The organism is Pseudomonas sp. P1_F7, from assembly GCF_056405655.1.
This window is the reverse complement of sequence record NZ_JBFUBR010000003.1, coordinates 170,858-228,528: the sequence shown is the minus strand read 5'-3', so window position 1 is coordinate 228,528 and position 57,671 is coordinate 170,858. Positions and strand designations below refer to the sequence as shown.

Genomic DNA, 57,671 nt, shown 5'->3' with positions numbered 1-57,671 from the left:
AACTCAGGACCAACGCCGCAGAGCAGACCATCACCACGTCCTGGCTCTGCACTTGCGACGGCAGGTAATCGATGAAATACACGTCGGCGTTGAGGAATTTGTGCCCGATCAAGCCTTCGAGGGCCGAGATCGCGGCGCTGACGTTCAGCGCGGCGAAGATCCCGACCACGGCGCCGATCGCGGTACCGACCACGCCAATCACCGTGCCTTGCACCATGAACGTGCGCATGATCGTGCCCGGCGTGGCGCCCAGTGTGCGCAGGATCGCGATGTCGCCCTTCTTGTCGTTCACCACCATCACCAGCGTGGAAATGATGTTGAAGGCAGCAACGGCAACGATCAGCAGCAGCAACAGGCCGATCATGGCTTTTTCCATGCGGATCGCCTGGTACAGGTTGCCATGGGTACGGGTCCAGTCGCGGGCGTAGTAGCGGTCTTCGCCGAGGTCGCGGGCGATGCTCCACGCGGTGCGTGGTGCCTGGAACAGGTCGTCGAACTTCAGGCGCAGGCCCTGGACCTGATCCGGTTTCCAGCGGTGCAGCCGGGCCAGATCCTGCAGGTTGGTGACGCCCAGGTAGCCATCGAGCTCACCGGCGCCGACATGGAAGATGCCGACCACGGTAAAGCGCTTCATGCGCGGGAACATCCCGGCCGGGGTCACGGTGACTTCCGGCGCCACGAAGGTCAGCTTGTCGCCAATCGCGGCACCGAGCTTGGCCGCGGCCTTGTCACCGATGACGATGCCAAACTCACCCGGCACAAGATCGTCGAGTTTTCCCTGGGTCATGAAGTGATCGATGATCGACACTTGGCGTTCTTGTGCCGGGTCGATGGCATTGAGCAGGACTTTCGAGACCTTGCCGTTATTGGTCAGCAAGCCCTGCATTTGCGTAAACGGCGCCACGGCCGTCACCTGCGGGTTCTGCTTGACCTTGGCCGCCAGGCTTTGCCAATCGCTGATCGGCTCCCCGGACTCGATGGTCGCGTGGGGCACCATGCCCAGCACGCGGGTGCGCATCTCATGATCGAAGCCGTTCATCACCGACAGCACCACGATCATCACGACCACGCCAAGGGCGAGCCCGATCATCGAAGTCAGGGAAATGAATGACACAAAATGATTGCGACGCTTTGCACGGGTGTAACGCGTGCCGATAAATACGAAGAGAGGTCTGAACATGTCGGGGCTTGTTCGGAGGGAAAAGGAACGTCCTTGTGGCGGGGGTCGATAACCAGCTTTACACTCAGACCACCGCCGCTACCATGGGTTCGCCATGTCGACATTAGATGAAGAAGATCGCCGCGAATACTACCGTATCGAGGATACGATCGCACTGGAAATTCGGCCCCTGTCCGCTGCTGAAGCCACAGGCCAAGAAGTGTTGCAGGATGCTTCCCCGCTCTTCAACTTGCTCAGCGAACTGCACCTGAGCGAATTCGAGTCGCAACACCTGTTGCGCCAGATCAGCGAACGCGACCGCACGACCGCCGCATTCCTCAAATCCCAGAACAAACGCATCGATTTGCTGAGTCAGGTCGTCGCTCTGACAGTGTTCGGGCAGATCGGCGAACCGCAGCCAGTGATCATTTCCGAAGGCGGCATCGACTTTCAGCATGCAAATCCCATCGCCGCCGGCACACGCCTGTCGGTCAAGCTGGTGCTGATGCCGCAAGCCCTGGGCCTGCTGCTGCGCGCCTGCGTCACCCATTGCGACCGCAAGGGCGATGGCTATGACGTCGGCACCGAGTTCGAACACCTGACCGATGCCCAGCGCCAACTGCTGGCCCGCCACATCTTGCAAAAGCAGGCCCAGGAACGACGCCTGGCCCGCGAACAACTCGAATCAGGCAATTAATTTAAGGAAGAACCGTGACCCTCATCTACGGCCATCGCGGCGCCAAGGGCGAAGCACCGGAAAACACCCTGACCAGCTTTCAGGAATGTCTCAAGCACGGCGTGCGTCGTTGCGAACTGGACCTGCACCTGTCCATGGATGGCGAGCTGATGGTCATTCACGACCCGACCCTCAAACGCACCACTGACCGTCGCGGCAAGGTCGTCGAACACACGGCGGCCGAGCTGGTGACGTATGACGCACGCAAGGGTGGCCCGGGCTGGATCAAGCCGTGCCCGATTCCGACGCTGGAACAACTGTTCGAGAAATGCAACTTCGATCACTGGCAGCTGGAAGTCAAAAGCGCATCGAGGATGCGTGCCGCGACCACCGTGCTGGCGATTCGCGAAATGGTCCAGCGTCATGGCCTGATGGACAAGGTGACCATCACCTCAAGTTCCCGTGAAGTGCTCAAGGCTGCGCTGGAGTTGGTGCCGGATGTTTCCCGCGGGCTGGTGGCCGAGTACGCCTGGCTCGACCCGCTGAAGGTCGCGGCCAGCTATGGCTGTGAGATTCTGGCGCTGAACTGGACCCTGTGCACGCCGGAACGCCTGCAAAGGGCGCAGCGTCAGGGGCTGCATGTGTCGGTGTGGACCGTCAACGAGCCTGCGCTGATGCGCAGACTCGCCGACTTCGGCGTTGACAGCCTGATTACAGACTTTCCCGGTTTGGCCACCGCCACGCTCGAGAATTGCTGAAATCGGTCTCCCCGGCCGGCTCAGGCCACCGGCCGGAGCCGCTCAAAAAAGCCGGTTGAGGCCGTCGTATGCCGCTACCCGATAGGCTTCGGCCATGGTCGGGTAGTTGAACGTGGTGTTGACGAAGTACTTCAGCGTATTCAGTTCACCCGGCTGGTTCATGATCGCCTGACCGATGTGCACGATCTCCGACGCCTGATAACCGAAGCAGTGAACGCCCAGCACTTCCAGGGTTTCACGGTGGAACAGAATCTTCAGCATGCCTTGCGGCTCGCCGGCGATCTGCGCCCGCGCCATGCTCTTGAAGAACGCCTTGCCCACTTCGTACGGCACCTTGGCCTGGGTCAGCTCCTGCTCGTTCTTGCCGATCGAGCTGATCTCCGGAATGGTGTAGATGCCGGTCGGCACATCATTCACAAAGCGCCAGCTACCGTTATCGACGATGCTGCCAGCGGCGGAACGACCCTGGTCATGGGCGGCACTGGCCAGGCTCGGCCAGCCAATCACGTCACCGGCGCCGTAGATGTTCGGCACGCAGGTGCGGTACGCCTCGTCGACTTCGATCTGGCCACGGCTGTTGACCTTCACCCCGATGTTTTCCAGACCCAACTGATCGGTGTTGCCGGTACGGCCGTTGCACCAGAGCAAGGCGTCGGCCTTGATCTTCTTGCCGGACTTGAGGTGCAGGATCACACCGTTGTCCACGCCTTCGACGCGGTCGTAGTCTTCGTTATGGCGAACCGTGATGTTGTTGTTGCTGAAGTGATAACTCAGGGCCTGGGAGATTTCCGAGTCGAGGAAGCTCAGCAGTTGACCACGGTTGTCCACCAGTTCGACCAGCACGCCCAGACCACTGAAGATCGAGGCGTATTCGCAACCGATCACGCCAGCGCCGTAAACGATGAGTTTGCGCGGGGTGTGGCCGAGGCTGAGGATGGTGTCGCTATCGTAGATACGCGGGTGGTGGAAATCGATGTCCGCCGGGCGATAAGGACGCGAACCGGTGGCAATGATGATGTGCTTGGCCACCAGTTTTTCGACCACGCCGTTGGCGCAGACCACTTCGATGGTTTGCTCGTCGGCGAAGCTGCCGGTGCCGAAGAACACGTCGACACGGTTACGGGCGTAGTAGCCGGTACGCGAAGCCACTTGTTTGGAGATGACTTTCTCGGCGCTTTTCAATACGTCCGGGAACGAGAACCAGCGCGGCTCACCAATGGCCCGGAACATCGGGTTGGTATTGAACTGCATGATCTGCCGCACGGAGTGACGCAGTGCCTTGGACGGGATGGTGCCCAAGTGAGTGCAGTTGCCGCCGACCTGGCGACGGCTATCGACCATCGCCACCTTGCGCCCTGCCTTGGCGGCGTTCATTGCCGCGCCTTCCCCCGCCGGGCCGGAACCCAACACCACCACGTCGTAGTTGTAGACAGCCATGCGTACTCCTCAGAACAGGCCGCGGCACCCTCGGCACCTGCGGCTAAATCACGCCAATGCGTGGCATGAAGGAACAATTTGGGGCCAGTGCAGAACCCGGACACAGTCTATAGAAGCGTCAACGCCGCGCACATTAACCCTTGGTCGCGTCGTAGGCTACTTTTGCCTGCACCACAACGCCAGTTTTCAATGCTCAAATCGCCACAATCACTCGGTTTTTTTGCCACTGAGGCGTTCAAAAGCGTGACTGCTGCGTGTGACGAAACCTGTATCGGCACGAATCACAAAAAATGCGCCGATATCGTGTTTTTCTGCGTAGTCCCAACCACGCTCCGGGCCGAGAATCAGCAACAGCGTCGATAAGCCATCGGCCATCAAGGCGGAAGGATGAATCACCGTGACCGATGCCAGGTTATGTGAGACCGGCGCGCCGCTGCGCGCATCGAAGGTGTGGGAAAAACGCTGGCCGTCTTGCTCGAAGTAATTACGATAGTCGCCGGAGGTGGACAGGCCATAGCCGTCGACAACAATGACGCGCTCGGCCACCTGCCGATCATCCCGCGGCTCTTCCAGGGCAATGCGCCATGGCGAACCGTCAGCCTTCTTGCCGGACGCTTTGAGCTCACCCGTGGCCTCGGCGAGGTAGTCGTGGATGCCCATCGCCTCGAGTCTTGCGGCAATCGTGTCCACCGCATAACCGGCGGCGATGCTGTTGAAGTCGACCTCGACGGCGGCGTCCTTGCATAACTGGTCGCCGTCGATGCGCAAGTGTTGGTGGCCGACGCGCTGGCGGACTTCGGCGAGGGCTTCGGCGCTCGGAACTTTCTCTTCTCGGGCCTGCGGTCCGAACCCCCAGAGGTTCAGCAACGGCTCCACCGTCAGATCGTAGGAACCGTCGCTTTGCACTGACAGTTGCTCGCCCACGCGGACCAATTCGAGGATTGACGCCGGCATTGCCTGACAGCGGTTGGCCGGCAATGCATTGAAGCGCTCGATGTCCGAGTCGCTGCGGTACGTGGACATTTGCCGGTCAATGTCAGCGAGGATCTGCTCGACCTGGACGCGTACTTCGTCCGGCGCCGGAAGGCCGGCATGGCGCACATACTTGATCGAATAAGTGCTGCCCATGGTCGGGCCGCCGAAGCTTTCGAGGGAGTCACTGCTGCCGCAACCGGACAACAGGACGAACAATACAAAGCACCCTATCCGCCAGATCAACAAATCCTGCATCCCCTGAAGAACACCCTGACACACCGTCAAGGCTCGCCATTATGCGATAGAAACTGTGGGAGCGAGCTTGCTCGCGATAAGGCCAGCCCGACCAACACACCTCTCAACAGACAAAAACAGCACAAACAAAAACGCCCCGACCAAGGTCGGGGCGCTTTCATGTGCGGCTAAGGCTTAGCGCGGGAATGCTGGCGGGTTTACACCGGCCATGTCTTCCATCACGCGAACCACCTGGCAGCTGTAACCGAATTCGTTGTCGTACCAAACGTACAGAACAACGCGGTTGTCTTGGGTGATGGTTGCTTCAGCGTCCACTACGCCTGCGTGGCGCGAGCCAACGAAGTCGGTGGAAACCACTTCCTGGGAGCTGACGTAGTCGATCTGCTTGTGCAGATCCGAGTGCATGGCCATCTGGCGCAGGTACTCGTTGATTTCTTCGCGAGTGGTGGCCTTTTCCAGGTTCAGGTTCAGGATGGCCATCGACACGTTCGGCGTAGGAACGCGAATCGCGTTGCCGGTCAGCTTGCCCTTGAGCACTGGCAGCGCCTTGGCGGCTGCGGTGGCGGCACCGGTCTCGGTGATTACCATGTTCAGCGGCGCGGCGCGGCCACGACGGCTGCCCTTGTGGAAGTTGTCGATCAGGTTCTGGTCGTTGGTGAACGAGTGAACGGTTTCGACGTGGCCGTTGACGATGCCGTACTTGTCATTGACTGCCTTGAGCACCGGCACGATGGCGTTGGTGGTGCAGGAAGCCGCCGAAATGATCTTGTCGTCAGGGGTGATATCGCCATGGTTGATACCGTGCACGATGTTCTTCAGCGCGCCCTTGCCAGGTGCGGTGAGGATCACGCGGGCCGCGCCCGGGCAGGCCAGGTGCTGGCCCAGGCCGTCTGCGTCACGCCAAACACCAGTGTTGTCGACGATCAGAGCGTTTTCGATGCCGTACTGGGTGTAGTCCACTTCGGCTGGGCTCTTGGCGTAGATAACCTGGATCAGGTTGCCGTTGGCGGTGATGGTGTTGTTGGCTTCATCAATGGTGATGGTGCCATCGAACGGACCATGGACCGAGTCGCGGCGCAGCAGGCTGGCACGCTTGACCAGGTCGTTCTCGGCGCCCTTGCGGACAACGATGGCGCGCAGACGCAGGCCGTCGCCACCACCGGTTTTCTCGATCAGGATGCGCGCCAGCAGACGGCCGATACGACCGAAGCCGTAGAGGACAACGTCGGTGCCTTTGCGGGCGGATGCGTTCTGCTGGCCAACCACGTCAGCCAGTTCTTCACGGACGAACTGCTCGGCAGTACGGCCATTGCCTTCGGCCTTGAATTTGGCCGCCAGCTTGCCCAGGTCCACCGAAGCGGCGCCGAGCTTGAGCTCGCTCATCGCCTTGATCAGCGGGAATGTTTCGTGGACGGACAGCTCGCTTTCGTCGGACTGACGGTGACGAGCAAAGCGGTGAGCTTTGAGAATCGCAATGACTGAACGATTGATCAGGCTGCGGCCATAGATCGAGCTCACCACGTTGTTATTGCGGTAGAGCTGACCGATAAGCGGAATCATCGCTTCTGCGAGTGCTTCACGGTCGATCCATTCACCAAGACACTGGTCGGGCTTCTGAGTCACGGGAACCTTCCACATGTAGGGGCAGAAAAAAGGGGCTACATTATGCCGCCGAGTGAGCGCCGTAGCAATGCGCGCCCGTCGTGCTTTACGTAACAAATCGTCGTTCAAAAAAATCACGCCTCGCGCCAGCCCAATAAAACCGGGGCTTTCAGCGCAGTCAATTTTTTGGTGGTCACGCCTCCTTGTCCGTAACCCTCCGTAACACTCGTTGTTTTTGCCACTACATATTCAGTAATTTTCGGTAAAAAACCGCCGAATTTTGTCTTTACCACTACATTTCGCCCAACCAGCGCTTTAGACGCAGTCAGCAACTGACAGGCGGCATCGTTGACCGCTACAATTACCGACTTTGTCGCAACGCTTGGAGCTCAACCTTCCGTGCCCGTTCTGCGTCTACCGCTTCTCCCTGCCGCGGCAGGTAAACAGCACTGGGGCAACCTGCCCGGTGCCGCCCTGAGCCTGGCCATTGCCGAGGCCGCCAGCGCTGCCAAGCGCTTTACCCTGCTACTGACCGCCGACAGCCAAAGTGCCGAACGGCTGGAACAGGAGCTGGGTTTCTTCGCCCCGGATTTGCCCGTATTGCACTTTCCCGACTGGGAAACCCTGCCCTACGACCTGTTCTCACCGCACCAGGACATCATTTCCCAGCGCATCGCCAGCCTGTACCGGCTGCCGGAACTGAGCCATGGCGTGCTGGTGGTACCGATCACGACCGCCCTGCATCGCCTTGCACCGACCAAATTCCTGCTCGGCAGCAGCCTGGTGCTGGATATCGGCCAGAAACTCGACGTCGAACAAATGCGCACCCGGCTTGAAGCCACGGGTTATCGCTACGTCGATACGGTGTATGAACACGGCGAGTTCACCGTTCGCGGTTCGCTGATCGACCTGTTCCCGATGGGCAGCAAGCTGCCGTATCGCATCGATCTGTTCGACGACGAAATCGAAACCCTGCGCACCTTCGACCCGGAGAACCAGCGCTCCATCGACAAAGTCGACTCGGTCAAGCTGTTGCCGGCCAAGGAATTCCCGCTACAGAAAGAAGCGGTCACCCGTTTCAAGGCGCGGTTCCGCGAGCGTTTTGACGTCGACTTCCGCCGCTGCCCGATCTTCCAGGACTTGAGCAGCGGGATTACTCCGGCCGGTATCGAGTACTACCTGCCGCTGTTCTTCGAAGAAACCTCGACGCTGTTCGATTACCTGCCCCAGGACACACAAGTGTTTTCCCTGCCGGGCATCGAGCAAGCCGCGGAAAATTTCTGGAACGATGTGCGCAATCGCTATGAAGAGCGCCGCGTCGACCCCTCCCGTCCTTTGTTACCGCCCGCCGAACTGTTCCTGCCAGTGGAAGACTGCTTCGCGCGCCTGAAGAACTGGCCGCGCGTGGTGGCCAGTCAACAGGATGTAGAAAGCGGTGGCGGTCGCGAGCGTTTCCCGGCCCGCGAGTTGCCCAACCTGGCGATCGAAGCCAAGGCCACTCAGCCAATGGCGGCACTGGCCGAATTCCTCGACCAGTTCCCCGGTCGCGTGTTGTTTACCGCCGAATCGGCAGGTCGCCGCGAAGTGTTGCTGGAGCTGCTGGAACGCCTGAAGCTGCGACCGAAAACCGTCGACAGCTGGCCGGACTTTGTCGCCAGCAAGGAACGTCTGGCGATCACCATCGCGCCACTCGATGAAGGCCTGCAGCTCGACGACCCGGCCCTGGCCCTGATTGCCGAAAGCCCGCTGTTCGGTCAGCGCGTGATGCAGCGTCGTCGCCGTGAAAAACGCGCCGATGCCAACAACGATGCCGTCATCAAGAACCTCACCGAGCTGCGCGAAGGTGCGCCGGTGGTGCACATCGACCACGGCGTCGGCCGCTACCTGGGCCTGGCGACCCTGGAAATCGACAGCCAGACCGCCGAATTCCTCGCCCTGGAATACGCCGAAGGCGCCAAGCTTTATGTGCCGGTGGCCAACCTGCACCTGATCGCCCGCTACACCGGCAGCGACGACGCCCTGGCCCCGCTGCACCGCCTCGGCTCCGAGACCTGGCAGAAAGCCAAACGCAAAGCCGCGGAACAGGTGCGTGACGTGGCCGCCGAGCTGCTCGACATCTATGCACGCCGCGCTGCCCGTGAAGGTTATGCCTTTGCCGATCCGAAAGCCGACTACGCCACCTTCAGCGCCGGCTTCCCGTTCGAAGAAACCCCGGACCAGCAAACCACCATCGAAGCGGTGCGCGAAGACATGCTCGCGCCCAAGCCAATGGATCGCCTGGTGTGCGGCGACGTCGGCTTCGGCAAGACCGAAGTGGCGATGCGCGCCGCGTTCATCGCGGTGCACGGCGGTCGCCAGGTGGCGATTCTGGTGCCGACCACCCTGCTCGCCCAGCAGCACTACAACAGCTTCCGCGACCGCTTTGCCGACTGGCCGGTGACCGTGGAGGTGATGAGCCGCTTCAAGTCGGCCAAGGAAGTGAATGCGGCGGTCGCGGACCTGGCCGTAGGCAAGATCGACATCGTCATCGGCACACACAAGTTGCTGCAGGACGACGTGAAGATCAAAAACCTCGGCCTTGTGATCATCGACGAGGAACACCGTTTCGGCGTGCGCCAGAAAGAACAGCTCAAGGCCCTGCGCAGCGAAGTCGACATCCTGACCCTGACCGCCACGCCGATTCCGCGCACGCTGAACATGGCAGTGTCGGGCATGCGCGACCTGTCGATCATCGCCACGCCGCCGGCCCGTCGCCTGTCGGTACGCACCTTCGTCATGGAGCAGAACAAGAGCACGGTCAAAGAGGCCTTGCTGCGTGAGTTGCTGCGTGGCGGTCAGGTCTATTACTTGCACAACGACGTGAAGACCATCGAGAAATGTGCCGCCGACCTCGCCGAACTGGTACCGGAAGCACGGATCGGCATCGGTCACGGGCAGATGCGCGAACGCGATCTCGAACAGGTGATGAGCGATTTCTATCACAAGCGCTTCAACGTGCTGATCGCCTCGACCATCATCGAGACCGGCATCGACGTACCGAGCGCCAACACCATCATCATCGAGCGTGCCGACAAGTTCGGCCTGGCGCAATTGCACCAGTTGCGCGGCCGGGTCGGACGCAGCCACCACCAGGCCTACGCCTACCTGCTGACGCCGCCGCGCCAGCAAATCACCCCGGACGCGGAAAAGCGCCTGGAAGCGATTGCCAACACCCAGGACCTCGGCGCGGGCTTCGTGCTCGCCACCAACGACCTGGAAATCCGTGGCGCCGGCGAACTGCTCGGCGATGGCCAGAGCGGGCAGATCCAGGCTGTCGGCTTCACGCTGTACATGGAAATGCTCGAGCGCGCGGTGAAGTCGATCCGCAAGGGCGAGCAGCCGAACCTCGATCAACCGCTCGGCGGCGGTCCGGAAGTCAACTTGCGGGTACCGGCGTTGATTCCCGAAGACTACCTGCCGGATGTCCACGCCCGCCTGATTCTCTACAAGCGCATTGCCTCGGCTACCGATGAGGACGGCCTCAAGGATTTGCAGGTGGAGATGATCGATCGTTTCGGCCTGTTGCCGGAACCGACCAAGAACCTGATCCGCATCACTGCATTGAAATTGCAGGCCGAGCAACTGGGCATCAAGAAAGTCGATGGCGGTCCGCAAGGCGGTCGCGTCGAGTTCGCAGCACAGACGCCGGTGGACCCGCTGACCCTGATCAAACTGATCCAGAGCCAGCCAAAACGCTACAAATTCGAAGGCGCCACGATGTTCAAGTTCATGGTTCCGATGGAGCGCCCGGAAGAGCGCTTTAATACTGTAGAGGCGCTGTTCGAGCGCCTCGTTCCGAAAACTGCTTGAAGGACGCCGCATGCGCCTGTTTCGCTCACTGACCTTGCTGACCCTGCTGATGCCAGCACTGGTCGCACCCACAGCATTTGCCGACGACCTGTATCAGGTCGAAATGATTCTGGTCCGTCAAAACGCCGTGCCGGCGATTGTCAGCCGCGCCGCACCGGAAGACTGGGCGGCAGGCGCCCAATCCGTCAGCCCCGACAGCCTGCGCACACCAAGCCTGAATGGCGAGGTGGAAAAACTCACCAGCAGCGCCGACTACACGGTGCTGCTGCACAAGGCCTGGCAACAGCCCCTCGGCGAAACTGCCAGCAAAGTGGCGATCAGCGACGGCAAGGAACAGTATGGTCAGTTCCCGATCGAGGGCACATTGAACATGACGCTGGGACGCTTTACCGACGTCGACGCCGATTTCTGGGTCAACCAGATCGATGCCAATGGCATGGTGACCGCCAGCGAGCGCTTGAAACAGGAAAGCCACACCAAGAACGGCCAGTTGAACTTCCTCGACAACGGCCACCTCGGCCTGCTGATCAAGATCACCTCGTTGACCGCCCCCGCACCCCGAGCAGCTCCCGAAGAAATTCCGGACTGATTGAAGTCTCTATGTCCGCGACCCTGAGCAAACCCCTGGCACCGTCCTGGGTCAGCCGATTCAAAGAACAGAGCCTGGAGCGTGGTCGCCGTTACGCGCTGGAGAATCGCGTCAGGATCGTCGAGGCCGGCGACGCCACGATCATCGCCGCTTGCGAAGGCTCTGGCAGTAACGTTTACCGTCAGACCATTCGCCTGCGCGAGTCAGCCAAAGGCACGCTGCTAATGGTCGACGCCACCTGCTCGTGCCCGGTCCGCAGCAACTGCAAACATTGCGCGGCGGTGCTCCTGCAGGTGCAGGAAACCCTCGACTACCCCGCTGCCGCCAAAGACGCCGAACTCCTGGAAAAACTCCAGGCAGTCCTGGAAAACCGCAGCCCGAAAGCCCCGCCGCAAGTGCTGGTGGACAATGTGCAGCCGGTACCGCGCCTGTGGCTGGCCAGCATCGAGTTCAGCGCATTCGAACCGCGCAATGGTCGAATGCAGCGGTACATTCAGCATCGTGCGGCGCTGTCCTTCAGCTATCTGGACGAGTACGTGTCCGGACAGAAAAATACTGACATCCTGATTCGCCAGGAAGCCCAGACGCTGCGGATAAAACGTCACCCGGAAGTGGAACAGTCCTACCGGGAACAGCTGCGAATCCTCGGCTTCAAAGTTGCCACCCGGCAAAGCAAGGCCTTGCCGGAAAGCGCCGGCGAGCTGTTCGAGATGGTCAATGACAGCGCCTGGCTGACCTTTACCCTCAATGAACTGCCGAAGTTGCGCACCCAGGGCTGGGAATTGCAGATCGACGAGGACTTCGGTTTCGACCTGACAGCGGTAGACGACTGGTACGCCACGGTCGAACAGGCACCGGAGCGCGACTGGTTCGACCTGGAACTGGGGATCATCGTCAACGGCGAACGCCTGAGCCTGTTGCCGATCCTGCTCAACCTGATGCGTTCCCACACCGAAATCCTCAACCCGGAACGCCTCGCCCGACGCCGCGACGACGAGCTGATCCTGGTCAATATCCCCAATCGCCCGAACTCCGAGCACGGCCCGTTGCAAGTCGCCCTGCCCTTCGGCCGCTTGAAGCCGGTGCTGGCCACCCTCGGCGAGTTCTACCTGCAAGAGCCCGGCGACACCACGCTGCGCCTGAGCAAGGCCGATGCCACGCGCCTGAACCCGCTGGAAGACATGCCACTGCTCTGGGAGGGTGGCGAACAGATCCGCACCTTTGCCCAGCGCCTGCGGGACATCAAGGACCACACGGCCGCCGCCCCGGACGGCCTGAATGCGACGCTGCGGCCGTATCAACTCGAAGGTTTGAGCTGGATGCAATCGCTGCGGCAGCTGGAAGTGGGTGGAATTCTCGCGGACGACATGGGCCTGGGCAAAACCCTACAGACACTGGCGCACGTTCTGAGCGAGAAAAACGCCGGCCGCCTCGATCGGCCGTGCATGGTCGTGATGCCAACCAGCCTGATCCCCAACTGGCTCGACGAAGCGGCGCACTTTACGCCGCAGCTCAAGGTACTGGCGCTCTACGGCGCCAGCCGCAAGAAGCACTTCGACAAGCTGGCTGACTACGATCTGATCCTAACCACCTATGCGCTGCTGCCCAAGGATGTCGAACGCCTGGCGGCGCAGCCCTTGCACATACTGGTACTGGATGAAGCGCAGTACATCAAGAACCCGACCAGCAAGGCCGCCCAGGCTGCCCGCGAGCTCAATGCCCGGCAGCGCTTGTGCCTGAGCGGCACACCGCTGGAAAACCATCTCGGTGAACTGTGGTCGCTGTTTCACTTCCTCTTGCCCGGCTGGCTGGGCGACGTCAAAAGCTTCAACCGCGATTACCGCGTGCCGATTGAAAAACGCACCAGCGAGGTCAGGCTTCAGCACCTCAATGGCCGGATCAAACCTTTCCTGCTGCGCCGCACCAAGGAGCAGGTGGCCACCGAGTTGCCGCCGAAAACCGAAATCATCCACTGGGTCGAGCTCAACGAGGCCCAACGCGATGTGTACGAAACCATGCGCCTGGCCATGGACAAGAAAGTCCGCGACGAGATCACCCGCAAAGGCGTGGCCCGCAGCCAGATCATCATTCTCGAAGCGCTGCTCAAGCTGCGTCAGGTGTGCTGCGATTTGCGCCTGGTCAACGAGGCGACCCTGCCAAGCCGTGGCAGCACATCAGGCAAGCTCGACAGCCTGATGGAAATGCTCGAAGAACTGTTCGAGGAAGGTCGGCGGATCCTGCTGTTCTCGCAGTTCACTTCAATGCTGTCGCTGATCGAAGACGAACTGAACAAACGCGGCGTGGCCTACGCCCTGCTGACCGGCCAGACCCGTGACCGCCGCACCCCGGTGAAGGAATTCCAGAGCGGCAAGCGTCAGATATTTCTGATCAGCCTGAAGGCCGGTGGCGTTGGCCTGAACCTGACCGAAGCGGACACGGTGATTCATTACGACCCATGGTGGAACCCGGCGACAGAAAACCAGGCGACCGACCGGGCGTACCGCATCGGCCAGGAGAAGCCGGTGTTCGTTTATAAATTGATTGCGCGCGGCACGGTGGAAGAAAAGATTCAGCACCTGCAAAAGGAAAAGTCCGACCTTGCGGCCGGCGTGCTGGATGGGCGCAAGGCCGGGGACTGGAAACTGCAGAGCGATGATATTGAAGCGCTGTTTGCGCCGCTGCCGGAAAATCTCGAAAAGCGCTGAGATGTGCGGCGCTTATTAGTCCGCTATCGCGAGCAAGCTCGCTCCCACAGGTTCAGTGATGTCCGCAAAAGTTGTGTTCGACGCGGACACTGTGGGAGCGAGCTTGCTCGCGATGGAGTCAACTCAGTATCAAGCGGGGCTCAGCCCTTGAGCACCCGCGCCAGCGTCGATTTCACCTTGCCCATGCCGTCATGCAACGCCTGCTCGATCTCGGCCATGGTAATCACCGCCGTCGACTTGCCCGCTGCCGGGTTCACCACCAGCGCCAGACAGGCGTAATCCAGTTCCAGTTCACGGGCCAGGGCCGCTTCCGGCATGCCGGTCATGCCGACGATGTCACAACCGTCGCGCTCCAGCCGGGCGATTTCAGCAACGGTCTCCAGGCGCGGCCCTTGTGTACACGCATACACGCCATGACTGCTGTAGCCCACACCTTCCGCTGCCAATGCCGCGATCAGTTGCTGACGCAACGGTTCGCTGTAGGGGTAGCTGAAGTCGATATGGGTGACCTGCTCCAGGTCATCGGCAAAGTAGGTGTGCTCACGACCGCTGGTGTAGTCGATCAACTGATGCGGCACGCAGAAATGCCCGGTGCCCATTGCTGCATGGATGCCGCCCACGGCGTTGACCGCCAGAATGGCTTCGGCACCGGCCTGCTTCAGCGCCCAGAGGTTGGCGCGGTAGTTGACCTGATGCGGCGGAAAACGATGGGGATGGCCGTGACGTGCGAGGAACAGCACTTCCTTGCCGGCATACTCGCCGATCTGCACGTCGGCCGAAGGTGCGCCATAAGGCGTGTCCACTGCCAGTGACTGACGAATGCTCAGGCCTTCGAGTTGAGTCAGGCCAGTGCCACCGATAATCGCGTAAACCGTCATAACGAACAGTCCTTAATCAATCAATTGAGCTTCTTTGAGCGCGCCGACAGCGGCCAGCCAGCGCGGGTCTTGACGGTATTCGGTGCTGGCGAACGACTGGCCGCGCATCCGCGCAATGCGCTCGGAAGGCTTGACCTTCAGGCGTTGCGCAGCGCTCAGGGCCAGTTCGGCAGCAGCACGGTCGTTGCACACCAGGCCCATGTCGCAACCGGCAGTCAGCGCTGCTTCAATACGGCTGGCAGCATCACCGACCACGTGAGCGCCTGCCATGGACAAGTCGTCACTGAAGATCACGCCATCGAACTGCAACTCGCCACGCAGGATGTCCTGCAACCAGCGGCGGGAGAAACCAGCGGGCTGGGAATCGACTTGTGGATAAATAACGTGGGCCGGCATGACCGCGGCCAGTTGCTTGCTCAGTTTGGCAAACGGCACCAGATCGTTGGCGCGGATCTCGTCGAGACTGCGCTCGTCATTCGGAATCGCGACGTGGGAATCCGCTTCAGCCCAGCCGTGGCCGGGGAAGTGCTTACCGGTGGCCGCCATGCCTGCGCTGTTCATCCCGCGGATGAATGCACCAGCGAGCAAGGCAGCGCGCTCGGGATCACCTTCGAACGAACGGGTGCCGACAACGGCGCTGCGCTGGTAATCCAGGTCGAGCACCGGGGCGAAGCTCAGGTCCAGGCCAACGGCCAACACTTCGGTCGCCATGATCCAGCCGCACTGCTCGGCCAGGTATTCGGCGTTCGGGTTGTCGGCAATGGCGCGCATGGCGGGCAAGCGCACGAAACCCTGGCGCAGGCGCTGCACGCGGCCGCCCTCTTGATCCACCGCCAATAGCAGATCCGGACGAATGGCTCTGATCGCCGCACTCAATTCACGCACCTGGCGCGGATGCTCGATATTGCGGGCAAAGATGATCAGGCCACCCACTTCGGGCTGGCGCAACAATTGGCGATCTTCAGCCGTCAGCCAGGTACCGGCGACGTCCACCATCAACGAGCCTTGCAAGCCAGCAGTCATAGATATTCCTTGATAACAGAAAACCCGCCCCACACGAATTCGCCGCCAGGGGCTGTGCCCGGCAGGTCGGCGATATCATTGGGAATCGGGTTCAGAACGAGAGTCGGCATGGGCGGCTAGCTTAGCGGATGTCAGCTGCCGCGCCCACCCGTGTGCGGTTAAACCTTGGCGGCAACCGGAGTCGATTTGCTGCGTGGACGCAACTGGGCCGTGGCCATGGCCGCGTCGGTGACGCCGGATTCGGCACGCATGCCGGCGGCCAGGAATGGCACCATCAGACGCATGACCTGCTCGATCGAGGTGTTCACGCCGAAGTCGGTTTCAGCAATCGCGCGCAAGGCCTTGATACCGGACATGCTGAACGCCGCCGCACCTAGCATGAAGTGCACGCGCCAGAACAGTTCGATGGGTGGAATACGCGGCGCCGCTTCGTTGACCAGCATCATGTAGCGGCGGAACACCTTGCCGTACATGTCTTCCAGATAACGCCGCAAGTGCCCCTGGCTCTGACTGAACGCCAGCCCCAGCAAACGCATGAAGATAGACAGGTCGTTGCCACTGCGCGGCTGCACCACCAGTGCCTGCTCGACGAGGATTTCCAGCAACTCTTCGAGTGTCGGCTTGATGTCGGGCTTGGCCTGACGCCGCTCCAGCTCTTTATCGAGGCTGATGCAGAACGGTCCGAGGAACCGCGAGAAAACCGCTTGAATCAACGCCTTCTTCGAACCGAAGTGATAGTTCACCGCCGCCAGGTTGACACCCGCCTTGCTGGTGATCAGACGTAAAGAGGTTTCGGCGAAACCTTTTTCCGCAAACAACTGCTCGGCTGCATCAAGAATGCGTTCAACGGTTTCCGACTGGGCCATGGCTACTCCGCCTGACAAACACTTGTTTGAAACATACGTTTCAGCCTGTGCATTGTCAAGTCTGGCAGTTCGTTTCGGGAATGGTCGGTCAGACATTTAACCACACAACGGCGAAGGTTCAATCCACTGACTGTTTGACCGTCCGGCGGCGACTGAAAAATGGAGCATTGCCAAGACCGCCTCACTGTATATAATCCCAGTCACTGTATAAAAAAACAGAGCGATCGATATGCTAAAGCTGACGCCACGACAAGCAGAGATTCTGGCTTTCATCAAACGCTGCCTGGAAGACAACGGATATCCACCTACCCGTGCGGAAATCGCTCAGGAACTGGGTTTCAAGTCACCCAATGCGGCGGAAGAACACCTCAAGGCACTGGCCCGCAAGGGCGCAATCGAGATGACGCCTGGCGCCTCCCGTGGCATTCGCATCCCCGGTTTCGAAGCCAAGGCCGACGACTCCACCCTGCCGATCATTGGCCGGGTCGCAGCCGGCGCCCCGATTCTTGCGCAGCAACACATCGAAGAGTCCTGCAACATCAACCCTGCCTTCTTTCATCCGCGCGCCGACTACCTGCTGCGCGTCCATGGGATGAGCATGAAGGATGTCGGCATTTTCGACGGCGACCTGCTGGCGGTCCACACCACCCGCGAAGCCCGTAACGGCCAGATCGTGGTGGCGCGAATCGGCGACGAAGTGACCGTCAAGCGCTTCAAGCGTGACGGCAGCAAAGTCTGGCTGATCGCCGAGAACCCCGAGTTCGCCCCTATTGAAGTGAACCTTCAAGACCAGGAACTGGTGATCGAAGGCTTGAGTGTCGGCGTCATTCGCCGCTAAAGGAGGCACCATGCAGTTCCCACAGACATCACCACAGCAAACCCAACTGCCGTTGTTCGAAGCGTTCATGGCACAGCCATTGGCGCCGATTCTGAAAGACGTAGTCGAGTCCCCCTGGAGCGCCGAACCTGACGTTTTCAGCGAGCTGTCACTGCGTGGTGCAGCCGGGAACTGCCTGAGCCTTCTGGCCCCGATCCTTCGGGAATTGAGCCAGGACCAGGACGCACGCTGGCTGACGCTGATCGCGCCGCCCGCCAGCCTGACCCAAGCCTGGTTGCGCGATGCCGGCCTCAACCGCGAGCGCATTCTGTTGCTGCAACCGCGGGGCACCCAGAGCGCTCAGCAACTGACCTGTGAGGCTCTACGCTTGGGTCGCAGCCACACGGTGGTCAGCTGGATCAACCCATTGAGCCCCCAATCGCGGCAACAACTGATCAGCGCCGCCCGCACCGGGGACGCTCAGAGCCTGAATATTCGACTGGGTTAACTGGCAGAAAAGACGCGTGCTTCACCGCACAAGGCTTCTCCAGGGGCAGAGAAGCCGATGAATAATGACATCAAGAAAAGCGACAGACGGGGGTCAATGAAGAACCCGCGACCCCTCGTCCTTTTCGAATTCGCCTTCAACCAGGCGACCCGCCATCTGAACACCCACGCTCAACATCGCCTTGGCAACTTCCACGTGCTGCCCTTGCAGGAATGCCTTGGCGTCCTCGGAGAAATCCAAAGTAACCAGAGAACCCTCGTCCTCGGCCCTGCGCAGCTCGATACGGCCGTCTGGTAACTCGACAATTTCTAGAAAGGACGTTGGCATAAAGGACTGTTCTCCACGAAAGGCGGGGATTATATAGGCATCGCTCGGGCTTCGCTTGGGATCTTGACCAGATGTCATCCCAAAAATGTTTCTGTCAGCACTCGTTCAGGCCTTCGCGAAAGCGGATCGCCAACCCCTTCAGATTCTGGCGCCAGCTCTCCAGCTCCTCCCGACTCAGCTCTTCCACTGCCTCCTCTTCATCCAGATTGACAGCCTGAATCAGTGGCTGGGTCACGTCCCCTTTCGGCTTGTGGGGCGCGCGCGGCGGCTGAAACAGCGCAGCATGGGCGGCCAACAGCTTGGCCAGCCAGGTCTCCGGGTTATTGGCCAGCTCAACCAGCTCAGCCATTTCCGGAATAGCGATGGTTTCCAGCACCTCGCGAGTCAGCAACAACTCTGCACGGGGCGCATTGGCCTGTGGCAAGCGATAGAAACCGGCGATTTCGTGACACAGGCCCAACAGCGCGCCGTACAAGTGAAATAGCGTAGATTCGCGTCCGGCCTGGATCAACGCCAGTGAATTCATCGCCCGCCCCTCTTCAGTGCGGGCCAGTGCTTCGAGCGACAAGCCGGCGAAATAAATCTTCTGATTGGTGCGGGTATACAGTTCGTGGGCCATGACGGCAGCCTCCACAACGAAATAATTGCTTCACGCAGGTCAGACAGTGTCGTGGATCACCCGATCCGACCGCAAGTACAAAACAAAAAGGCCGCATGAAAACCCAAGGGTTGTCATGCGGCCTTTTCAGTACCGCGACGCTTTATGCCTTCGCGGCTGGACGCTTGTCTTCGACTTTCCACTTACCGCCGTCGTAGAACGCTTTCCAGCCAGTCGGCTTACCGTCAACCTCGGTCTGCACGTACTGTTCCTTGGTCTTGCGACTGTAACGAATCACAGCCGGGAGACCATCCGGATCTTTCTTCGGCGCTTCGCAGAGGAAGTGATACTTCGGATCGATCTCATCCTTGTGCGGGATGATCTCCATCACCAGAGGAGCACGAGTCTCGCGGTTTTTCGGGAACTGGCTGGCCGCCAGGAACAGACCGGATGCACCGTCGCGCAGAATGTAGGTGTCATTGACCTTATCGCATTTCAGCTCAGGCATCTTCACCGGATCCATCTTCGGCGGCGCCGCATCACCGCTCTTCAGCAGTTTGCGGGTGTTCTTGCAGGTCGCGTTGGTGCAACCGAAGAACTTGCCGAAACGGCCGGTCTTGAGCTGCATTTCGCTACCGCACTTGTCGCATTCCAGGCTCGGGCCTTCATAGCCCTTGATGCGATAGGTGCCCTCTTCGATTTCGTAGCCATCGCAATCCGGGTTGTTACCGCAGATGTGCAGTTTGCGCTTTTCATCGAGCAGGTAAGCATCCATCGCCGTGCTGCAGATCGGGCAGCGATGCTTGCCACGCAACACCAGCGACTCCGACTCACCCTCGTCGTCCGCAGCGATTTCATCGCCCGGCACCAGGTTGACGGTGGCCTTGCAGCGCTCTTTCGGCGGCAGGCTGTAGCCCGAGCAACCGAGGAACACGCCGGTCGACGCAGTACGAATCTGCATCGGACGACCGCAGGTGGTGCACGGGATGTCGGTCATCACCGGTTGGTTGGCACGCATGCCGCTTTCCGGGCTTTCGGCCACTTCGAGCTTTTTCTTGAAGTCGCCGTAGAACTCGTCGAGCACGTTTTTCCAGTCACGTTCGCCCTGGGCCACATCATCGAGATGTTCTTCCATACCGGCAGTGAAGCCGTAGTCCATCAGGTTGGAGAAGCTCTCGGCCAGACGCTCGGTAACGATGTCGCCCATCTTTTCCGAATAGAAACGACGGTTGTGCAGCGCCACGTAGCCACGGTCCTGGATGGTCGAAATGATCGCCGCGTAGGTCGAAGGACGACCGATGCCGCGTTTTTCCATTTCTTTTACCAGGCTGGCTTCCGAGTAACGCGCCGGCGGCTTGGTGAAGTGCTGGGTCGGATCAAGCTTGATCAGCTTCATCGCGTCGCCCTGGGCCATGTCCGGCAATACATCGTCGTCGCCTGGCTTGGCGATTTGCGGCATGACGCGGGTGTAACCGTCGAACTTCAGGATGCGGCCCTTGGCGCGCAGCTCGAAGTCACCGGCACCCACGGTGACGGTAGTCGACAGGTATTGCGCCGGCAGCATCTGGCAAGCCAGGAACTGGCGCCAGATCAGCTCGTAGAGGCGCTCAGCATCACGCTCCATGCCCGACAGCTTGCTTGGCTCGGTATTGGCGTCGGACGGACGAATCGCTTCGTGAGCCTCTTGTGCGCCTTCCTTGCTGCTGTAGACGTTCGGGGTTTCCGGCAGATACTTCTTGCCGAACTCGCCTTCAATATAAGTACGTGCCATCGCCACGGCGTCAACCGAGAGGTTGGTCGAGTCGGTACGCATGTAAGTGATGTAGCCGGCTTCATACAGACGCTGGGCCATCATCATGGTTTTCTTCACACCGAAGCCCAGGCGGTTGCTCGCGGCCTGTTGCAGGGTGGAGGTGATGAACGGTGCCGACGGCTTGCTGCTGGTCGGCTTGTCTTCGCGCTTGACGATGCTGTAGCTGGAAGCCTTGAGCTTCTCCAGCGCGGCCATGGCCTGGGCTTCGTTCAACGGCTTGAAGGCTTCGCCTTTCTCGCGGGCCACGTCGAAACGCACGGTCGCGCCTTTTGCGGTGCCGAGGTCGGCGTGAACTTCCCAGTACTCTTCCGGGATGAACGCGCGGATTTCACGCTCGCGCTCAACCACCAGCTTCACGGCAACCGACTGCACGCGACCGGCGGACAGGCCACGAGCGATCTTGGCCCACAGCAGCGGCGAAACCATGTAGCCCACAACGCGGTCGAGGAAGCGACGCGCCTGCTGGGCGTTGACGCGATCGATATCCAGCTCGCCCGGCTGGGAGAAGGCTTCCTGAATCGCCTTCTTGGTGATTTCGTTGAACACCACGCGCTTGTAGCGGCTGTCGTCACCACCGATGGCTTCGCGCAGGTGCCAGGCAATGGCTTCCCCCTCGCGGTCCAAGTCGGTTGCGAGATAGATGGTGTCAGCATCCTTGGCGAGCCGGCGCAGCTCTTCGATGACTTTTTCCTTGCCCGGGAGGATCTCGTACTTGGCTTTCCAGCCATGATCCGGATCGACACCCATGCGCGCGACCAGCTGCTTGCGCGCTTTTTCTTTTGGCGACAGTGCCGGCGCTTCACCCGCAGCAGCCTTGCCGCGCTTGGCGGCCGGCTCTTTGCTGGCGCTAGCCGAACCGCTGGTGGGCAGGTCTCGGATATGGCCGATACTCGACTTCACCACGTATTCGTTGCCCAAATACTTGTTGATGGTCTTGGCCTTAGCCGGGGATTCCACAATGACCAGCGATTTGCCCATGGATCAGAAAATTCCTGAATTCGAGAAGTGAAAGGCGGTTGGCGCCTGACGCGGCACCGCTATATATAGTGGCAACAAGGTGAGGTCAAGCGCAGGGTTTTGCGCGCACTCAGCTTATGGCTTGGTAAAAAGGCTTTCTTCGGCCTGCACCAAAGCAAAGCGTGGCACCTGTTCGCCGTCAACTTCGACGGACTCCAGGAACATGCTCAAGGGACGCACCCAAAAGCCGTAATCGCCATACAGGGCTTGATAGAAGACCACTTCTTCTTCGGTTTCCGAGTGCCGCGCAACACTGAATACGCGGTACTGCGGACCTTTGTAATGTTGGTAGAGCCCTGGTTGTATCGGCATGCTTTGGCCCTCACTCAAATTTTTCAAAATAAATACAAAAATAAATCCGGAAAAACAAAAACCGGGGCACTTGGCCCCGGCTTCCATCAACGAGACGCTTAAACGCGTTCGAAGACGGTGGAGATGCCTTGGCCGAGACCAATGCACATGGTGGCTACCCCGAAGGTACCGCCATTCTGCTTCATCACATTGAGCAAAGTGCCGGAGATACGCGCACCGGAGCAACCGAACGGGTGGCCCAGGGCGATCGCGCCGCCGTGCAGGTTAACCTTCTCGTTCATCTTGTCGAGCACTTTCAGATCTTTCAGCACTGGCAGGGCCTGTGCGGCGAAAGCTTCGTTGAGCTCGAAGAAGTCGATGTCGGAGATGCCCAGACCCGCGCGCTTCAATGCTTTTTGTGTGGCCGGTACTGGACCATAGCCCATGATTGCCGGATCCACACCTGCCACTGCCATCGAGCGAATCACCGCCAGAGGCTGGATGCCCAGGTCCTGTGCACGCTGCGCCGACATCACGATCATGCACGAGGCACCATCGGTGATCTGCGACGAGGTACCCGCTGTCACGGTGCCGCCCTTCGGATTGAACGCTGGCTTGAGAGCCGCCAGGCTTTCCAGGGTGGTTTCCGGACGAATGGTTTCGTCGTAGTCGAAGGTTTTCAGGAAACCGTTCTCGTCGTAGCCCTGCATCGGGATGATTTCGTCTTTGAACTTGCCTTCCACGGTCGCCTTGTGGGCGAGTTGGTGGGAGCGCACGCCGAAAGCGTCCTGTTGCTCGCGAGTGATGCCGTGCATCTTGCCCAGCATTTCCGCGGTCAGGCCCATCATGCCCGAGGCTTTCGCCGCGTACAGCGACATGTGCGGGTTCGGATCGACACCGTGCATCATGCTCACGTGGCCCATATGCTCGACGCCACCAACCACGAAAACGTCACCGTTGCCGGTCATGATCGCTTGCGCAGCAGTGTGCAGAGCGCTCATGGACGAGCCACACAGGCGGCTGACGGTCTGGCCGGCCGAGGTGTGCGGGATCTGGGTCATCAGCGACGCCATGCGCGCGATGTTCCAGCCCTGCTCCAGGGTCTGGTTCACACAGCCCCAGATCACGTCTTCGACTTCGTTCGGGTCGACCTTGACGTTACGTTCCAGCAGTTTGCTGATCAGGTGCGCCGACATGTCTTCGGCGCGGGTGTTGCGGTGCATGCCGCCCTTGGAGCGGCCCATCGGAGTACGACCGAAGTCGACAATCACGACGTCTCTAGGATTCAAGCTCATAAGTTCACTCTCACTCTAGTTGGGGGCGCTTAACCGAAGAAGCTCTGGCCGTTTTTGGCCATTTCGCGCAGCTTCGCGGTCGGGTGGTACAGCGCGCCCAAATCAGCGTACTGGTCAGCCAGGGCAACGAACTCTGCCACACCGATCGAGTCGATGTAGCGCAGCGCACCGCCACGGAATGGAGGGAAACCAATACCGTAGACCAGACCCATGTCGGCTTCGGCAGCGGTTTCGACGATGCCGTCTTCCAGGCAACGCACGGTTTCCAGGCACAGCGGGATCATCATCCAGTTGATGATGTCTTCGTCGGTGACTTCGCGCTGCTCGTAAACGATCGGCTTGAGCACTTCCAGCACCGCAGGATCGGCCACTTTCTTCTGCTTGCCGCGCTTGTCGGTCTCGTAGGCGTAGAAGCCCTTGCCGTTCTTCTGGCCCAGGCGCTTGGCTTCGTAGAGCACGTCGACGGCCGAGCGACGGTCGTCCTTCATGCGGTCCGGGAAGCCTTCAGCCATCACGTCACGACCGTGGTGACCGGTGTCGATGCCGACCACGTCCATCAGGTAGGCCGGGCCCATCGGCCAGCCGAATTTTTCCATGATCTTGTCGATACGGACGAAGTCCACACCGGCGCTGACCAGCTTGGCGAAACCGCCGAAGTACGGGAACAGGACGCGGTTGACCAGGAAGCCCGGGCAGTCGTTGACCACGATCGGGTTCTTGCCCATTTTCTTGGCGTAGGCAACGGTGGTGGCAACAGCCAGCTCGCTGGACTTCTCGCCACGGATCACTTCCACCAGCGGCATCATGTGCACCGGGTTGAAGAAGTGCATGCCGACGAAGTTTTCCGGACGCTTGAGGGCTTTGGCCAGCAAGGTGATGGAAATGGTCGAGGTGTTGGACGCCAGGATGGTGTCCTCTTTGACCTGATCTTCCACTTCAGCCAGTACGGCTTGCTTGACCTTAGGGTTCTCGACGACCGCTTCGACCACCAGGTCCACGTGACCGAAATCACCGTAGGACAGGGTTGGACGAATGCCGTTGAGCACTTCAGCCATTTTCGCGGCGGTCATCCGACCTTTATCAACGCGGCCAACCAGCAGTTTGGCGGCTTCCGCCAGACCCTGCTCGATACCGTGCTCGTTGATGTCCTTCATCAGGATCGGCGTACCTTTGGAAGCCGACTGATAGGCGATACCGCCACCCATGATGCCGGCGCCGAGTACAGCGGCCTGCTTCACGTCCTTGGCGATTTCGTCGTAGGCCTTGGCCTTTTTCTTCAGTTCCTGATCGTTCAGGAACAAGCCGATCAAGCTCTGCGCGGCAGAGGTCTTGGCCAGCTTGACGAAACCGGCAGCTTCAATTTCCAGCGCCTTGTCGCGACCGAAGTTTGCGGCTTTCTGGATAGTCTTGATCGCTTCAACCGGCGCCGGGTAGTTCGGGCCAGCCTGACCGGCCACGAAACCTTTGGCGGTTTCGAAAGCCATCATTTGTTCGATGGCGTTCAGCTTCAGCTTTTCCAGCTTCGGCTGGCGCTTGGCCTTGTAGTCGAACTCGCCGGAAATGGCGCGCTTGATCAGTTCCAGCGCAGCGTCCTGCAGCTGCTCTGGAGCAACCACTGCGTCGACAGCACCGACTTTCAGCGCGTCTTCAGGACGGTTTTCCTTGCCGGCGGCAATCCACTCGATGGCGTTGTCGGCACCGATCAGACGCGGCAGGCGCACAGTACCGCCGAAGCCCGGGTAGATGCCCAGCTTGACTTCCGGCAGACCGATCTTGGCCTGGGTGGACATGACGCGGTAGTCCGCCGCCAGGCACATTTCCAGACCGCCACCCAACGCGATGCCGTTGATCGCGGCGACGGTCGGGACGTTGAGGTCTTCGAAATCGCTGAAAATCTTGTTGGCTTCGAGGTTGCCAGCAACAAGTTCTGCATCCGGCAGCTTGAAGTTGTCGACAAATTCGGTGATGTCGGCGCCGACGATGAACACGTCCTTGCCACTGCTGACGATCACGCCCTTGATCGAAGCATCTGCCTTGATGGTGTCTACGGCCTGACGCAGTTCGTTCAGGGTTAGACGGTTGAACTTGTTGACGGACTCACCCTTGAGGTCGAACTTCAGTTCGACGATGCCACTTTCAAGAGCCTTAACCGTGATGGCTTTACCTTCGTAAATCATCAACTGATCTCCACGATATGGAAGCTGAACAGTACACGTCGGACGCAGGCGAATGGCTCGGCAGGGACGTTGATCGTCAATGCTACGCCCATTCCCCCGGCACACCCGCCAACGCGATAGTCGGGATTCTGTAGGAGCGATCTGAAATACAAACGCTCAATTCATACGCCCGTTTGATTTGGGTACGTCACCTTCACGGAATTTCCGACAATTGTCAATCGCCTGAAAAACGGGTTGAAACGCGACTTTCCGGTCATTTCCGTACTGCGAGGACCTTAAACACGCCGAAGCATGCAAGGTCATTCATAGAATCAATTGTTAGAAAAGTCGCCCTAACTTCGCTGCGGCCCGTGTTTAACAAGCTACGCTGGCGAAACCAGGGGAAAAAGTTGAACGCTTTGGCGAACGCCCAGCGTAAGATCAGCCCACACCGTTTTACCGGCCTGCCTGGCGCCGCAGGCTGCGATCTTTTGATCCTGCTTGTAAAAATCAACGTCAAAAGATCGCAGCCTGCGGCAGCTCCTACGGGTATCGGGTTTCAGGCGAGGGCTTTGAGGGTCGCGTCGATTTGTTGCAACACCTCGGCCTCGCCCTTCTCGCCCCAATACAAGGCGATTATTTGCTTGTCGGCCTCGACCTTGAAGACATTGCCTGGCAATTTTTCGAAATGATCGAGCAGCGCCCGATCTTCACAGATTTCCTGCCATTGATTCACCCAGACACCCGGTGATTTTTGCCAGTAACTCCAGCACGCCGGCTGACTGCCACGCCGCGGACGATGGTACTGGGCGCAGGGGCTCGGTGGCTCCTGGCTAAGCCAGTGCGGCCATTCCTGGGGCGCCAGTTGCATGGCCAGGCCGATGCGCCGGGCCTCCATCCGCAGGGCGATGCGCCCACTCTGGGCACGCGAGGGGCGCAACCATGCCAGCGGACTGAGTACCACCAGCAGGATTGACAGCACTATCCAGACCGTCATATCTGTACTCCCGAATTTGAATGAGCCCATTGTGTCACTTTGGAACCAATGCGCTTGAAACCAGCCATACTTACCAATATTGCAACCCTCAGGAGGAGCACCTCATGCCCTACAACCATATTCTGGTCGCTGTAGATCTGACCGAAGAGTGCGACCCTGTGATCCACCGCGCTCGCGAACTGTCGGTGAGCAATGGCGCGAAATTGTCGCTGGTGCACATTGTCGAGCCGATGGCCATGGCCTTCGGCGGTGACGTGCCGATGGACCTGTCACAACTGCAACAGCAGCAGTTCGATCAGGCCAAGGAGCGCCTTGACCGCCTGAAGCACAAATACTCAGAGCTTGAGAGCTCCAATTGCCACCTCACCTACGGCCAGCCACGCCAGGAAATCCATCACTTCGCCAAGGAACAGCAATGCGATCTGATCGTGGTCGGCAGCCATGGCCGGCATGGCCTGGCACTGCTGCTGGGCTCCACCGCCAATGACGTACTGCATGGCGCGCCTTGCGATGTGCTGGCAGTGCGTCTGCAGAACAAATCCTGAAGTTGTAGGTACCCCCCTGTGGGAGCGAGCTTGCTCGCGATGGGGCACTGTCAGTCGATATCAATGTTGACTGACAGGCCGCCATCGCGAGCAAGCTCGCTCCCACATTGAAACCGTAACAACCTTCAAATCTTCATACGAAAAGCCCGGCGTTCATCACTGAGCGCCGGGCTTTTTTTATTGCGGGATCAATCAGGCATCCAGCTCGGCCCAACGCTCGACCATGATGTCGAGTTCAGCCTGCAACTGCGACAGCTGGGCGATCACCGCAGCGGTTTCGGCAGCAGGACGCAGGTAGAAACCGGCATCCGCCATCTGCGCCTCAACGGCGGCAATCTGCTGCTCCATGGCTTCGATCTGCCCCGGCAACGCTTCCAGCTCGCGCTGCAACTTGTAGCTGAGCTTCTTCTTCGCCACTGGCGCTTCGACGACTTCCGCAACCGGCGCAGGTTCGGCCTTCACCACGGCGGAGTTCAGGTCGGCCTTGCCGGATTTGCTCTCGGTCACGCCCAGCAGGCGCGGCGAGCCGCCCTGACGCAGCCAGTCCTGGTAGCCACCGACGTACTCACGAACCTTGCCTTCACCTTCGAAGACCAGGGTGCTGGTGACCACGTTGTCGAGGAATGCCCGGTCGTGGCTGACCATCAGTACGGTGCCGTTGAAGGTCAGCAAGACCTCTTCGAGCAATTCGAGGGTTTCAACGTCGAGGTCGTTGGTCGGTTCGTCGAGTACCAGCAGGTTCGCCGGCTTGCTGAACAGCTTGGCCAGCAACAGACGGGCACGCTCACCACCGGACAGCGCCTTGACCGGCGTGCGGGCACGCTGCGGGCTGAACAGGAAGTCGCCGAGGTAGCTCAGCACGTGGCGGCTCTGGCCGTCGATATCGATGAAGTCGCGACCTTCGGCCACGTTGTCGATCACGGTTTTTTCCAGATCCAGCTGATGGCGCAACTGGTCGAAGTAGGCGACATCAATCCTGGTGCCCTCTTCCACTTTGCCGCTGGTTGGCTGCAGGCCGCTGAGCATCAGCTTCAGCAACGTGGTCTTGCCGGTACCGTTGGCGCCGAGCAGACCGATACGGTCGCCGCGCTGCAGCACCATGGAGAAGTCCTTGATCAGGAACGGCCCGCCCGGGTGAGCGAAGCTCACATTCTCGAGCACCATGACCTGCTTGCCGGACTTGTCGGCGGTATCCAGCTGAATGTTGGCCTTGCCGGTACGCTCACGACGCTCGCTACGCTCGACGCGCAAGGCTTTCAGTGCACGGACACGACCTTCGTTACGGGTACGACGGGCCTTGATGCCCTGGCGAATCCACACTTCTTCCTGGGCCAGGCGTTTGTCGAACAGCGCGTTGGCAGTGGCTTCGGCAGCGAGTTCAGCTTCCTTGTGTACGAGGAAACTGGCGTAGTCGCCGTTCCAGTCGATCAGGCCGCCGCGATCCAGTTCGAGGATGCGGGTTGCCAGGTTCTGCAGGAAAGAACGGTCGTGCGTGATGAACAGCACGGCGCCCTGGAAATCCTTCAGCGCTTCTTCAAGCCAGGCGATGGCACCGATGTCCAGGTGGTTGGTCGGTTCGTCGAGCAGCAGCAGGTCCGGCTCGGACACCAGGGCCTGGGCCAGCAGGACGCGACGACGCCAGCCGCCGGACAATTCGGCGAGGGTCTTGTCGGCCGGCAGTTGCAGGCGGCTGAGGGTGCTGTCGACCAGGGTCTGCAAGCGCCAGCCATCGCGGGCTTCGAGGTCGTGCTGGACGTGCATCAGTTTGTCCAGATCGGCGTCGGTAACGATGTTCTGGCTCAGGTGGTGATATTCGGCGAGCAAGGCGCCAACGCCGTCCAGGCCTTCGGCGACCACGTCGAATACTGTCCGCTCGTCGGCCACCGGCAATTCTTGCGGCAATTCGCCAATCTTGAGCCCTGGTGCGCGCCAAACGGAGCCGTCATCGGGCTTCTGGTCGCCCTTGACGAGCTTCATCATGCTGGACTTGCCAGTGCCATTGCGGCCGATGATGCACACCCGCTCACCACGGGCGATCTGCCAGGACACCTTGTCCAACAACGGCATAGCGCCGAAAGCAAGGGACACATCGCTGAATTTGAGCAGGGTCATGAGCTTCTCCAAAAACCGGGCGCGCATTCTACCTGACTTGAGGCTTCAGAAGGCCGGCAATTTCACTCCCGTAGCACTCTGCATGACAAATGTTGCGAACTGATGCGGGAAGACCCGCAAAGCTTTCGCCGGCTGCTGGCAAAAGGCTAAGCTACAGACAATTCAGTGCGGGCCCGGCCCGCACTTGTCATGATTTCTCTGCACGGATGTCTCATGCGCAGTCGCCTTTTCAATCTTTTATCTGCTTTTTTACTGTCTGCCGCTGCCGTCCAATCCGCCCAGGCGGTGGACCTGTCCACCCAACGCCAGTATTACGATGAAGCCAAACGCGCCTTGGCCAAAGGCGATAGCGGCCCGTATTTCCGTTACAGCCGGGCCCTCGCCGATTATCCGCTGGAACCCTACCTGGCGTACGACGAACTGACTGCGCGGCTTAAATTCGCGAGCAACGCCGAAATCGAGAAGTTCCTCGCCGAACACGGCGACCTGCCCCAGGCCAACTGGATGAAACTGCGCTGGTTGCGCTGGCTGGCGGACCGGGGCGACTGGGCGACCTTCGTCAAGTACTACGACCCGAAAATGAACTTTACCGAACTGGACTGCCTGAACGCGCAGTACCAGCTCAGCCACGGTCTCAAGGCCGAAGGCAACGCCAATGCGGAAAAGCTCTGGCTGACCGGCAAGTCCCAACCCGACGCCTGTGACACGCTGTTCGGCATGTGGGCCGCCGAAGGCCAGTTGACCGAGCAAAAACGCTGGGAACGCGCGAAGCTTGCCGCCCAGGCGCGCAACTACCCACTGGCCAACAGCCTGGTCAACGGCATGACCACCCTCGCCCCTCGCGGTCGCTTGCTGGTGGATGTCGCGCAAAAACCGGAACTGCTCAACCAGCCGTCACGCTTCACCCCGGCCGATGAAGCCATGTCCGACGTGGTCAGCCTCGGCCTGCGCCGCCTGGCTCGCCAGGACCCGGACAAGGCCATGGACCTGCTCGACGGTTACGCCAGCAGCATGCACTTCTCCCGGGATGAAAAAGTGGCGATCGCCCGGGAAATCGGGCTGACCCTCGCCAAACGTTTCGACGGCCGAGCTCTGGACGTCATGACCAAATACGATCCGGAACTGCGCGACAACACGGTTTCCGAATGGCGTCTGCGCCTGCTCCTGCGCCTGGCGCGCTGGGAGGATGCCTACCAGTTGACCCGCCGCCTGCCCCAGGACCTGGCCACCACCAACCGCTGGCGCTACTGGCAGGCCCGCAGCCTGGAGCTGGCGCAACCGCAGAACCCGGAAGCGCAGACGCTCTTTAGAAGCCTGGCCCGCGAACGCGACTTCTATGGTTTCCTCGCCGCCGATCGCTCGCAGTCGCCCTACTCGCTGCTCAACAAGCCGCTGGTGCTCAGCCAGGCCACCATCAACAAGGTGCGCAACACGCCCGGCGTGCGCCGCGCCCTGGAATTGCACGCCCGCGGGCAGATCGTCGATGGCCGCCGTGAGTGGTACTACGTCAGCCGTCACTTCAGCCGCGACGAAATGGTCGCCCAGGCCAAACTGGCCTACGACCTGAAATGGTACTTCCCGGCGATCCGCACCATCAGTCAGGCGCAGTATTGGGATGACCTGGATATCCGCTTCCCGATGGCTCACCGCGAGACCCTGGTCCGTGAAGCGAAGAACCGCGGCCTGCATCCGAGCTGGGCGTTCGCCATCACCCGCCAGGAAAGCGCATTCATGGACGACGCTCGCTCCGGGGTCGGCGCCTCGGGCCTGATGCAACTGATGCCGGCCACCGCCAAGGAAACCGCACGCAAGTTCAGCATTCCCTATAGCTCGCCACAGCAACTGCTGGATCCGGACAAGAACATCCAGCTTGGCGCTGCATACCTGAGCCAGGTGCACAGCCAGTTCAACGGCAACCGCGTCCTCGCGTCTGCCGCCTACAACGCCGGCCCGGGCCGCGTTCGCCAATGGCTGCGCGGCGCGGATCACTTGAGTTTTGACGTGTGGGTGGAAAGCATTCCGTTCGACGAAACCCGCCAATACGTGCAAAACGTGCTGTCGTATTCGGTGATCTATGGCGCGAAGCTCAACTCACCGCAGCCGATCGTGGACTGGCATGAGCGGTATTTTGATGATCAATAAGAGGGGCAGCGGCAAGCTTTAAGCTACAAGCCGCAAGCTGTTCTGGTTAACCGCAATAAAAATGCCCGCATTGAAAGATGTGGGCATTTTTATTGCGCTTTTCTTAGCCGGTTATTGGGTCGGAAACAGCATTCTGCCCATCACTGAACTGCAACGCCGCCAACCGCGCATACAAGGCATTGCTGGCGATAAGCTCCTGATGCGTGCCCACCGCCACCAGTTTTCCCTGATCCATCACCGCGATTCGGTCGGCGTTTTTCACCGTGGCCAGGCGATGGGCGATCACCAGGGTGGTTCGGTTTTTCATCAGGCTCGGCAGCGCCTGCTGGATCAGGTGTTCGCTCTGGGCATCAAGGGCGCTGGTGGCTTCGTCCAGAAGCAGGATCGGGGCGTCCACCAGCAACGCACGGGCGATGGCCAGGCGCTGGCGCTGACCACCCGACAAGCCGAGCCCCCCATCCCCCAGATGCGTCTGGTAACCGTTGGGCATGGCCTCGATAAAGTCATGGGCGTAAGCGATTTTTGCCGCTTCCTGTACCTCGGCCAGGGTCGCCTTCGGATTGCCGTAGCGAATGTTTTCTTCAATGCTGCCGAAAAACAGCGCCGGGGTTTGCGACACCAGGGCGAAGCAGCGACGCAGGTCCAGCGGATCGAGTTGAGTCAACGGCACGCCATCGAGCAGGATGCGTCCCTCGGCCGGGTCGTAAAAACGCAGCAGCAAGTCATACACCGTCGATTTGCCGGCCCCTGATGGCCCGACCAGCGCCAGCGTCTCACCGGCATTGACGGTCAGGCTCAACCCGTCGACGGCATAGCTTTGCGGCCGCGACGGGTATGAAAAACGCACATTGTGCAGCTGCAGGTGGCCGTCGACCCGTTCCGGCAGTTTCACTGCGCCTGCCACCGGCGCCAGGATGATGTTTTCCGAACGCAGCAACTCGGCAATCCGCTCGGCCGCACCGGCTGCCCGCTGCAGTTCGCCAATCACTTCGCTCAAGGTGCCAAACGCGCTGCCGACGATCAGGCTGTAGAACACGAATGCCGCCAGCTCGCCAGCGGAAATTCGCCCGGCGATGACGTCCATGCCGCCGACCCAGAGCATCACCCCGACCGCACCCAAGACCAATACGATCACCAGGGTAATCAGCCAGGCCCGCTGGAAGATGCGCTTGCGTGCGGTGTTGAACGCCTCTTCCACCGTCACGGCAAACCGTCGCTCGTCCTGAGCCTGATGGTTGTAGGCCTGCACGGTCTTGATCTGCCCCAGGGTTTCCGACACATAACTGCCGATATCGGCAATCCGGTCCTGACTCAGGCGTGAGAGGTTACGCACCCGGCGACCGAAGATCAGGATCGGCGCGATCACCAGGGGCAAGGCAACCACCACGATGCTGGTGAGTTTGGGGTTGGTGATGAACAACAGGACGATCCCGCCGATCACCATCAACAGATTGCGCAAGAACAACGACAGCGAAGAGCCGATGACCGATTGCAGCAGCGTGGTATCGGCGGTCAGGCGGGACTGGATTTCCGAGCTGCGATTGTCTTCGTAAAACCCCGGGTGCAAGTAAATCAGATGATTGAACACATTGCGCCGGATATCGGCGACGCAGCGCTCGCCGATCCACGACACCAGGTAAAACCGTGCAAACGTACCGATCGCCAGCCCCATCACCAGCAACATGAACAGTGTGATGGACTGATTGAGCAGATGCGGTGACTGGGTCATGAACCCCTTGTCCACCAGCAGGCGGATGCCCTGCCCCATGGACAAGGTGATGCCCGCGGTGGCGATCAACGCCAGCAAGGCGCCAAAGGCCTGCCAGCGATACGGCGCGATGAAACGGCTGGCCAGGCGAATGGCACGGCGGTGACGGGCAGAGAGCATCGTAATCATCCTGGACAAGGCAGTCATTAGGGTCAGCCTATACCGCTCAATGGGGTGGCTCGCTGCAAATCACAATGAGTCAGGTTAATTATGTCCACCAACACTAGAGGCTAGACGCTATTGGTCTAAAGTTCGGGTAGCCACGCGAAGGCATTTCTGCTGGACTGTTTCTGTCCCCCCGGAAAGATCGCAGGGAGTTGTCATAGCCCGGTCACCTGGCGGTTCTACAGTAAGCAAACAACCTGATGAGGAGACAGGCCATGTCCTTGCAACACAGCAGCGATGACAAGATTCAAGTGATCCGCACGCAACCAGACCAGTCTCTGGGTTGCTCGATTATTGACGAGCAGGGTCGCGAAGTACCGATCACTGAAAAAATGATCCAGAAAGCTTGCAGCGAACTGGAAAAGCGATTGGTCAAACCTGCCGAACAAAAGTGATATAGCCACGGTCTTCTTGACCCGGCCCATTGTTGGCCGGGTTTTTTATGCCTGTTGCCCTGATATTGTGTTGCGGTCTATCAGATTGCCGTCGCGCCCAGCGCCGCCACAATCCTCTGTAACTCAGGCGCATCCCCGTCGATCCGCACCTGCAACCCGTCGATCTCACGGCGCAACGGGTATTGCTTGCGCAGCACATCGAATGCCGCACGCTGCTCGCTGACACTGCCGACCAGGCTGCGACGGAAATCCGCATCGTCACGACGCGGGTCATACACGCCACGGCACAGCATCGCCAACGCCCAGGCCGGGTCACTTTGCCCATTCAGGGTCACGTGCGACAGCCACGGTGCCGGCAGCAAATCGCTCAGGCTGACGCGGGCCGGTTGCCCGAGGAAATCACAATAGGCCTGATAAATCTGCGCAGTCCCCCGCTGCTTGCCGTCGAGGCTGTAACCGGCAATGTGCGGCGTTGCCAGCACACACAGTTCGGCCAGCGCCACGTCGACTTCAGGTTCGCCTTCCCAGACATCGAGCACCGCTTGCAGGTCTTCGCGCTCCAGCAGCACATCGCGCAGGGCCGCGTTGTTCACCACCGGTCCGCGACTGGCATTGATCAGCCAGGTGCCGGGCCTGAGTTGGTTCAGGCGTTTTTCATCGAGCAAATGCCAGGTCGATTGCTGACCCTGCTTGGTCAGCGGCGTGTGCAGGCTGATGACATCGCACTCTTCGATGATCTGCTCAAGGCTGACATAGTCACCGCCCTCAGCCGCCTGCCGTGGTGGATCGCACACCAGCACCTTCCAGCCCAGGCCTTGCAGAACCTTGATCAGCCGCCCGCCCACTTCGCCAGCACCGACCACGCCGTAGGTACGCCGGGTCAGGTCGACGCCTTCGATTTCGGCCAGGGTCAGCAAGCTGCCGAGCACATAGTCGACCACGCCGCGGGCATTGCAGCCCGGTGCGCTGGACCAGGTGATACCGGCCTGTTGAAAGTAATCCAGGTCCAGATGATCGGTGCCGATGGTGCAGGTACCGACAAAACGCACCTTGCTGCCTTCGAGCAGCGCGCGATTGACGTTGGTCACCGAACGCACCAACAGCACATCGGCCTGCTCGACCGTGGCACGGTCGATGGAACGACCCGGCACCCGGCGGATTTCACCGAAGCCTTCGAAGAAGGCATCGAGCAGGGGGATATTTTCGTCGGCAACAATCAGCATGGCAGGCTCCTTTGGCGGATCGGCAGTGTAGGCGTAGATGGCTGTACTGGGCCAGCACGCTTTAATCCCCTTGATTTGAACCACACCCGCTCCCACAGATGTTTGATTACAAATCCGCAACACGGGTCTTTTCCTGACTGGCGCGTCAACGCGTAGAATGCGCGCCTGCGCTTCGCAAACTTTTGGACGTTTCGCCCTTGAATTCCGTAACTGACCGCCCTGCTGCCCTCACCCTCTCCCGCCCGGCCCGGATTCGCCTGGAGCTAAAGACACTGCTTGGCCTGGCGATGCCGATCATGATCGCCCAACTGGCGACCACTGCCATGGGCTTCGTCGATGCGGTGATGGCCGGCCGATTCAGTCCTCGCGACCTTGCGGCGGTTGCCTTGGGCAACTCGATCTGGGTTCCGGTCTTTCTACTGATGACCGGCACCCTGCTGGCCACCACACCAAAAGTCGCCCAACGTTTCGGTGCCGGCACCCACAGTGAAATCGGTCCACTGGTTCGACAGGCGTTGTGGCTGGCATTGCTGGTCGGGCTCCTGGCAACGACTGCATTGCTGAACGCCGAACCCATTCTGCACATCATGAAGGTTGACCCGCAGCTGATCGGTCCGTGCATGCAATACCTGAACGGTATCGCCAGCGGCCTTCCCGCCACAGCTTTCTATTGCGTATTGCGCTGTTTCAGTGACGGCCTGGGCCGCACCCGCCCGGCCATGGTGTTGGGTCTGTGTGGTCTGGCCCTGAACATTCCACTGAACTACATCTTCATTTATGGCCACTTTGGCGTCCCGGCCATGGGTGGCGTCGGCTGTGGCTGGGCCACCGCCATCGTCATGTGGGTGATGACCCTGGGCATGGCCGGATGGGAGCGCTGGGCACCGGCTTATAAATCGAGTCAATTGTTCAGCCGTTTCGACTGGCCACAGTGGTCGGTAATCAAACGCCTGCTGGGCATCGGCCTGCCCATCGGCATCGCGGTGTTCGCCGAGTCGAGCATCTTCGCCGTGATTGCCCTGCTGATCGGCAGCCTCGGCGCCACTGTGGTGGCCGGGCATCAGATAGCACTGAACTTCAGCTCACTGGTGTTCATGATCCCCTACTCCCTCGGCATGGCCGTAACGGTTCGTGTCGGCCAGGCCCTTGGCCGTCAGGAACCGCGCGAGGCACGCTTCGCTGCCGGGGTCGGCATGGGCACCGCGCTGGCCTACGCGTGCCTTTCGGCGAGCATGATGCTGTTGATGCGCGAACACATTGCCGCGATCTACACGGCAGACCCGACCGTGATCCGGGTGGCGGCGATGCTGATTGTGTATTCGGCGCTGTTCCAGTTTTCCGACGCGATCCAGGTGACCGCCGCCGGTGCATTGCGCGGTTATCAGGACACCCGGGTGACGATGTTCCTGACACTGTTCGCGTACTGGGGGATCGGTTTGCCGGTAGGCTACGCCCTCGGCCTGACCGACTGGTTCGGCGCTCCGAGCGGGCCGAGCGGCCTGTGGCAGGGCTTGATCGTGGGCTTGAGCTGCGCCGCGCTGATGCTCTCGGTCCGCCTGGCGCGCAGTGCGCGCAAGCGGATCCGCATCAGCCATTCACCGGGCTGAACACAAAAAAAAGACCTGCACATGCAGGTCTTTTTTTATGTCCGTTAAACGGACTTCTTGCGAATCCAGTAGAGGTAGGTGCCCTCATCTTCGTGCTGCGCCACCAGTTCGTGGTCAAGAAACACACAGAACTTGGGAATGTCGCGACGGGTCGACGGGTCAGTGGCGATCACCTTGAGCAGACCGCCGGGCACCAGGTCACGGATGTGCTGGTGCAGCATCATCACCGGCTCGGGGCAGTTGAGGCCGGTGGCGTCGAGGGTGCCGTCTACCGGCGTATCAAGCATTTCACTCATGATTCACTCCTGAAACTGACCGGCATTGTCGCGCATTGCCGGGTGTAACGTCATCTATGGCATAACGCCGTACCCTGTGGGAGCGAGCTTGCTCGCGATGGCGTCAGGTCAGTCAACATTGATTTCAACTGACCCACCGCTATCGCGAGCAAGCTCGCTCCCACAGGGACTTGCGTGATCAGCGGGATTTCGGCTTCTTCACGTCGAGTCGACGCAAATGGCAAGTCACTTCCTCGCGGTCGTGGTACAGCTGCTTGCAGCCAATCTCGACCTTGATGCCCCGGGCCTTGAAGCCATCGGCAATGCGCTCGAGCAAGCGCTTCACTTCGGCATAGCGCTGTTTCATCGGCAGCTTGAGGTTGACCACCGCCTCGCGGCAATGCCCCTCGCCAATCCACTCTTCCAGCATCGCGGCGTTGCGCGCCGGCTTCTCGACGATGTCGCAGACCATCCAGTCCACCGGTTGCTTGGGCTTGAAGGTGAAACCATCGGCCATCAGATGTTGCACCAGCCCCGTGTCCATCAGGCTTTCGGCCATCGGGCCGTTGTCGATGGCGGTCACCAGCATGCCGCGGTTGACCAGTTGCCAGGTCCAGCCGCCGGGAGCGGCTCCCAGGTCAACGCCGGTCATGTCGCTGTGCAGGCGCTCGTCCCACTGGTCGCGCGGGATGAAGTGGTGCCAGGCCTCTTCCAGTTTGAGGGTCGAACGGCTCGGTGCCTCGCGGGGGAATTTCAAACGAGGAATGCCCATCGGCCACATGGCCGAGTTATTCGACTCGGCCAGGCCCATGAACACTTCACGACCGCTTTTGAACGTCAGCAGCAAACGCGGCTTGTGCGCGTCTTCCACCAGTTTGCCGGCGGCCATCAGCGCCTTGCGCAGATGAACTTCGAATTTCTTGCAGAAGTTCGACAGTTCCTTGCCATCGTTGGTGTCGACCATTTCCAGCCACAGGCTGCCGCACAGAGGAAAGTCCGCCATATGCGCGAGGATCACGCTGATACGGTCGGTTTCCGGCAGATCGATGAAGATCCCCCGGGCCCACTGGCGCGGGAAGATCAGCTCGGCGAAACGCTGCCCGCGCATCAGGCGCTCGGCGCCGTCTTCTTCGGTGCAGACGAATTCGGCGCAAGCCGTGGCGGCTTTGGCCTTGGCATAGCCGGCCACGTTCAACCGCGCCGCAAGGTCGGAAATCTCGGAACAGACTTCGCCTTCGAAGCCCGGCCGGCAATGCATGAATAGGGTGTTCATTCTTACTCCTGGGCAGATGGCGAGGAAATTCAGCCACTGCGCGATGCCCAGGCTTGCGCTAAAGCAAAGCCTGTCACGAAAACCGGCGCATGATAGCCGAGATCGGAACCTGGAGCTTGTCCATAGAGTCCAGTTATTAGCCAGCTACTGAAAACAGGGCTAGTTTTAATGCTCTGCCCGTCCCCTCTGTCCGTAGCCGTGCGGACTCAAAGGAGTGATCGCAATGCCGTCCCTCGATAGCCTGAAAACACTCAAGACCCTGCAAGTCGGCAACAAGACCTACCACTACTTCAGCCTGCCCGATGCCGCCAAAAGCCTGGGCGATCTGGACAAGTTGCCGATGTCGTTGAAAGTACTGCTGGAAAACCTGCTGCGCTGGGAAGACGAAAAAACCGTCACCGGCGCCGACCTCAAGGCCCTGGCCGCGTGGCTCAAGGAGCGTCGCTCCGACCGCGAAATCCAGTACCGCCCGGCGCGGGTGCTGATGCAGGACTTCACCGGCGTGCCGGCGGTGGTCGACCTGGCCGCCATGCGCGCGGCGATGGCCAAGGCCGGCGGCAATCCGCAGCGGATCAACCCGCTGTCGCCGGTGGACCTGGTAATCGACCACTCGGTGATGGTCGACAAGTTCGCCAGCAGCAGTGCCTTCGAGCAGAACGTCGACATTGAGATGCAGCGCAATGGCGAGCGTTATGCGTTCCTGCGCTGGGGCCAGAGCGCCTTCGACAATTTCAGCGTGGTGCCGCCGGGCACCGGGATTTGCCACCAGGTGAACCTGGAATACCTCGGCCGCACGGTCTGGACCAAGGACGAGGACGGCCGCACCTACGCCTTCCCCGACACCCTGGTGGGCACCGATTCCCACACCACCATGATCAACGGCCTCGGCGTGCTCGGCTGGGGCGTCGGCGGTATCGAGGCGGAAGCGGCGATGCTCGGGCAACCGGTGTCGATGCTGATTCCGGAAGTCATCGGTTTCAAACTCACCGGCAAGCTCAAGGAAGGAATCACCGCCACCGACCTGGTGCTGACCGTCACCCAGATGCTGCGCAAAAAAGGCGTGGTGGGCAAATTCGTCGAGTTCTACGGCGACGGCCTGGCCGATCTGCCGCTGGCCGACCGCGCGACCATCGCCAACATGGCCCCGGAATACGGCGCCACCTGCGGTTTCTTCCCGGTAGACGACGTCACGCTGGAGTACCTGCGCCTGTCCGGCCGGCCCCTCGAAACGGTGCAACTGGTCGAGGCCTACAGCAAGGCCCAGGGCCTGTGGCGCCTGCCCGGCCAGGAACCGGTGTTCACCGACAGCCTGGCGCTGGACATGGGCCGCGTCGAAGCCAGCCTCGCCGGGCCGAAACGCCCACAAGACCGGGTTTCGCTGCCGAATGTAGCGCAAGCCTTCAGTGACTTCATCGACCACCAATTCAAACCCACCAGCAAGGAAGAAGGCCGCCTGGAAAGTGAAGGCGGTGGCGGCGTCGCCGTCGGCAACGCCGATCTGGCGGGTGAAGCGGATTACCAACACGAAGGCCAGACCTATTGCCTGAAAAACGGCGCGGTGGTGATTGCCGCGATCACCTCCTGCACCAACACCTCCAACCCGAGCGTGATGATGGCGGCCGGGCTGGTGGCGAAGAAGGCCGTGGAAAAAGGCCTGAAACGCAAACCCTGGGTGAAGAGCTCGCTGGCGCCCGGTTCGAAAGTGGTCACCGACTACTACAACGCGGCCGACCTGACTCGCTACCTCGACGAATTGGGCTTTGCCCTGGTCGGCTATGGCTGCACCACCTGCATCGGTAACTCGGGGCCGCTGCCGGAGCCCATCGAAAAAGCTATTCAGAAAGCCGACCTGACCGTGGCTTCGGTGCTGTCGGGTAACCGCAACTTTGAAGGCCGGGTGCATCCGCTGGTGAAAACCAACTGGCTGGCCTCGCCGCCATTGGTGGTGGCCTATGCACTGGCCGGCACCGTGCGTATCGACATCAGCCGCGAACCCTTGGGCGAAGGCAAGGACGGTCAACCGGTTTATCTGCGCGATATCTGGCCGAGCAGCAAGGAAATCGCCGACGCGGTGAGTCAGGTCAACACCGCCATGTTCCACAAGGAATACGCCGAAGTGTTTGCCGGTGACGCGCAATGGCAGGCAATTGAAGTCCCGCAGGCGGCGACCTATGTCTGGCAGGACGACTCGACTTACATCCAGCATCCGCCGTTCTTCGACGACATCGGTGGCCCGCCGCCAGTGGTCAAGGATGTCTGTGCAGCGAACATTCTCGCGTTGCTCGGCGACTCGGTGACCACCGACCACATCTCACCGGCCGGCAACATCAAGGCCGACAGCCCGGCAGGGCAATACCTGCGCGACAAAGGCGTGGAGCCGCGGGACTTCAACTCCTACGGCTCGCGGCGTGGCAACCATGAAGTGATGATGCGCGGCACCTTTGCCAACATCCGCATACGCAACGAAATGCTCGGCGGCGAGGAAGGCGGCAACACCATCTACATTCCGACCGGGGAAAAAATCCCGATCTACGACGCCGCCATGCGCTACCAAGCCACCGGCACCCCACTGGTGGTCATCGCCGGCCAGGAATACGGCACCGGCTCCAGCCGCGACTGGGCCGCGAAAGGCACCAACCTGCTCGGCGTCAAAGCCGTCATCGCCGAAAGCTTCGAACGCATCCACCGCTCCAACCTGGTGGGCATGGGTGTGCTGCCGTTGCAGTTCAAGCTGGATCAGAACCGCAAGAGCCTGAACCTGACCGGCCGCGAAACCCTGGACATCCTTGGCCTGACCGGCGTCGAACTGACGCCGCGAATGAACCTGACACTGGTCATCACCCGCGAAAACGGCAGCCGCGAGAAGATCGAGGTGCTGTGCCGCATCGATACCCTCAATGAAGTGGAGTACTTCAAGTCGGGCGGGATTTTGCATTACGTATTGCGGCAATTGATTGCTTCGTAACTGACGAGCAATACACAGACAGACACCGCCTTCGGGCGGTGTTTTTGTTTTTGTCACCTACATCCCTATAATCGCGCGCCGCAATCCCTGTGGGAGCGAGCTTGCTCGCGATCGGTCGTTACATTCAGCATCAATGTTGCCTGACACTCCGTCATCGCGAGCAAGCTCGCTCCCACAGGGGATTAGGGGTGCACAGCGTAATCCCCACACAAGGACTTTACATGCTTGCCCTGCCATGGACTTTTCTGGCCCTGCTCTCCCTCGGCTACGGATTGGCGCTGACCTACGGCCACCTCGATTGGCTGGCGGCAATCTCGGTAATGCTGCTGTTGACCGCAGGCTTCACCGTTCGCCAACAAGTAATCCCTGGACTACGCATCCTCGGCCACGGCCTGTTCATCGTCCTGGCGCTGGCCCTGGCATTGCACTGGCTACCGGGCTTCCACAACGGTCGCGGCATTGCTCTGCAGCGCTTCAGCGAAAACGCCGTGTCGTTTTCCATGTTCCTGAACCTGGACAAACCCCTGATCGGCTTCTGGCTGCTACTGGCCTGCCCGTGGATAGTCGGTCGTCGATCGTTGCGCACCTCCGTGTACGCCACCGTTCTGGCACTGGCATTAAGTGCTGCTCTGGCGCTGGGCGGAGCGCTGCTGATGGGCATCATCGCCTGGGCGCCGAAATGGCCGGACCAGGCCTGGCTATGGATGCTCAACAACCTGTTGCTGGTAACCCTGGTCGAGGAAGCGTTGTTTCGCGGCTATATCCAGGGCGGACTGAGCCGGATCATGAAAACCCTGCCCCAGTGTGAAAACCTCGCCCTGCTGCTGGCGTCTCTGACTTTCGGCCTGGCCCACGCCGGGGCTGGCTGGCAATGGATTGTACTGGCGAGTCTGGCCGGGGTCGGTTACGGCCTCGCCTACCGTTTCGGTGGATTGGGCGCTGCCATCCTCAGCCACTTCGGCTTGAACCTGATGCACTTCGCACTGTTCACCTACCCGATAGCGGGATAGTCACCGCGACGAACCAAACAACCGTATGACAGAAAGTAATAGCCGAGCCTTGACCCTCCCCCCCCTACACCACTAGAGTGCACGCTTTTAAATGGCCCCGGTAGCAATAAGCCACCGGAGATAGCCGTACAGTTGCGCGGGAACGGAATCCACACGCCTTCTCCTTCCTCCTGCCTGTGCGGTTTTCACACTTGATATCGCAACTTGCGCAGCCCCTATGTTCAATAAAATCCTGGTCGTTTGCATCGGCAACATCTGCCGAAGCCCCACCGTCGAGGCCCTGCTGAAAAGCAGACTGGCCGAGCGCGGCATTGATGTGAGTTCAGCAGGCATTCACGCCCTGGTGGACAAACCCATGGACAGCACCGCACTGGAAGTCTTGCGCGAACACCATGGCGACCACCCGGACCACAAAGGCCGGCAACTGACCCGCGAACTGCTGCAACAGGCTGACCTGATCCTCACCATGGAAACAGGCCACGTTAAACGCATCGTGCAAATGGCACCGGAAGCCCAGGGTAAAACGTTCCTGCTGGGCAAGTGGCAGAACAACCAGGAAATCCCCGACCCCTATCGCCAACAGAAGGTCGCCTTCGAACACGTCTACCAACTGATGACGCAAGGCGTCGACAGCTGGTCGCAAAAACTATAATCACCCCTTGTAAAAGTACCCCGCATGCAAAGCCCAAACAGCCTCCCCATCCAGGAACACCGCGACGACGATGACGACATCGATCTGCTCGCACTCTTCGGCACCTTGATCGATAGCAAGTGGATCATTGTTGGCATCACCGCGTTCTTTTGCGCGATGGGTGTTGCGTATGCCTTGTTGTCGACGCCGGTTTACCAGGCGAATGCGCTGGTTCAGGTTGAAGAGAAAAAAGGCGGCATGGCTGCGCTGGGCGGCATGGGGGAAATGAGTGAGATGTTCGGCGGAACTTCTCCGGCAGTGACTGAAATTGAGCTGCTTAAATCCCGCGCGGTACTGGGCAAGGCTGTGGAGAACCTGAAACTCGACATTATTGTTGAGCCGAACTATTTCCCGCTGATTGGCCATTTTCTGAGCCGGCGCTTTGAGCCGCTGAGTGAAAACCAGATGGCCTCGCCACTGCTCGGTCTCAACAGCTTCACTTGGGGTGGAGAAAAACTCGATATCTTCCAACTGGAAGTGCCGGATGCTTACCTGGGCAAGGGGTTGACACTACGCTCTGAGGGAAATGGTGCCTTTACTCTGCTGAATGACGATGACGAAGTCCTTCTTCATGGTCAAGCAGGTGAGAAACTGGAGCAAAATGGCTTCAAACTGCAAGTTTCGACACTGAATGCCAACACCGGCGCTCTATTCACTGTTACCAAGCAGCGTCGCCTCAATACCATACTGCAATACCAGGAAGATGTATCGGCCAACGAGCGCGGCAAAGAATCCGGCATCATTGCGCTGTCGTTAGAGAATGAAGATCCAGATCTGGCCAACAAAGTACTGGATGAAATTAACCGTCTTTACGTACTGCAGAACGTGCAGCGTAACTCCGCCGAAGCCGCGCAAAGCCTGGACTTTCTGCGCAGCCAGTTGCCGGATGTGCGCAAACAACTTGAGAAGGCCGAAGGTCAGTTGAATGCCTACCAGAGCAGTGCTCGCTCCGTAGACATCACTATCGAAACCAAAGCTGTACTCGATCAGATCGTAGCCCTGGAAACCCTGATTTCCGAGTTGAAGCTCAAGCAAGCCGAGATGGAGCACCGCTTCACCCGCGAACATCCATCCTACCAGGCACTGATGACCCAAATGGGTCAGCTGGATCAGCAGAAACGCGGGCTGGAAAAGAAGGTTAAAAACCTGCCAGAAACCCAGCAGGAATTACTGCGCCTGACCCGTGACATGCAAGTCACCACCGACATCTACACTCAGTTGCTGAACAAAACCCAGGAGCTGGATATTGTCCGAGCCGGTACGGTAGGTAACGTCCGCGTGATCGACTCGGCGGATGCGAACATCGAAAAACCGGTGAAACCGAAAAAAACGCTGATCGTTTTGATCGCAACGCTGCTCGGCGGCCTGATTGCCGCGGCCTACGTACTGGTTCGTAAAGCGATGAATCGTGGCGTCGAAGACCCAGAGGTCATCGAGCAACTCGGCATCCCGGTTTACGCGTCGATCCCTCTCAGCAAGGGCCAGTCCCAGATTGAAAGTACGTTGAAAGGCAACAACCGCGCGTCTACCGGCTCGCTGTTGCTAGCCGTGAACAACCCTGCCGACCTCGCCGTCGAATCGTTGCGCAGCCTGCGTACCAGCCTGCACTTCGCGACCCTTGAAGCGAAGAACAACATCCTGATGATTTCCGGCCCAAGCCCGGCCGTAGGTAAATCCTTCGTCTCGTGCAACCTGGCCGCGATTATTGCCCAGACCGGACAAAAGGTGCTGCTGGTCGACGCCGACATGCGTAAAGGCTACCTGAACAAAATGTTCCGCTTGGACGTGAGCAACGGCTTGTCCGACCTGCTCGCCGGCAAAATTGACTTGAACAAGGCAACCCACTCCACCGAAGTGGACAACCTGCACGTCATCACCCGCGGGCAAATCCCACCTAACCCGTCGGAATTGCTGATGCACAGCAACTTCACTCAGTTCCTCGAGCAAGTCAGCAGCCAGTACGACCTGGTGATCATCGATACCCCGCCAATCCTCGCAGTGACCGACGCAGCCCTGGTAGGCCGCCAGTCCGGCACGAACCTGATCGTGACCCGTTTCGGCGTAAACGCCGCCAAAGAGATCGCAGTGACCAAGCGCCGCTTCGAACAGAACGGCATCGTGGTCAAGGGTGCAATTTTCAACGCCGTGGAACGCAAGGCTTCAGCGTACGGCTACGGCAGCTACAGCTACTATCAATACGAATACGCCTCGGACAAAAAGTGACACCGGACATCAGGGCAGCGCCGCTGCCCTGATTCACCCATGAGAGCCCTTAGCATGCCTCGCCCGCATCCTCCCCCACGCTGGTACCTGATCCAGTGCAAACCCCGGCAAGACGCCCGCGCCGAGGAAAACCTGATTCGCCAGGGCTTCACTTGCTACCGACCAACCCAACGGATCGAACGTATTCAGCGCGGTCGCCGCAGCACGTCAGTGGAGTCTCTCTTCCCCGGCTACCTTTTTATCCAGCTCGACCAACTCAACGATAATTGGCACCCGATCCGCTCTACCCGCGGAGTAAACCAACTGGTGACGTTCGGTAAACTACCGATTGCGGTCGCTGACGATCTCATCGAGCAATTGCAACAGCAACTCAACGAGGTACCCGTAGAGTCCGCAGCATTCGAACCCGGCGACAGGGTGCGCATCAACCGCGGCAGCTATAAGGAACTGGAAGCGATTTTCCTGGCCCGCGACGGTGCCGAACGCATCGTGATCCTGCTCCAGCTCCTGCATCGCGAACACACCCTCAGCGTCCCGATCGACGCAATAGAAAAAACCTGATCACCCCTATCGTTTTGCTCACCTAAAACAACAAAAATAAATATCAATGACTGACTTGTGAGTGCTGAAATTGCTTGCAATGTCGAACCATGCCCGAACCACAGCAAATCTGACTGAAACCGCTCCTCGCCCAATAAAACGCCACTTTTAATGGATCGATCCTACAAATCCGTCTTCACTTTTCCTACGAACTCAGTAGAATGCACCCTCGGCTGAGGTTAACCACTTCATTCCGGCAGGATGCCTTGCACAGCCCCCGTTGTGCAGCAGTCAAGGAACAGACGCATAGTCCTCTGCTGAGCCATGGCTCGGCCTGCCCGATTGACTCCCTCATCCCCCAAATAAACTGCCAGCGCTCGCGCATCGGCGCATTCGTCGCACCCACGGCGCACGTTCTCAGGAAACCAACGGTCAATCCTGGGGCGGTAGCGTGCCCAAAACCTTGATATTGGCCAAGGCGAGTGCGTTCCCTGTCACGGATAAGGGAACGCCACGACACAGACCGGCTTGTGCCAGAGGCTCAAACAGCAACCAAAGCTGCATGGCGTGAACACTCCAGGCTGCTGGCATACCCAGGAAGGCTATGTCCAAATCGACGCAAGGGAGATTATTGTGATTCGCAAGCGCAACACCACGCTACCAGCCGGTCGCGGTCTTACGTTCTGGACCCAATGGCTTGCCGCAATCTCCGCACTCATCCTCCTGCTCTGTGCACTGGCAACCATCAAGACCGGGGAAGTCGAAGCCCACTACCGCATACTCGCGGCATTCATACTGCTCGGCTCGGTACCCTCCTACTCCATGATGCAGGTCTACCATAAACACCATGGCTATTTGGTAGGACTAGGCCGATTGTTGGCTGGCTGGCTGGTACTACTCTCCGGCTTGACCGTCGTGGCGTTTATCACCAAAACCAGTGAGCTTTTTTCCCGCGAAGTCATCATCATTCTCGCGATTGCCGGTTTCGCACTCCAAGCCTGCCTCTATATGCCGCTGCATAACCTCTCCCGGCGTTACCAGCAAAAGCTGCAAGCCGCCCGCACCTCGCTGATTATCGGCACCGGCGACCTGGCCCAAGAACTCGCGGACAAATTGGTTCGCAATAGAAACGAACCACTGGTTGGCTTGGTAGCCGCGGACGACCAACCCTCGCCCAGCAATGGCCTGTACCCGGTGATTGGCAGCCTTGCCCACCTGCGGGACCTGATCGCAACCCACCAGATTCGGCGCCTCTACATCGCATTGCCGCTGACAGAAGCCGAACAGATCGAAGGCCTGTATATCGACCTGCTGGACTCCAGCGTCGACGTCATCTGGACCCCAGATCTGCAAAGCCTGATCCTGCTCAACCACTCCGTAAGTGATATCGAAGGCCTTCCCGCAATTCACTTGAATGAGAGCCCACTGACGTCCTACCCCACCGCCGCCGCCTCTAAAGCGATAATGGACCGGACCGTAGCACTCATCGCGATCATCCTCCTCAGCCCCGTCCTGCTGGTCACCGCCATCGCCGTCAAATGCTCATCCCCTGGCCCGATCCTGTTCAAACAGAAACGCCACGGCTGGAACGGCAAGATCATCAAGGTCTGGAAGTTTCGCTCGATGCGTATGCACGACGACCAGGAAGTCAAACAGGCCAGTCGTGAAGACCCCCGCATCACCCGTGTCGGCCAATTCATCCGCCGCACTTCCATCGATGAATTGCCACAACTGTTCAATGCCTTGCAAGGCCGCATGTCACTGGTAGGCCCCCGCCCTCACGCCGTGGCGCATAACGATTACTACACAGGAAAAATCGATGCCTACATGGCTCGACACCGAATCAAACCGGGGATTACCGGACTTGCTCAAATCAGTGGTCATCGCGGCGAGACAGAAACCATCGACAAGATGGAAAAGCGTGTAGAGCTGGATCTTGCGTATATTAATAACTGGTCATTGTGGCTGGATATCAAGATATTGATCAAGACGCCGTTCACATTGCTATCGAAAGATATCTATTAAAGAGCTCCACTTCTCACCTGCAGAAGCTTCGCCCCGTCGCGAAATGAAAAACATTGTTTGTAGGAACAATCTTACTCGCGATGCACTGCTTAAGATGCCAATGCATTTAAACCTATTTTACCTTTCCATTCGCTACACGCTCAAAGGGAATCGACATGAAAGTCACAGTTTTCGGCATCGGTTATGTCGGCCTGGTTCAGGGCGCCGTTCTCGCAGAGGTCGGCCACGATGTGGTCTGTATTGATGTCGATGCCAACAAGGTCGAACGCCTAAAGCAAGGCCATATACCAATCTACGAGCCAGGCCTCGAAGCACTAGTAAAAGAAAATCACGCAGCTGGCCGGCTGAATTTCACCACTGATGCAGTAGCAGGCGTAAAACACGGCGAAGTCCAGTTTATTGCCGTGGGCACGCCTCCAGACGAAGACGGCTCAGCCGACCTTAAGTATGTTCTCGCAGTAGCAGAAACTATCGCGCAGCATATGGAAAACCATCAGGTCATAATCGACAAATCTACCGTCCCTGTAGGCACTGCCGACAAGGTCAGCGCTCGTATGACTGAAGTCCTCGCCCAGCGAGGCCGAGATGACTTGATATTTGACGTAGTTTCCAATCCCGAATTCCTCAAGGAGGGCTCAGCCGTCGCCGACTGCATGCGCCCTGACCGTATCATCATTGGTACCAGCAGTTCGAATAGCGAAGAAGTGATGCGCGAGCTATACGCACCCTTCAATCGCAACCATGAAAAGATCATCGTCATGGATGTGCGCAGCGCAGAACTGACCAAGTACGCCGCCAACTGCATGCTGGCTACAAAAATCAGCTTCATGAATGAAATGGCCAACCTCGCGGAAATGCTCGGTGCCGATATCGAGATGGTGCGCCAAGGAATCGGCTCCGACCCACGCATCGGCTACCACTTTCTGTATGCCGGCGCAGGCTACGGCGGTTCCTGCTTCCCGAAAGATGTACAGGCACTAGTCCACACCGCCGACAGCATCGACTTCGATGCCAAACTGCTTAAAGCCGTGGAAAGCCGTAATAACGAACAGAAAACCGTATTATTCAGAAAAGTCCACGGACACTTCAATGGAGAACTGTTCGGCAAGACTTTCGCCCTCTGGGGCCTTAGCTTCAAGCCCAATACCGACGACATGCGCGAAGCGCCAAGCCGTGTATTGCTGAAAGCGCTGTGGAAAGCCGGCGCCAAGGTGCAAGCCTATGACCCGGAAGCCATGGAAGAAACTCAGAGGATCTATGGCAACCGTGATGACCTGAGTCTCTGCGGCACTAAGGAAGCAGCATTAAAAGGTGCGGATGCTTTGGTGATTGTTACCGAGTGGCAAACATTTAAGGCACCAGATTTCGAGCTCATCAAGCAGCAACTAAAAAATCCGATAATCTTTGACGGACGAAACCTCTTTAACCCCAAAAAAATGAGTGCCAAGGGAATCATCTACCGTTCCATCGGCCAAAAAACCGAAAATTGATCAGCATGCAATAAATTATTCAGAGAGCATTATGGCATTTATCACAATAAACTTAACAACAACCGAGTCTCGACAAAATATTTGTGCACAAGCCGTGCTATCTTTGATGCAACAAAGTGTCACGCCAAACAAAATACGAGTTTGGATATCAAGTGAAGCATATCTTTTCGACACGGGATTTCGGGATATCCCGACTTGGGCCGCCGAACTTAACAAAATAAAAAACTTAATAGAAATTTTATGGACAAAAAATACGGGGCCATATCGAAAATTAATTCCAGCCCTGAAAGCAGCAACAGTAGAAGATGTAATCATTACTGCGGACGATGACATAATCTATGGCGAAAAGTGGTTGGAAAAGTTGCTATTATGTTCCGAAAAGAATCCTGACATGATTATCGCAGCTCGCACAAGAGCAATAACATATAATTGGTTCGGAATTCCAAAATCATATATGCACTGGCCAATAATTAGGAAAAACAAAGAAATACCTGACGACTTCGTTATCACACACGGCGGCGGTGCACTTTTCAAAAAAAACTTTATCAGTGAAGCTCTTCTGAACGATGAATCATATTTAACGATCTGCCCAAAAACCGATGACTTATGGTTTTCGATGCTAGCAATGAAGTCATCTAAACACGTTTATGTATGTGCGGATGCTCTCATCGATATTTTTTTCATTTCCCACGAAGAGGGACTCGCCAATCAAAATACACTTACTCAAGCAAGAGGACTCTTAGCAAAAATTTATAACAAACTAGTTTTAAATATACTAGGAAGACTTGGGGTTAAAATTTGCGGCAATGACGACGCCTATAAAAAAATTCAAGCTTACTCAAAATCAATCAATTAAAATAAATACTATAAATACAAATCACAAGACGCTCAATTGAACGCAAAAAAAATAGTCGAATTCTCCCTGGGACCTATCGGCGGCGCTGCCCTTGGGATAATTACATTACCTATTATAGCTTGGAATTATTCAACTGAAGATGTTGGACGAATAGCTATGCTTCAGGTCGTTTCTAGCTTCTGCATTTTGCTGTTTAGTCTAGGATTAGATCAGGCATATGTGCGTGAGTATCATGAAACAGACAACAAATCAACTCTACTAAAGTTAACATTATTTCCCGGCTTATTGCTGCTATCGCTCACTTTGGCCTTTTGTTTTTTGACACCAATCTCTATGTCGAGTGTTCTTTTCTCGATCGATAGTAAGTCGATAAGCGTACTGGTTGGATTGTGCATTTCTACCGCATTTTTCTCCCGCTTTCTCTCTCTAATTTTGCGAATGCAAGAAAGAGGACTGGCTTTTTCTATGAGCCAGATACTACCAAAGTTACTATTTGTCGCCATAATTGGCGCTTATGCTATTTTTTCGTTCGGATTAGATTTCTTCCACTTAGTACTCGCACATACACTTTCGAGTGTGGCAGTGGCTTTTGTTTGTGCTTGGAACACACGAAGCGAATGGCTTTCTGCATACAATCAAGATATTGATAAACAAAAGCTGAAATCTTTATTGGAATTTGGTAGCCCACTGATTTTAGGTGGATTGGCCTTTTGGGGGCTGACCACTATGGACAAGATATTCTTAAGAAACCTGTCCTCGTTCGATGAACTTGCGATTTACTCAGTTACTTCCAGCTTCGCTGCGGTAGCAGTTATCTTTCAAAGTGTATTCTCAACAGTTTGGGCTCCAACTGTCTACAAATGGGCAGCGGAAGGAATAAACTTAAAAAAAATAGACACAATAACGGAGTATATGCTAGCCGCAGTTGTTGTCGCATTTACACTAACAGGCCTACTATCTTGGTTAATTGAATATTTTCTTCCTGAAAAATATAGTTATGTCCAGTACATATTGCCAGCCTGTATGGCCTACCCTCTTTTTTATACTCTTTCCGAAACAACGGTTGTTGGACTTGGTGTGACCCGCAAAAGCTCGCATTCAATGCTTGCATCAATCATCTCTGTTTTCTTTAATGTTATAGGCAACTATTTATTTGTCCCGTCCTTAGGAGCATCTGGCGCGGCGATTTCTACCGCAATCTCGTTTTGGATATTCCTCGTTTTGCGAACCGAACTATCATGCAGAGCATGGAGGCCACTTCCAAGACTTAAGTTATATTCATGTACTTTGGCCTGCCTATTAATGGCGATATTTTTTTCTCTTAAAGGGCAAGAATACACACTAGTATTCCTTGTATTGTGGCTGTTATCCTTATTAATATTTGCCATGACATTTAAGAACGCCTTCAARGTCCTCATATCTGCATTAACTAAATTAGTACAACATCGCAGCTAACTAAACGTCCAATAAGCATCAAGCACTTTTCTAAATAGACCCCCCCCCACCCTGAGCAAGTCGCATGCATCAGATGCGTTTTTCCACACTGAGCACAACCGCAAACATGTACGTTTTATGTCCGAGATTGGAGTAAGTCGTGCTCAGCGTACGACTGCTGGTATTGATTGAAACGTCCCAATACCCAGATTACAGTTAGCCATAGAAAAATATCTTAAGCATCAAGTTCGCGAAGTCATTCGCTACATAGCAGCATGGGGCACTACCCACAAGCTGCATGGACCCACTGCGCACTGTATCGAGCAAGCTCAAAATAGAAAAGCCAAAGGCACAGATATGAGGAAAGGTCGAACATTTAGGATTCCAACAGCTGATTTGCTAAGGTACACTTCCGCGAACTGGTTCACAACATTGCGCAACAGGGATGCAGACAACACCTTAACTCTTTGAAAAATCAGCTCAGCTTGGACGTGCCAGTAGCTCTATGAGTAATTTGTGGCCTGATGGACGCGGACTTGTTCACGACTCCTTATAAATTTCAGTGAATAATTATAGATTCTTATTTTTCAAACAAAATCAGTTTCCTTAGTTTAGGTTTTTTTGTATACCATCAGTTGACCCATCATTTCTCGCTTTAAGGTTTTTTTGATACCAAGCAAAACAAGAAAACAATAGATGTTCGCGTGTATGAATACACAAACTAACAACCCACTTAGAAGCGTTTCAGCATGCAAACCTCAATAATCAGAAGACAACAAATAATAGCCCTAGCAAAAAAACTACTATCCCTATGTGTAATTTTTCTTATCTATATTTCTTCTGGATCTTTAGACTTACTTAAAGAAGGCGGCGCTAGACCACAATCCGCTGAGTTTGTTAACAACTACTCTGGCCCCCTCAATTACATACTTCCTGCCTGGACAATGATAGCTATTTTGACAGTAGCCGTAATTGCATTAACAAGACCAAAAGCACTCATTAAAAACGCAGACAAAAATATACTTTTTATATTGGCTTTGATCGCGATATCCATTGCATGGGCAAACGATGCTTACATCGCGACCAGAACACTTATTTTTTTGACGGTGACCTACCTCATCGTACTCACCTATATTTCTCTAAATGATATAAATACAATAATATCACTCATAAGCAAAACCATTATCACAATGCTAGTTATGTCTCTTATTTTCAGCATAGCATTACCAACATATGGGATATCTGTTGGTGGTGAGTCTGCAGGAGCATGGCAGGGTATTTTTAATCATAAAAATAATTTAGGGAATTTTTCTGCCTTCTCATTCTGCATTCTGGTCGGAGCACTGCAACTCAAGAAAAATCCAGAAATATACATAGGTATTATTCTCTCTGCACTTTTGACTTGGATGAGTAACTCCTTCACCTCTATTGCCGCAACACTATTGGGAGCTATAATATACTTATTCCTAAAAGAAAAGAACTGCCTACACTCCACTTACAAACTAAGAAAGACTTATTTCTTTGCAGCCATGGGGCTGAGCGCTCTCACAGTATATATTTCAATATTCAATCAAGGCACCGCTATATTCAACAAAGACACATCTTTCAGCGACAGGAATTTGATATGGGCGTTTGTATTAAACAAGATATATGAAAATCCGCTTGGCTACGGAATCAGTCAATTTGGAATTTATTCAGGGGGTCAAGATACTTCTTTTTTGAATAGCATAGGCTTTGTAGTTGGCCACCCTCACAATGGATTTATTGAAATCTTATACTCCTTAGGCCTTCTAGGATTTTTAATCTCCACCAAGCTATTATTCAACATAATAAAATACAGCTCTACAAGGACAAACTTCAAATTAAACCTTATCACCGTATCATCAATCATAATAATAAATACTTTTGAATCGAGATTTATTTCTTTTAGTTTTGGTTTCTTTGTCCTATGCGTCATTGTTTGCCTAAATAAAAAATTATCACCAACACACACTAAATGGCACACCTCAAACAAGTTCTCGCATGATCAACCAACAGATGCACAACTGAAAATCACAGAGAAACCCTGAAGAATATGGACAATACACCACTTGTCACCATATATATAACCACAAAAAACCGAATACAATTACTGGAGCGCGCTATAAACTCCGCTGTCAATCAAGATTACGAGAACATAGAAATCATAATTGTTGATGACGGATCCATTGATGGCACAATGGAGTATCTAGCCAACAAATCAAGAGCCAATACGAGAATCAAATATCTCGTAAATACCACGAGCTTAGGAGCATGTGCTAGCCGAAACCGAGCAATATTCTCTGCAACGGGTGAATTTATAACAGGCCTCGATGATGATGACTACTTCTTACCAAATCGCATCTCAGACTTCATGCATGCTTGGCATAAAAAATCGGAAACCACTATAGCACTTTGTTCGGACACTGAAATAAAGATCAGCATTAGAAAAACAAAAACAACCAGACGACCAAAAACAATCAAAAGACACAACCTTATTGATGCCAACCTGGTTGGTAACCAAGTATTCACTAAAACAAAAACGTTAATCGAACACTGCGGGTTTGATATAAACTTTCCTGCATGGCAAGACTTAGAACTCTGGTACCGATTACTAGCTCTGGAACATAGCCAAATAAAGTGCACCAATCAAAAAACCTATATTACGGATATGAGTCATCCGCACGAGAGAATAAGCACAAAAAAAATAGACCGAATAGAAGAAGCACATAAACTTTTTTCAGAGAAACACTCACTTCTCCCTCTAGAAAGAGAAATTCTATCTGTCCAGCTGTCGGACTACGACAACAGAAAACAACGCCTAACTACACTGGCAAAAAAAATATATAGGTCTCCAACAAAAGAAAACCTTAGGAAGATTCTTGGCCTAACTGTCAGAAGGCTACTAAAGCGCAAAACTTACAAGAACAACGATACAAACAAAACAAATAACTGATACTAAAATGACCATTTTCTTAACTCTCTAAATTTCACTTGTAGAAACTCAGAAAATTCCTTATTTAATTAAATGCACCTCTGATCCTCGTACAATATCTGCCCAATGATAGATCTCGTCCGCAGATGCTAAGCGCGCAGGCAAACGTAATCAGACCTACCATTTTCGAAATGGATAAGGTAGCCCTTGAGAAGTCCGAGCACCTTGATCGGATCGCATTATCCGAAGGGCGGAGTTGGCCAGCCTCTGTATGCATCAATAGCCATGCTTCAAGTGCGCCTGATGCTAACCATGCTCACCTATAGTGATCCTGCGATGGGATAAGCTCCACGAATCCGCGATTCTTAGCTTCCCGCCTGTGGCACATGCACTGAGGCTGCGCCTAGGCAAGGGCAATAACATTACACCTGCAATGAAGGTTAGTCGCCCTGAGACAGGGCAATTTGAGGATAGACGTGTAAGTGAAGTACAGGAAAGGCTTTGCTTTCGACTAGATGCGTATTTTTAACCTCAAACAGGCACGATTTAAAATTACCAGTGGATACTTCAGACCTCCTAAGTTATAACTAGGCTTAAATGTAGCTTTTTGCGGATGGGTTTGTTGCTTCGTCACAGCTTATATGTTTTTACTATCGAGACCCAAAAAGTATGATTTTTAGTTTAATATTGGCTACATATGGCCGATCAGATGAAATAGAAAATCTTTTTCATTCCCTAACTTTGCAAACCTTGGACACTGACACTTTCGAAATAATTGTTGTCGATCAAAATGACAAGATTGACTTATCAGAAATCATTAGCTCCTATTCTGAACGTCTCACTATAAGCCACATAAAATCTTCTCGGAAAGGGCTTTCTCTAAATAGAAATATTGGCTTAAAGCTAGCCAAAGGGAACTATATTTGTTTTCCCGATGACGACTGCACTTACTACCCAGACACCCTAGAAAAAGCGTTATTTCATTTAAAAGAAAAAAATGTTACCGCAGTCTTTGGCGCTATTTTAGACAGAGATACTGGAGAGGACATAATACGGAACTGGCCTACGAAAAATAAAAAAATTACTCGCCACAATTTTTTTAACCTGTATAGCTCAATCACCATATTCACAAAAAAAAATGAAGTCCAGTTTAATGAAGCCCTAGGTGTGGGGTGCTATTTCGGCTCTTATGAAGACTCCGAATACGTATACAATTTAGTGAGAAAAGCCGGTGAATGTTTTTACTTTAAAGACATCCAAGTCTGGCATCCAAAAATAGGAATACAGCATTTCTCCAAAGAGAAAAATATTTCTTACGGCTTAGGCTTTGGTGCATTCTGCTCGATACATAAATTTGATATTTTTATCATGCGCTTGTTTTTTATGGCCTTAGCATACCATCTATCATTTGCAGTATTTTCGGTATTCAAAGGTGATTTTCTTTCCGCAAATAAACGCATAAATAGTTTTACATCACGGATCAAAGGTTTTTTCGAGCATACTTTTACCCGCAACTAGCCAGCCATCCCTGAATTTACTATTTATTACAATCAGTTTTTCACGATTTTGCGCCACCATTTTCACAAAAAAATAATGCTTAATAAATTTTTTAGTCTCCCGTCTAAATAATCGCCTGCATCACTCCCAGCAACAATAGCTTACAACGAACCAGATCCTCTGAAGGTATAGTTTATTATTTCGAGCTCCGTTCCCGCGATGCAAGCGCAGGTTACCTAATAAAGTCGCGCGCAAACTCGAAGCCGTTTCTTAATAGAGATTTTTTATAGTATCACTTTCAGTTCTAGCCTAAATCCTAGATCACTGAAAGCTCACAAACACTAACAAACAATATTTGGCCATGCGTAACCACATCAAATTTGGAGACTGTATGAAGTGTGCAGTAATTACAGGCGGCACTGGGTTCATCGGGACTTTTTTTGCACAGCATTTGCTAAACAGCAAACTTGTGGACAAAGTATATCTTCTCGACAAGGAAGACCTACCCTTCAAGGCAAGCACATATAGAAAACTGAGCATATCCTCAATCCCAAGTACCGAACTTTCAATTATTAAATTAGATATTAGCAAATCTATTGAATGGGCACCGCCAGAACCCGTTTATCTAATCGCGAATTTTGCAGCCATACACCGTGAACCAGGCCACCAAGACTTCGAGTATTACGAAACCAATCTCCTTGGTGCCGATAATATTTGTCAATGGGCGGAAAAAGTTGGCTGTAACAAAATCATTTTTACGAGTTCAATTTCCCCTTATGGCCCAAGCGAAGAGGCCAAGAATGAGCAGTCACTTCCAGTTCCAACTACAGCTTATGGTGGGTCCAAGCTGGCAGCTGAAAAGATCCATCAAATTTGGCAGGCACGCGATTATGCTGAGCGACGCTTGGTAATCGTTCGCCCCGGAGTTGTTTTCGGACCTGGGGAAGGCGGTAATGTGTCACGCCTGATCAAAGCGGTTCTGCATCGTTACTTCTTCTATATGGGTAACCGCGATACCCGTAAGGCGGGTGTGTATGTCAAGGAGCTGTGCAATGCCATGTGGTGGGTATTGCAGCAGCAAGAGATTAATGGAGAGCACGTCAGCCTGTTCAATATGTCTATGAGCCCGGGGCCTTCCATTGAGGAATATGTTAATACCGCTTGTAAAGTGGCAGGGGTCAAGCGCACAGTTCCGGGCGTGCCATACAGGCTTTTGCTCACAGCAGCCTATGCCATAGATGCCATAGCCAAACCCTTAGGGATCAAGCACCCCTTCAGTCCGGTACGCATACGCAAACTAGTGCGCTCCAACAATATCCTGCCCGCCTATTTAGTGGAAAACGGTTACCCCTATCTCTATACCCTGGAAAGTGCTTTTACCGATTGGAAGCAAAGCTGTCCAGAAGAATGGAAATAATTGCGAGGCCGTATGACGATTTCATATGACACACACCAAGTACGTATCGCTTGTATCGTACCCACCTATAACGGTTTAGACGATTTTACTCGCCTTCTGGACTCACTCGATAATCAGAGCGTCCAGTTCGACCTGTACGTGGTCGACTCCAGCTCCCGGGATGGAACTGGTGAGCTAGCGCGCTCCCGGCTGAATAATGTCATTACCATCCCTAGCAGCCAGTTCAATCATGGGGGCACTCGGCAGCTCATGGTGAACCAAAATCCTGGTTACGATGTTTATGTTTTTTTGACCCAGGATGCATACTTGGAAGACTCGAATGCGATAGAGCGTTTGATAGCTCCCTTCGCAAATGAGCAAGTCGGAGCGGTTTGCGGCCGGCAGTTACCACACTTAAATGCATCACCTTTGGCGCAGCATGCCAGGCTGTTCAATTATCCTGGAACCTCGCAAATCAAGTCGTTCGAGGACGCT

General features: G+C 56.7%; 44 protein-coding genes (2 of these 44 running past the window's edge). 25 read left to right on the top strand and 19 right to left on the bottom strand.

Features of this window, described 5'->3' with window-relative positions; translation table 11 throughout:
• Positions 1-1,180 carry the 5' portion of a lipoprotein-releasing ABC transporter permease subunit gene (locus AC1D1M_RS05045; protein WP_223454460.1) on the bottom strand. 71 nt of this gene lie to the left of the window's left edge, so the window shows 1,180 of its 1,251 coding nt (coding positions 1-1,180); the start codon lies at positions 1,178-1,180; the stop codon falls past the left edge of the window.
• 94 nt (positions 1,181-1,274) lie between these two features.
• Here AC1D1M_RS05045 and AC1D1M_RS05040 point away from each other — a divergent pair, with 94 nt between their 5' ends.
• Together AC1D1M_RS05040 and AC1D1M_RS05035 are read left to right on the top strand one after the other, a co-directional pair.
• Entirely contained in the window at positions 1,275-1,856 is a 582-nt protein-coding gene (locus tag AC1D1M_RS05040; RefSeq protein WP_477774781.1) for a PilZ domain-containing protein, read from the top strand.
• A gap of 14 nt (positions 1,857-1,870) precedes the next feature.
• The gene (locus AC1D1M_RS05035) at positions 1,871-2,593 is read left to right on the top strand and encodes a glycerophosphodiester phosphodiesterase (RefSeq protein ID WP_477774780.1); all 723 of its coding nucleotides are present in this window, start codon (positions 1,871-1,873) and stop codon (positions 2,591-2,593) included.
• Between the two features lie 42 nt (positions 2,594-2,635).
• On the opposite strand, the gene sthA is transcribed toward AC1D1M_RS05035, so the two are convergent.
• From sthA to AC1D1M_RS05020, 3 genes are all read right to left on the bottom strand, one after another.
• Entirely contained in the window at positions 2,636-4,030 is a 1,395-nt protein-coding gene (gene sthA, locus AC1D1M_RS05030) for a Si-specific NAD(P)(+) transhydrogenase (RefSeq protein ID WP_007984277.1), read from the bottom strand.
• Between the two features lie 207 nt (positions 4,031-4,237).
• Positions 4,238-5,260, bottom strand: a complete 1,023-nt coding sequence (locus AC1D1M_RS05025; RefSeq protein ID WP_477774779.1) for an FAD:protein FMN transferase — start codon at positions 5,258-5,260, stop codon at positions 4,238-4,240.
• Between the two features lie 174 nt (positions 5,261-5,434).
• The gene (locus AC1D1M_RS05020) at positions 5,435-6,898 is read right to left on the bottom strand and encodes a glyceraldehyde-3-phosphate dehydrogenase (protein WP_007974029.1); all 1,464 of its coding nucleotides are present in this window, start codon (positions 6,896-6,898) and stop codon (positions 5,435-5,437) included.
• Between the two features lie 363 nt (positions 6,899-7,261).
• Between AC1D1M_RS05020 and mfd the strand changes: the two genes are divergently transcribed.
• The 3 genes from mfd to AC1D1M_RS05005 are packed head-to-tail and all read left to right on the top strand — an operon-like array spanning position 7,262 to position 14,005.
• Positions 7,262-10,711, top strand: a complete 3,450-nt coding sequence (gene mfd, locus AC1D1M_RS05015) for a transcription-repair coupling factor (protein WP_477774778.1) — start codon at positions 7,262-7,264, stop codon at positions 10,709-10,711.
• 10 nt (positions 10,712-10,721) lie between these two features.
• Positions 10,722-11,300, top strand: coding sequence for a CsiV family protein (locus AC1D1M_RS05010; RefSeq protein ID WP_154910055.1), 579 nt, complete (start codon positions 10,722-10,724; stop codon positions 11,298-11,300).
• A gap of 11 nt (positions 11,301-11,311) precedes the next feature.
• The gene (locus tag AC1D1M_RS05005; protein ID WP_477774777.1) at positions 11,312-14,005 is read left to right on the top strand and encodes an SNF2-related protein; all 2,694 of its coding nucleotides are present in this window, start codon (positions 11,312-11,314) and stop codon (positions 14,003-14,005) included.
• A gap of 140 nt (positions 14,006-14,145) precedes the next feature.
• On the opposite strand, the gene AC1D1M_RS05000 is transcribed toward AC1D1M_RS05005, so the two are convergent.
• The 3 genes from AC1D1M_RS05000 to AC1D1M_RS04990 form a co-directional block, all read right to left on the bottom strand.
• On the bottom strand, positions 14,146-14,883 hold the full coding sequence (locus AC1D1M_RS05000; RefSeq protein ID WP_214381989.1) for an S-methyl-5'-thioinosine phosphorylase: 738 nt from the start codon (positions 14,881-14,883) through the stop codon (positions 14,146-14,148).
• A 12-nt stretch (positions 14,884-14,895) separates the two neighbouring features.
• Entirely contained in the window at positions 14,896-15,906 is a 1,011-nt protein-coding gene (gene nagZ / locus AC1D1M_RS04995) for a beta-N-acetylhexosaminidase (RefSeq protein ID WP_056722002.1), read from the bottom strand.
• Between the two features lie 158 nt (positions 15,907-16,064).
• The gene (locus tag AC1D1M_RS04990) at positions 16,065-16,772 is read right to left on the bottom strand and encodes a TetR/AcrR family transcriptional regulator (protein WP_150724705.1); all 708 of its coding nucleotides are present in this window, start codon (positions 16,770-16,772) and stop codon (positions 16,065-16,067) included.
• Positions 16,773-17,001: 229 nt separating this feature from the next.
• Between AC1D1M_RS04990 and lexA the strand changes: the two genes are divergently transcribed.
• Together lexA and sulA are read left to right on the top strand one after the other, a co-directional pair.
• Complete coding sequence (gene lexA, locus AC1D1M_RS04985; protein WP_007974043.1) at positions 17,002-17,610, top strand: transcriptional repressor LexA; 609 nt, start codon at positions 17,002-17,004, stop codon at positions 17,608-17,610.
• 10 nt (positions 17,611-17,620) lie between these two features.
• The gene (gene sulA / locus AC1D1M_RS04980; protein ID WP_007991406.1) at positions 17,621-18,097 is read left to right on the top strand and encodes an SOS-induced cell division inhibitor SulA; all 477 of its coding nucleotides are present in this window, start codon (positions 17,621-17,623) and stop codon (positions 18,095-18,097) included.
• 93 nt (positions 18,098-18,190) lie between these two features.
• Here the strand turns inward: sulA and AC1D1M_RS04975 are convergent, their stop codons facing one another.
• The 7 genes from AC1D1M_RS04975 to AC1D1M_RS04945 all read right to left on the bottom strand — a co-directional run bounded on the left by AC1D1M_RS04975 (position 18,191) and on the right by AC1D1M_RS04945 (position 26,591).
• Positions 18,191-18,424: a hypothetical protein gene (locus tag AC1D1M_RS04975; protein WP_477774776.1), complete on the bottom strand. Its 234-nt coding sequence runs from the start codon at positions 18,422-18,424 to the stop codon at positions 18,191-18,193.
• A 94-nt stretch (positions 18,425-18,518) separates the two neighbouring features.
• Positions 18,519-19,043 (bottom strand): DUF6586 family protein, encoded by a 525-nt coding sequence (locus AC1D1M_RS04970; RefSeq protein WP_477774775.1) that lies wholly within the window; start codon positions 19,041-19,043, stop codon positions 18,519-18,521.
• A gap of 142 nt (positions 19,044-19,185) precedes the next feature.
• Positions 19,186-21,813: a type I DNA topoisomerase gene (gene topA, locus AC1D1M_RS04965; protein WP_477774774.1), complete on the bottom strand. Its 2,628-nt coding sequence runs from the start codon at positions 21,811-21,813 to the stop codon at positions 19,186-19,188.
• A gap of 114 nt (positions 21,814-21,927) precedes the next feature.
• The gene (locus AC1D1M_RS04960; protein WP_007986363.1) at positions 21,928-22,164 is read right to left on the bottom strand and encodes a DUF1653 domain-containing protein; all 237 of its coding nucleotides are present in this window, start codon (positions 22,162-22,164) and stop codon (positions 21,928-21,930) included.
• Between the two features lie 98 nt (positions 22,165-22,262).
• A complete protein-coding gene (gene fadA, locus AC1D1M_RS04955; protein WP_008023006.1) occupies positions 22,263-23,438 on the bottom strand; it encodes an acetyl-CoA C-acyltransferase FadA in 1,176 nt (391 codons plus the stop codon).
• A gap of 29 nt (positions 23,439-23,467) precedes the next feature.
• The gene (fadB, locus tag AC1D1M_RS04950; protein WP_477774773.1) at positions 23,468-25,615 is read right to left on the bottom strand and encodes a fatty acid oxidation complex subunit alpha FadB; all 2,148 of its coding nucleotides are present in this window, start codon (positions 25,613-25,615) and stop codon (positions 23,468-23,470) included.
• Positions 25,616-26,153: 538 nt separating this feature from the next.
• Complete coding sequence (locus tag AC1D1M_RS04945; protein ID WP_154910047.1) at positions 26,154-26,591, bottom strand: hypothetical protein; 438 nt, start codon at positions 26,589-26,591, stop codon at positions 26,154-26,156.
• Between the two features lie 104 nt (positions 26,592-26,695).
• Here AC1D1M_RS04945 and AC1D1M_RS04940 point away from each other — a divergent pair, with 104 nt between their 5' ends.
• Entirely contained in the window at positions 26,696-27,136 is a 441-nt protein-coding gene (locus AC1D1M_RS04940) for a universal stress protein (RefSeq protein ID WP_150724698.1), read from the top strand.
• 192 nt (positions 27,137-27,328) lie between these two features.
• Here the strand turns inward: AC1D1M_RS04940 and AC1D1M_RS04935 are convergent, their stop codons facing one another.
• Positions 27,329-29,248 carry an ATP-binding cassette domain-containing protein gene (locus tag AC1D1M_RS04935; protein ID WP_154910046.1) on the bottom strand — a complete coding sequence of 640 codons (1,920 nt, stop codon included), beginning with the start codon at positions 29,246-29,248 and terminating at the stop codon, positions 27,329-27,331.
• A gap of 213 nt (positions 29,249-29,461) precedes the next feature.
• Between AC1D1M_RS04935 and AC1D1M_RS04930 the strand changes: the two genes are divergently transcribed.
• Complete coding sequence (locus AC1D1M_RS04930; protein WP_154910045.1) at positions 29,462-31,390, top strand: transglycosylase SLT domain-containing protein; 1,929 nt, start codon at positions 29,462-29,464, stop codon at positions 31,388-31,390.
• 103 nt (positions 31,391-31,493) lie between these two features.
• Here the strand turns inward: AC1D1M_RS04930 and AC1D1M_RS04925 are convergent, their stop codons facing one another.
• Positions 31,494-33,287, bottom strand: a complete 1,794-nt coding sequence (locus tag AC1D1M_RS04925) for an ABC transporter transmembrane domain-containing protein (protein ID WP_477774945.1) — start codon at positions 33,285-33,287, stop codon at positions 31,494-31,496.
• Between the two features lie 251 nt (positions 33,288-33,538).
• On the opposite strand from AC1D1M_RS04925, the gene AC1D1M_RS04920 reads away from it, so the two are divergent.
• The gene (locus AC1D1M_RS04920) at positions 33,539-33,718 is read left to right on the top strand and encodes a PA1571 family protein (protein WP_007987263.1); all 180 of its coding nucleotides are present in this window, start codon (positions 33,539-33,541) and stop codon (positions 33,716-33,718) included.
• Positions 33,719-33,798: 80 nt separating this feature from the next.
• On the opposite strand, the gene pdxB is transcribed toward AC1D1M_RS04920, so the two are convergent.
• Positions 33,799-34,941, bottom strand: coding sequence for a 4-phosphoerythronate dehydrogenase PdxB (gene pdxB, locus AC1D1M_RS04915; RefSeq protein ID WP_477774772.1), 1,143 nt, complete (start codon positions 34,939-34,941; stop codon positions 33,799-33,801).
• Between the two features lie 197 nt (positions 34,942-35,138).
• Here pdxB and AC1D1M_RS04910 point away from each other — a divergent pair, with 197 nt between their 5' ends.
• Positions 35,139-36,548 carry an MATE family efflux transporter gene (locus AC1D1M_RS04910; RefSeq protein WP_477774771.1) on the top strand — a complete coding sequence of 470 codons (1,410 nt, stop codon included), beginning with the start codon at positions 35,139-35,141 and terminating at the stop codon, positions 36,546-36,548.
• 44 nt (positions 36,549-36,592) lie between these two features.
• Here AC1D1M_RS04910 and tusA read toward each other — a convergent pair whose 3' ends face one another.
• Together tusA and rlmM are read right to left on the bottom strand one after the other, a co-directional pair.
• Positions 36,593-36,844, bottom strand: a complete 252-nt coding sequence (tusA, locus tag AC1D1M_RS04905; protein WP_056721984.1) for a sulfurtransferase TusA — start codon at positions 36,842-36,844, stop codon at positions 36,593-36,595.
• 178 nt (positions 36,845-37,022) lie between these two features.
• Complete coding sequence (gene rlmM / locus AC1D1M_RS04900; RefSeq protein WP_154910041.1) at positions 37,023-38,096, bottom strand: 23S rRNA (cytidine(2498)-2'-O)-methyltransferase RlmM; 1,074 nt, start codon at positions 38,094-38,096, stop codon at positions 37,023-37,025.
• Positions 38,097-38,319: 223 nt separating this feature from the next.
• On the opposite strand from rlmM, the gene acnA reads away from it, so the two are divergent.
• The 14 genes from acnA to AC1D1M_RS04830 all read left to right on the top strand — a co-directional run.
• Positions 38,320-41,061, top strand: a complete 2,742-nt coding sequence (gene acnA / locus AC1D1M_RS04895) for an aconitate hydratase AcnA (RefSeq protein ID WP_477774770.1) — start codon at positions 38,320-38,322, stop codon at positions 41,059-41,061.
• 221 nt (positions 41,062-41,282) lie between these two features.
• A complete protein-coding gene (locus AC1D1M_RS04890) occupies positions 41,283-42,071 on the top strand; it encodes a lysostaphin resistance A-like protein (protein ID WP_477774769.1) in 789 nt (262 codons plus the stop codon).
• Positions 42,072-42,288: 217 nt separating this feature from the next.
• Complete coding sequence (locus AC1D1M_RS04885) at positions 42,289-42,723, top strand: low molecular weight protein-tyrosine-phosphatase (RefSeq protein ID WP_477774768.1); 435 nt, start codon at positions 42,289-42,291, stop codon at positions 42,721-42,723.
• 24 nt (positions 42,724-42,747) lie between these two features.
• Positions 42,748-44,985 (top strand): polysaccharide biosynthesis tyrosine autokinase, encoded by a 2,238-nt coding sequence (locus AC1D1M_RS04880; protein ID WP_477774767.1) that lies wholly within the window; start codon positions 42,748-42,750, stop codon positions 44,983-44,985.
• 54 nt (positions 44,986-45,039) lie between these two features.
• Positions 45,040-45,546, top strand: coding sequence for a transcription/translation regulatory transformer protein RfaH (gene rfaH / locus AC1D1M_RS04875; protein ID WP_477774766.1), 507 nt, complete (start codon positions 45,040-45,042; stop codon positions 45,544-45,546).
• 612 nt (positions 45,547-46,158) lie between these two features.
• Complete coding sequence (locus AC1D1M_RS04870) at positions 46,159-47,550, top strand: undecaprenyl-phosphate glucose phosphotransferase (RefSeq protein ID WP_477774765.1); 1,392 nt, start codon at positions 46,159-46,161, stop codon at positions 47,548-47,550.
• A gap of 155 nt (positions 47,551-47,705) precedes the next feature.
• Positions 47,706-49,040: a UDP-glucose dehydrogenase family protein gene (locus AC1D1M_RS04865; protein ID WP_477774764.1), complete on the top strand. Its 1,335-nt coding sequence runs from the start codon at positions 47,706-47,708 to the stop codon at positions 49,038-49,040.
• A gap of 31 nt (positions 49,041-49,071) precedes the next feature.
• Positions 49,072-49,896 carry a glycosyltransferase gene (locus AC1D1M_RS04860; RefSeq protein WP_477774763.1) on the top strand — a complete coding sequence of 275 codons (825 nt, stop codon included), beginning with the start codon at positions 49,072-49,074 and terminating at the stop codon, positions 49,894-49,896.
• Positions 49,897-49,932: 36 nt separating this feature from the next.
• A complete protein-coding gene (locus tag AC1D1M_RS04855) occupies positions 49,933-51,351 on the top strand; it encodes a lipopolysaccharide biosynthesis protein (RefSeq protein ID WP_477774762.1) in 1,419 nt (472 codons plus the stop codon).
• A 728-nt stretch (positions 51,352-52,079) separates the two neighbouring features.
• Positions 52,080-53,399 carry an O-antigen ligase family protein gene (locus AC1D1M_RS04850; RefSeq protein ID WP_477774761.1) on the top strand — a complete coding sequence of 440 codons (1,320 nt, stop codon included), beginning with the start codon at positions 52,080-52,082 and terminating at the stop codon, positions 53,397-53,399.
• A gap of 5 nt (positions 53,400-53,404) precedes the next feature.
• Positions 53,405-54,304 carry a glycosyltransferase gene (locus AC1D1M_RS04845; RefSeq protein ID WP_477774760.1) on the top strand — a complete coding sequence of 300 codons (900 nt, stop codon included), beginning with the start codon at positions 53,405-53,407 and terminating at the stop codon, positions 54,302-54,304.
• 648 nt (positions 54,305-54,952) lie between these two features.
• Positions 54,953-55,801: a glycosyltransferase family 2 protein gene (locus AC1D1M_RS04840; RefSeq protein ID WP_477774759.1), complete on the top strand. Its 849-nt coding sequence runs from the start codon at positions 54,953-54,955 to the stop codon at positions 55,799-55,801.
• Between the two features lie 370 nt (positions 55,802-56,171).
• On the top strand, positions 56,172-57,197 hold the full coding sequence (locus tag AC1D1M_RS04835; RefSeq protein WP_477774758.1) for an NAD-dependent epimerase/dehydratase family protein: 1,026 nt from the start codon (positions 56,172-56,174) through the stop codon (positions 57,195-57,197).
• A gap of 12 nt (positions 57,198-57,209) precedes the next feature.
• Positions 57,210-57,671: the 5' end (the start) of a glycosyltransferase family 2 protein gene (locus tag AC1D1M_RS04830; RefSeq protein ID WP_477774757.1), read on the top strand. 492 nt of this gene lie beyond the right edge of the window; 462 of the gene's 954 nt are visible here — the first part of the coding sequence; it begins with the start codon at positions 57,210-57,212; its stop codon lies beyond the right edge, outside the window.

Coding starts and splice junctions, on each gene's coding strand:
- AC1D1M_RS05040 (WP_477774781.1), top strand. CDS start 1,275: ATGTCGACATTAGATGAAGAAGATCGCCGCGAATACTACCGTATCGAG.
- sthA (WP_007984277.1), bottom strand. CDS start 4,030: ATGGCTGTCTACAACTACGACGTGGTGGTGTTGGGTTCCGGCCCGGCG.
- AC1D1M_RS05025 (WP_477774779.1), bottom strand. CDS start 5,260: ATGCAGGATTTGTTGATCTGGCGGATAGGGTGCTTTGTATTGTTCGTC.
- AC1D1M_RS05020 (WP_007974029.1), bottom strand. CDS start 6,898: ATGTGGAAGGTTCCCGTGACTCAGAAGCCCGACCAGTGTCTTGGTGAA.
- AC1D1M_RS05010 (WP_154910055.1), top strand. CDS start 10,722: ATGCGCCTGTTTCGCTCACTGACCTTGCTGACCCTGCTGATGCCAGCA.
- AC1D1M_RS05005 (WP_477774777.1), top strand. CDS start 11,312: ATGTCCGCGACCCTGAGCAAACCCCTGGCACCGTCCTGGGTCAGCCGA.
- AC1D1M_RS05000 (WP_214381989.1), bottom strand. CDS start 14,883: ATGACGGTTTACGCGATTATCGGTGGCACTGGCCTGACTCAACTCGAA.
- nagZ (WP_056722002.1), bottom strand. CDS start 15,906: ATGACTGCTGGCTTGCAAGGCTCGTTGATGGTGGACGTCGCCGGTACC.
- AC1D1M_RS04990 (WP_150724705.1), bottom strand. CDS start 16,772: ATGGCCCAGTCGGAAACCGTTGAACGCATTCTTGATGCAGCCGAGCAG.
- lexA (WP_007974043.1), top strand. CDS start 17,002: ATGCTAAAGCTGACGCCACGACAAGCAGAGATTCTGGCTTTCATCAAA.
- sulA (WP_007991406.1), top strand. CDS start 17,621: ATGCAGTTCCCACAGACATCACCACAGCAAACCCAACTGCCGTTGTTC.
- AC1D1M_RS04975 (WP_477774776.1), bottom strand. CDS start 18,424: ATGCCAACGTCCTTTCTAGAAATTGTCGAGTTACCAGACGGCCGTATC.
- AC1D1M_RS04970 (WP_477774775.1), bottom strand. CDS start 19,043: ATGGCCCACGAACTGTATACCCGCACCAATCAGAAGATTTATTTCGCC.
- topA (WP_477774774.1), bottom strand. CDS start 21,813: ATGGGCAAATCGCTGGTCATTGTGGAATCCCCGGCTAAGGCCAAGACC.
- AC1D1M_RS04960 (WP_007986363.1), bottom strand. CDS start 22,164: ATGCCGATACAACCAGGGCTCTACCAACATTACAAAGGTCCGCAGTAC.
- fadA (WP_008023006.1), bottom strand. CDS start 23,438: ATGAGCTTGAATCCTAGAGACGTCGTGATTGTCGACTTCGGTCGTACT.
- fadB (WP_477774773.1), bottom strand. CDS start 25,615: ATGATTTACGAAGGTAAAGCCATCACGGTTAAGGCTCTTGAAAGTGGC.
- AC1D1M_RS04945 (WP_154910047.1), bottom strand. CDS start 26,591: ATGACGGTCTGGATAGTGCTGTCAATCCTGCTGGTGGTACTCAGTCCG.
- AC1D1M_RS04940 (WP_150724698.1), top strand. CDS start 26,696: ATGCCCTACAACCATATTCTGGTCGCTGTAGATCTGACCGAAGAGTGC.
- AC1D1M_RS04935 (WP_154910046.1), bottom strand. CDS start 29,248: ATGACCCTGCTCAAATTCAGCGATGTGTCCCTTGCTTTCGGCGCTATG.
- AC1D1M_RS04930 (WP_154910045.1), top strand. CDS start 29,462: ATGCGCAGTCGCCTTTTCAATCTTTTATCTGCTTTTTTACTGTCTGCC.
- AC1D1M_RS04925 (WP_477774945.1), bottom strand. CDS start 33,287: ATGATTACGATGCTCTCTGCCCGTCACCGCCGTGCCATTCGCCTGGCC.
- AC1D1M_RS04920 (WP_007987263.1), top strand. CDS start 33,539: ATGTCCTTGCAACACAGCAGCGATGACAAGATTCAAGTGATCCGCACG.
- pdxB (WP_477774772.1), bottom strand. CDS start 34,941: ATGCTGATTGTTGCCGACGAAAATATCCCCCTGCTCGATGCCTTCTTC.
- tusA (WP_056721984.1), bottom strand. CDS start 36,844: ATGAGTGAAATGCTTGATACGCCGGTAGACGGCACCCTCGACGCCACC.
- rlmM (WP_154910041.1), bottom strand. CDS start 38,096: ATGAACACCCTATTCATGCATTGCCGGCCGGGCTTCGAAGGCGAAGTC.
- acnA (WP_477774770.1), top strand. CDS start 38,320: ATGCCGTCCCTCGATAGCCTGAAAACACTCAAGACCCTGCAAGTCGGC.
- AC1D1M_RS04890 (WP_477774769.1), top strand. CDS start 41,283: ATGCTTGCCCTGCCATGGACTTTTCTGGCCCTGCTCTCCCTCGGCTAC.
- AC1D1M_RS04885 (WP_477774768.1), top strand. CDS start 42,289: ATGTTCAATAAAATCCTGGTCGTTTGCATCGGCAACATCTGCCGAAGC.
- AC1D1M_RS04880 (WP_477774767.1), top strand. CDS start 42,748: ATGCAAAGCCCAAACAGCCTCCCCATCCAGGAACACCGCGACGACGAT.
- rfaH (WP_477774766.1), top strand. CDS start 45,040: ATGCCTCGCCCGCATCCTCCCCCACGCTGGTACCTGATCCAGTGCAAA.
- AC1D1M_RS04865 (WP_477774764.1), top strand. CDS start 47,706: ATGAAAGTCACAGTTTTCGGCATCGGTTATGTCGGCCTGGTTCAGGGC.
- AC1D1M_RS04860 (WP_477774763.1), top strand. CDS start 49,072: ATGGCATTTATCACAATAAACTTAACAACAACCGAGTCTCGACAAAAT.
- AC1D1M_RS04850 (WP_477774761.1), top strand. CDS start 52,080: ATGCAAACCTCAATAATCAGAAGACAACAAATAATAGCCCTAGCAAAA.
- AC1D1M_RS04845 (WP_477774760.1), top strand. CDS start 53,405: ATGGACAATACACCACTTGTCACCATATATATAACCACAAAAAACCGA.
- AC1D1M_RS04840 (WP_477774759.1), top strand. CDS start 54,953: ATGATTTTTAGTTTAATATTGGCTACATATGGCCGATCAGATGAAATA.
- AC1D1M_RS04835 (WP_477774758.1), top strand. CDS start 56,172: ATGAAGTGTGCAGTAATTACAGGCGGCACTGGGTTCATCGGGACTTTT.